The organism is Gordonia sp. NPDC003429, assembly GCF_053588575.1.
Genome location: NZ_JBSFQF010000015.1, coordinates 34,493 through 89,236, shown reverse-complemented (window position 1 = coordinate 89,236; position 54,744 = coordinate 34,493). Strand labels below are relative to the sequence as shown.

The 54,744-nt window shown below is 67.4% G+C and carries 50 protein-coding genes and 1 pseudogene; 28 read left to right on the top strand and 23 right to left on the bottom strand.

Features of this window, described 5'->3' with window-relative positions:
- Positions 1 to 160: 160 nt before the first annotated feature.
- Positions 161 to 1,798 (bottom strand): protein kinase domain-containing protein, encoded by a 1,638-nt coding sequence (locus ACWDSI_RS16730; RefSeq protein ID WP_449757221.1) that lies wholly within the window; start codon positions 1,796 to 1,798, stop codon positions 161 to 163.
- 162 nt (positions 1,799 to 1,960) lie between these two features.
- On the opposite strand from ACWDSI_RS16730, the gene ACWDSI_RS16725 reads away from it, so the two are divergent.
- The 8 genes from ACWDSI_RS16725 to tuf all read left to right on the top strand — a co-directional run bounded on the left by ACWDSI_RS16725 (position 1,961) and on the right by tuf (position 9,996).
- Positions 1,961 to 2,839, top strand: a complete 879-nt coding sequence (locus ACWDSI_RS16725; RefSeq protein ID WP_449757220.1) for an exodeoxyribonuclease III — start codon at positions 1,961 to 1,963, stop codon at positions 2,837 to 2,839.
- 98 nt (positions 2,840 to 2,937) lie between these two features.
- Positions 2,938 to 3,558 (top strand): hypothetical protein, encoded by a 621-nt coding sequence (locus ACWDSI_RS16720; RefSeq protein WP_449757219.1) that lies wholly within the window; start codon positions 2,938 to 2,940, stop codon positions 3,556 to 3,558.
- 212 nt (positions 3,559 to 3,770) lie between these two features.
- Positions 3,771 to 4,403, top strand: coding sequence for a hypothetical protein (locus ACWDSI_RS16715; RefSeq protein ID WP_449746583.1), 633 nt, complete (start codon positions 3,771 to 3,773; stop codon positions 4,401 to 4,403).
- A gap of 118 nt (positions 4,404 to 4,521) precedes the next feature.
- Positions 4,522 to 5,112 (top strand): hypothetical protein, encoded by a 591-nt coding sequence (locus ACWDSI_RS16710; protein WP_449757218.1) that lies wholly within the window; start codon positions 4,522 to 4,524, stop codon positions 5,110 to 5,112.
- Positions 5,113 to 5,585: 473 nt separating this feature from the next.
- On the top strand, positions 5,586 to 5,957 hold the full coding sequence (rpsL, locus tag ACWDSI_RS16705) for a 30S ribosomal protein S12 (protein ID WP_348805624.1): 372 nt from the start codon (positions 5,586 to 5,588) through the stop codon (positions 5,955 to 5,957).
- A 6-nt stretch (positions 5,958 to 5,963) separates the two neighbouring features.
- Entirely contained in the window at positions 5,964 to 6,434 is a 471-nt protein-coding gene (gene rpsG, locus ACWDSI_RS16700) for a 30S ribosomal protein S7 (protein WP_449746581.1), read from the top strand.
- Positions 6,435 to 6,586: 152 nt separating this feature from the next.
- Positions 6,587 to 8,692 (top strand): elongation factor G, encoded by a 2,106-nt coding sequence (gene fusA / locus ACWDSI_RS16695; RefSeq protein WP_449746580.1) that lies wholly within the window; start codon positions 6,587 to 6,589, stop codon positions 8,690 to 8,692.
- A 113-nt stretch (positions 8,693 to 8,805) separates the two neighbouring features.
- Entirely contained in the window at positions 8,806 to 9,996 is a 1,191-nt protein-coding gene (gene tuf, locus ACWDSI_RS16690; protein ID WP_449746579.1) for an elongation factor Tu, read from the top strand.
- A 160-nt stretch (positions 9,997 to 10,156) separates the two neighbouring features.
- Here tuf and ACWDSI_RS16685 read toward each other — a convergent pair whose 3' ends face one another.
- Positions 10,157 to 11,014, bottom strand: a complete 858-nt coding sequence (locus tag ACWDSI_RS16685) for a CDP-diacylglycerol diphosphatase (protein WP_449746578.1) — start codon at positions 11,012 to 11,014, stop codon at positions 10,157 to 10,159.
- Positions 11,015 to 11,337: 323 nt separating this feature from the next.
- On the opposite strand from ACWDSI_RS16685, the gene ACWDSI_RS16680 reads away from it, so the two are divergent.
- From ACWDSI_RS16680 to ACWDSI_RS16670, 3 genes are all read left to right on the top strand, one after another.
- Positions 11,338 to 12,249, top strand: a complete 912-nt coding sequence (locus tag ACWDSI_RS16680) for an alpha/beta hydrolase (protein WP_449746577.1) — start codon at positions 11,338 to 11,340, stop codon at positions 12,247 to 12,249.
- 172 nt (positions 12,250 to 12,421) lie between these two features.
- A complete protein-coding gene (locus tag ACWDSI_RS16675) occupies positions 12,422 to 13,222 on the top strand; it encodes an alpha/beta fold hydrolase (protein WP_449757217.1) in 801 nt (266 codons plus the stop codon).
- 4 nt (positions 13,223 to 13,226) lie between these two features.
- Positions 13,227 to 14,198, top strand: coding sequence for an o-succinylbenzoate synthase (locus ACWDSI_RS16670; RefSeq protein ID WP_449757216.1), 972 nt, complete (start codon positions 13,227 to 13,229; stop codon positions 14,196 to 14,198).
- Here ACWDSI_RS16670 and ACWDSI_RS16665 read toward each other — a convergent pair.
- On the bottom strand, positions 14,187 to 15,071 hold the full coding sequence (locus tag ACWDSI_RS16665; protein ID WP_449757215.1) for a universal stress protein: 885 nt from the start codon (positions 15,069 to 15,071) through the stop codon (positions 14,187 to 14,189). The two genes, ACWDSI_RS16670 and ACWDSI_RS16665, sit on opposite strands and share 12 nt — an antisense overlap.
- Positions 15,072 to 15,570: 499 nt before the next feature.
- Positions 15,571 to 17,016 (bottom strand): annotated as a pseudogene (locus tag ACWDSI_RS16660) (amino acid permease); the annotation flags it as partial.
- Positions 17,017 to 17,112: 96 nt separating this feature from the next.
- Here ACWDSI_RS16660 and ACWDSI_RS16655 point away from each other — a divergent pair.
- The 6 genes from ACWDSI_RS16655 to ACWDSI_RS16630 are packed head-to-tail and all read left to right on the top strand — an operon-like array spanning position 17,113 to position 21,462.
- Positions 17,113 to 17,709, top strand: a complete 597-nt coding sequence (locus ACWDSI_RS16655) for a hypothetical protein (protein ID WP_449757214.1) — start codon at positions 17,113 to 17,115, stop codon at positions 17,707 to 17,709.
- Positions 17,706 to 18,233, top strand: a complete 528-nt coding sequence (locus tag ACWDSI_RS16650) for a hypothetical protein (protein WP_449757213.1) — start codon at positions 17,706 to 17,708, stop codon at positions 18,231 to 18,233. The genes ACWDSI_RS16655 and ACWDSI_RS16650 overlap by 4 nt, the downstream gene beginning before the upstream one ends.
- Positions 18,230 to 18,838 (top strand): hypothetical protein, encoded by a 609-nt coding sequence (locus ACWDSI_RS16645; RefSeq protein ID WP_449757212.1) that lies wholly within the window; start codon positions 18,230 to 18,232, stop codon positions 18,836 to 18,838. The genes ACWDSI_RS16650 and ACWDSI_RS16645 overlap by 4 nt, the downstream gene beginning before the upstream one ends.
- The gene (locus ACWDSI_RS16640; protein WP_449757211.1) at positions 18,835 to 19,473 is read left to right on the top strand and encodes a hypothetical protein; all 639 of its coding nucleotides are present in this window, start codon (positions 18,835 to 18,837) and stop codon (positions 19,471 to 19,473) included. The genes ACWDSI_RS16645 and ACWDSI_RS16640 overlap by 4 nt, the downstream gene beginning before the upstream one ends.
- Before the next feature lie 28 nt (positions 19,474 to 19,501).
- Positions 19,502 to 20,731, top strand: a complete 1,230-nt coding sequence (locus ACWDSI_RS16635) for an NAD(P)/FAD-dependent oxidoreductase (RefSeq protein WP_449757210.1) — start codon at positions 19,502 to 19,504, stop codon at positions 20,729 to 20,731.
- A gap of 5 nt (positions 20,732 to 20,736) precedes the next feature.
- Positions 20,737 to 21,462 carry a DNA alkylation repair protein gene (locus ACWDSI_RS16630; protein WP_449757209.1) on the top strand — a complete coding sequence of 242 codons (726 nt, stop codon included), beginning with the start codon at positions 20,737 to 20,739 and terminating at the stop codon, positions 21,460 to 21,462.
- Between the two features lie 35 nt (positions 21,463 to 21,497).
- Here the strand turns inward: ACWDSI_RS16630 and ACWDSI_RS16625 are convergent, their stop codons facing one another.
- The 4 genes from ACWDSI_RS16625 to mftR form a co-directional block, all read right to left on the bottom strand.
- A complete protein-coding gene (locus ACWDSI_RS16625) occupies positions 21,498 to 22,577 on the bottom strand; it encodes a chloride channel protein (protein WP_449757208.1) in 1,080 nt (359 codons plus the stop codon).
- Positions 22,578 to 22,923: 346 nt separating this feature from the next.
- Positions 22,924 to 23,310, bottom strand: a complete 387-nt coding sequence (locus ACWDSI_RS16620) for a DoxX family protein (protein ID WP_449757207.1) — start codon at positions 23,308 to 23,310, stop codon at positions 22,924 to 22,926.
- A complete protein-coding gene (locus tag ACWDSI_RS16615; protein WP_449757206.1) occupies positions 23,311 to 24,366 on the bottom strand; it encodes a 2Fe-2S iron-sulfur cluster-binding protein in 1,056 nt (351 codons plus the stop codon). It abuts the gene before it with no gap.
- 120 nt (positions 24,367 to 24,486) lie between these two features.
- Entirely contained in the window at positions 24,487 to 25,116 is a 630-nt protein-coding gene (gene mftR, locus ACWDSI_RS16610; RefSeq protein WP_449757205.1) for a mycofactocin system transcriptional regulator, read from the bottom strand.
- Positions 25,117 to 25,227: 111 nt separating this feature from the next.
- On the opposite strand from mftR, the gene mftA reads away from it, so the two are divergent.
- The 4 genes from mftA (at position 25,228) to mftD (ending at position 28,289) form a co-directional block, all read left to right on the top strand.
- Positions 25,228 to 25,350 (top strand): mycofactocin precursor MftA, encoded by a 123-nt coding sequence (gene mftA, locus ACWDSI_RS16605; protein WP_449746563.1) that lies wholly within the window; start codon positions 25,228 to 25,230, stop codon positions 25,348 to 25,350.
- Complete coding sequence (mftB, locus tag ACWDSI_RS16600; RefSeq protein WP_449757204.1) at positions 25,350 to 25,703, top strand: mycofactocin biosynthesis chaperone MftB; 354 nt, start codon at positions 25,350 to 25,352, stop codon at positions 25,701 to 25,703. Before mftA ends, mftB begins: the two co-directional genes overlap by 1 nt.
- 111 nt (positions 25,704 to 25,814) lie before the next feature.
- Complete coding sequence (mftC, locus tag ACWDSI_RS16595; RefSeq protein ID WP_449757203.1) at positions 25,815 to 27,056, top strand: mycofactocin radical SAM maturase; 1,242 nt, start codon at positions 25,815 to 25,817, stop codon at positions 27,054 to 27,056.
- A 33-nt stretch (positions 27,057 to 27,089) separates the two neighbouring features.
- Positions 27,090 to 28,289, top strand: a complete 1,200-nt coding sequence (mftD, locus tag ACWDSI_RS16590; RefSeq protein WP_449757202.1) for a pre-mycofactocin synthase MftD — start codon at positions 27,090 to 27,092, stop codon at positions 28,287 to 28,289.
- A 35-nt stretch (positions 28,290 to 28,324) separates the two neighbouring features.
- Here mftD and ACWDSI_RS16585 read toward each other — a convergent pair whose 3' ends face one another.
- Positions 28,325 to 29,140 carry a mycofactocin-coupled SDR family oxidoreductase gene (locus ACWDSI_RS16585; RefSeq protein ID WP_449757201.1) on the bottom strand — a complete coding sequence of 272 codons (816 nt, stop codon included), beginning with the start codon at positions 29,138 to 29,140 and terminating at the stop codon, positions 28,325 to 28,327.
- A gap of 377 nt (positions 29,141 to 29,517) precedes the next feature.
- Positions 29,518 to 30,624 (bottom strand): CaiB/BaiF CoA transferase family protein, encoded by a 1,107-nt coding sequence (locus ACWDSI_RS16580; RefSeq protein WP_449757200.1) that lies wholly within the window; start codon positions 30,622 to 30,624, stop codon positions 29,518 to 29,520.
- A gap of 167 nt (positions 30,625 to 30,791) precedes the next feature.
- Here ACWDSI_RS16580 and mftE point away from each other — a divergent pair, with 167 nt between their 5' ends.
- The 4 genes from mftE (at position 30,792) to ACWDSI_RS16560 (ending at position 36,510) form a co-directional block, all read left to right on the top strand.
- On the top strand, positions 30,792 to 31,511 hold the full coding sequence (mftE, locus tag ACWDSI_RS16575) for a mycofactocin biosynthesis peptidyl-dipeptidase MftE (protein ID WP_449757199.1): 720 nt from the start codon (positions 30,792 to 30,794) through the stop codon (positions 31,509 to 31,511).
- A complete protein-coding gene (mftF, locus tag ACWDSI_RS16570; protein ID WP_449757198.1) occupies positions 31,508 to 32,959 on the top strand; it encodes a mycofactocin biosynthesis glycosyltransferase MftF in 1,452 nt (483 codons plus the stop codon). The genes mftE and mftF overlap by 4 nt, the downstream gene beginning before the upstream one ends.
- Before the next feature lie 15 nt (positions 32,960 to 32,974).
- Positions 32,975 to 34,336 carry a mycofactocin system GMC family oxidoreductase MftG gene (gene mftG, locus ACWDSI_RS16565; protein WP_449757197.1) on the top strand — a complete coding sequence of 454 codons (1,362 nt, stop codon included), beginning with the start codon at positions 32,975 to 32,977 and terminating at the stop codon, positions 34,334 to 34,336.
- Positions 34,337 to 34,440: 104 nt separating this feature from the next.
- Positions 34,441 to 36,510 (top strand): cytochrome c oxidase assembly protein, encoded by a 2,070-nt coding sequence (locus ACWDSI_RS16560; RefSeq protein WP_449757196.1) that lies wholly within the window; start codon positions 34,441 to 34,443, stop codon positions 36,508 to 36,510.
- Between the two features lie 156 nt (positions 36,511 to 36,666).
- Here the strand turns inward: ACWDSI_RS16560 and ACWDSI_RS16555 are convergent, their stop codons facing one another.
- Positions 36,667 to 37,407: a cation transporter gene (locus ACWDSI_RS16555; RefSeq protein WP_449757223.1), complete on the bottom strand. Its 741-nt coding sequence runs from the start codon at positions 37,405 to 37,407 to the stop codon at positions 36,667 to 36,669.
- Between ACWDSI_RS16555 and ACWDSI_RS16550 the strand changes: the two genes are divergently transcribed.
- Positions 37,360 to 37,674, top strand: coding sequence for a hypothetical protein (locus ACWDSI_RS16550; protein ID WP_449757224.1), 315 nt, complete (start codon positions 37,360 to 37,362; stop codon positions 37,672 to 37,674). The genes ACWDSI_RS16555 and ACWDSI_RS16550 overlap by 48 nt on opposite strands.
- Here ACWDSI_RS16550 and ACWDSI_RS16545 read toward each other — a convergent pair whose 3' ends face one another.
- The 12 genes from ACWDSI_RS16545 to ACWDSI_RS16490 form a co-directional block, all read right to left on the bottom strand.
- Positions 37,675 to 39,945, bottom strand: a complete 2,271-nt coding sequence (locus tag ACWDSI_RS16545; RefSeq protein ID WP_449757222.1) for a heavy metal translocating P-type ATPase — start codon at positions 39,943 to 39,945, stop codon at positions 37,675 to 37,677.
- A 128-nt stretch (positions 39,946 to 40,073) separates the two neighbouring features.
- Positions 40,074 to 40,769 carry a vitamin K epoxide reductase family protein gene (locus tag ACWDSI_RS16540; protein ID WP_449757195.1) on the bottom strand — a complete coding sequence of 232 codons (696 nt, stop codon included), beginning with the start codon at positions 40,767 to 40,769 and terminating at the stop codon, positions 40,074 to 40,076.
- A gap of 47 nt (positions 40,770 to 40,816) precedes the next feature.
- On the bottom strand, positions 40,817 to 41,551 hold the full coding sequence (locus tag ACWDSI_RS16535) for a DsbA family protein (RefSeq protein ID WP_449757194.1): 735 nt from the start codon (positions 41,549 to 41,551) through the stop codon (positions 40,817 to 40,819).
- 140 nt (positions 41,552 to 41,691) lie between these two features.
- A complete protein-coding gene (gene sigC, locus ACWDSI_RS16530) occupies positions 41,692 to 42,279 on the bottom strand; it encodes an RNA polymerase sigma factor SigC (protein ID WP_449757193.1) in 588 nt (195 codons plus the stop codon).
- Positions 42,280 to 42,327: 48 nt separating this feature from the next.
- On the bottom strand, positions 42,328 to 43,050 hold the full coding sequence (locus tag ACWDSI_RS16525) for an aspartate/glutamate racemase family protein (protein ID WP_449757192.1): 723 nt from the start codon (positions 43,048 to 43,050) through the stop codon (positions 42,328 to 42,330).
- Positions 43,051 to 43,078: 28 nt separating this feature from the next.
- Positions 43,079 to 44,707 carry an NCS1 family nucleobase:cation symporter-1 gene (locus ACWDSI_RS16520; protein WP_449757191.1) on the bottom strand — a complete coding sequence of 543 codons (1,629 nt, stop codon included), beginning with the start codon at positions 44,705 to 44,707 and terminating at the stop codon, positions 43,079 to 43,081.
- 237 nt (positions 44,708 to 44,944) lie between these two features.
- The gene (locus ACWDSI_RS16515) at positions 44,945 to 45,652 is read right to left on the bottom strand and encodes a GntR family transcriptional regulator (RefSeq protein WP_449757190.1); all 708 of its coding nucleotides are present in this window, start codon (positions 45,650 to 45,652) and stop codon (positions 44,945 to 44,947) included.
- Positions 45,649 to 47,709, bottom strand: coding sequence for an alpha/beta hydrolase family protein (locus tag ACWDSI_RS16510; protein WP_449757189.1), 2,061 nt, complete (start codon positions 47,707 to 47,709; stop codon positions 45,649 to 45,651). Before ACWDSI_RS16510 ends, ACWDSI_RS16515 begins: the two co-directional genes overlap by 4 nt.
- Complete coding sequence (locus ACWDSI_RS16505) at positions 47,706 to 49,508, bottom strand: N-acetylglutaminylglutamine amidotransferase (RefSeq protein WP_449757188.1); 1,803 nt, start codon at positions 49,506 to 49,508, stop codon at positions 47,706 to 47,708. The genes ACWDSI_RS16510 and ACWDSI_RS16505 overlap by 4 nt, the downstream gene beginning before the upstream one ends.
- A gap of 5 nt (positions 49,509 to 49,513) precedes the next feature.
- Positions 49,514 to 52,288, bottom strand: coding sequence for a YbdK family carboxylate-amine ligase (locus ACWDSI_RS16500; RefSeq protein WP_449757187.1), 2,775 nt, complete (start codon positions 52,286 to 52,288; stop codon positions 49,514 to 49,516).
- 55 nt (positions 52,289 to 52,343) lie between these two features.
- Entirely contained in the window at positions 52,344 to 52,844 is a 501-nt protein-coding gene (locus ACWDSI_RS16495; RefSeq protein ID WP_449746543.1) for a hotdog fold domain-containing protein, read from the bottom strand.
- A gap of 10 nt (positions 52,845 to 52,854) precedes the next feature.
- Positions 52,855 to 53,031, bottom strand: coding sequence for a hypothetical protein (locus tag ACWDSI_RS16490; protein WP_449757186.1), 177 nt, complete (start codon positions 53,029 to 53,031; stop codon positions 52,855 to 52,857).
- A gap of 118 nt (positions 53,032 to 53,149) precedes the next feature.
- Here ACWDSI_RS16490 and ACWDSI_RS16485 point away from each other — a divergent pair, with 118 nt between their 5' ends.
- Entirely contained in the window at positions 53,150 to 54,556 is a 1,407-nt protein-coding gene (locus ACWDSI_RS16485) for an anion permease (protein WP_449746757.1), read from the top strand.
- A partial coding sequence (locus ACWDSI_RS16480) for a hypothetical protein (RefSeq protein ID WP_449757185.1) occupies positions 54,553 to 54,744 on the top strand: 192 nt, incomplete at its 3' end. The genes ACWDSI_RS16485 and ACWDSI_RS16480, both read left to right, overlap by 4 nt.

Sequence of the window (54,744 nt, the reverse complement as noted above, 5' to 3'; positions counted from 1 at the left end):
CCCGGTCCTTGAGTTCCTCACTGTACTTGCGTGGTGCTGCCATGCTCTCCATCCTTCACAGGTTCGAGAGCCTCCGACAGACCCGGGGCGGTTCAGATCGGCCAGGCATCGACCGGTCGGGGTTGCTCAGCGGTCGGGGTTGCTCAGCGGTCGGGGTTGCTCAGTTGGGTGCCGCACGCCGCGCAGGTATCGACGCGAGAGCGGCGAGGACCGCGGCACCGGCTGCCCCGATGATGACCCACAGACCGGGGCCGACGGCGCTGGCCGGCAACCACTCCGAGAACGGCGCGAGGTCGGGGTCCGCGGCGGCAACGGCCGCCCACGGATCGTGGATCGCGCGCGCGGCGAGCACCGCCCCCACCGCGCCGCCGGCGAGGGCGATGATCGTTCCCACCACCCACACCGAGCGGATGGCCATGAGCGCCCCGGCGACGACGAGAAGTACTCCGCCGATCAGTGTGAACGCTCCCGGTGAGGAGTAATCGGCGTCGGCCAGCGTGTCACCGGGAGCGGCGCTGTCCTTCAGCGACACCGATCCCAGACCGGTCACCGAGTATGTTCGAAGCCCCACGTCGTCGGTGAAAGCCACCCGGGCCCACTCGATCGAGCTGCCCACGACCATTGCGATACCCGCGAGCGCCACGATCGCCGCACACATGAGAACCGCCGCGCCGGTGCGTGATCGTGTTCTTCGGGCAGGCTCATCGCCGGTAGGCGGCCCCGCGGCCCGAGTCGACGGGTCCGGTCCGATGTCGGCCGTCGCGGGTGTCATGTCGGCGGAACCCGGTGCCGGCGCGCTGTAGGCCTGCGGCGCCGCATGCTCGGTGACCGGAAACGAACCGGGTTGGCCGTGGGTGCCGGAGTTCTGGGGACCGGTGACCGGGTGTGTGCGCGACGGTCCCGACACATAGAGCGGCGTGGTGGCAACCGGGTGGGACACGGTGGCCGGTTCGTCTCGGCGCGGATTCACCGACTGACGGCCACGAACCGCCAACTCGTACGCGAGCGAGCGGCAATCGGGATAGCGGTGACCCGGGTCCTTGGCGAGCGCGACAGCGAAAACCGGGTCGAGCGCGGCGAGTTCGGGGCGCGACCGGCTGATCCGCGGCGCCGGCCGACGCAAATGGGCCAGCATGAGCGCCGGAATGGCGTCAGCCGTGAATGGTGGTGCGCCGGTGAGAAGTTGATATGCCGTGCAGGCCAGTGAGTACTGGTCGGATCGTGCTCCGGCCGGTGCGCCCTCGATGATCTCGGGTGCGCAGTACGACAGGGTCCCGACCAGGGCGTTGGACGCGGTCAGTGACGTGCCCGGTGCGTTGGCCAGTTTCGCGATGCCGAAGTCGAGAACCACGACGCGATCGACCGAACCGCCGTCGGCGCGGGTGACCATGATGTTGGCCGGCTTGACGTCACGATGGATGACGTCGTGGGAGTGTGCGTAGTCGAGGGCGTCGGCGACTCGTGCGACCACGTCGAACACCTCGTGCGGCGCGAGGCGAGCGGCGGTGAGATCTTCGCCGTCGATGTAGCTCATGGTGAACCACGGGGTGTCCTCGGCCATACCGAAATCGTGGATGGTGATGATCCCGGGGTGCTCGAGGGTGGCCGTCGTTCTGGCCTCGTTGGTGAACCGTCGGGCGAACTCGGCATTGCCCACGCCGGCAACCGAGATCACCTTGAGGGCCTGCCTGCGCAGGAGATGCGGGTGCTCGACGAGGTAGACCTGGCCCATTCCGCCGGCACCGAGAGTGCCGATGACGGTGTATCCGGCGAATGAGGAGCCGGGTTGCAGTGTCATGGCCACGCCCCTGTGATCGGTGATGGCGGCGTCGTGGCGCAACCATGACACACCGGCGCCGGGGGCCGCCAGGGGTCGTCATTCGAACGAACCATGTGCCGCACCGGACTGCAGGGCCGCCGGGCCCGCAGGTCCGCTCCTGCGACGACTACGGTGAAACACATGCGCGTGGCCACCTGGAATGTGAACTCGGTGAAGCAGCGGATTCCGCGTCTGCTGCCGTGGCTCGACGAGCGCGCCCCCGATGTGGTGTGCCTGCAGGAGACCAAGCTCTCCGACGACGCGTTCTACACCGTGCTCGGACCCGAATTCGCCGACCGCGGTTATGAGTTCGCGCACGTCGGCCAGGGACAGTGGAACGGGGTGGCGATCCTCTCGCGCGTGGGTCTCGCCGATGTGCGACGCGGATTCGACGACGCCCCCGGCTATCCCGATCCGGCGTCGGAACCGGAGGCGCGTGCGGTGTCGGCGGTGTGTGGCGGGGTGCGCGTCTATTCGCTGTATGTCCCCAATGGCCGCGAGCCCGACTCCGATCACTACCGCTACAAACTCGACTGGCTCGACCGGCTGCGCGACGCGGTGGCACCGGAAGCGCCGACCAGCATGCTGTGCGGCGACATCAACATCGCGCCGGCCGACGCCGACGTGTTCGATCCCGCGGCCTACATCGGTCACACCCACGTCACGGTTGCCGAACGCGGCGCACTCGAGGACATCGAGGGACTCGGCCTGCGCGACGTGGTTCGTGATCGCTGGCCGGACGAACGCGTGTTCAGCTACTGGGACTACCGTGCCGGAATGTTCCACAAGGATCTGGGAATGCGCATTGATCTGATCCTCGCCGGGGCTGATGTGGCCCCGCGTGTGCGGGCGGCATGGGTGGATCGCGCCGCGCGCAAGGGCACCAAACCCAGCGACCACGCGCCGGTCGTCGTCGACCTCGACTCCGCACCCGACGGGGACATCGGGCCGATGGTGCCGCCGCCGTCGAATCCGGCTCGCAGAGGTGGCGCAAGGGTCGTTCTACCACAGCAGAAATAGCACGGACGACTAAAATCAAAGGTGTCTCTCAGGTTGTCTGGAGACCCCCGATCACATCGTGTGACCGTCGAATCCTGTTGTCTCGAAAGGCAGGGATCATGAAGCACATGTCCCGGCTCCTGGTGCTGATCGCCGCGATCACCGTGGCCGCACTGGTCGCCGGATTCACCTATTCACCCGCGCGCGCCACTCCGGCGTACGCGACGCCCACCTACGTCGCGCAGCTCGCGCCCGGTGGGTCCGTGGTCACCGCGCACCTCACCGGAGCCAGGTTCGCTCCGACCCCGGTCGGTGGCCAGGTCGCCATCCTGGACCGCGCCGGCGGCGTACTCGAGCAGGTCGCTCTCGTGACCGAACTGAACGGGGTCGCGGTGCCGCTGCGGGTCTCGGTGGGTGCCGACCGCTCGACCGCAACCTTCACCCCATTGCTCTCCGACGCCATGCTGGCGAGCATCCGGCAGAGCGCGCACCCGGTGTCGGGGAAGAAGGACAAGGCCTACATGAACATGATGTGGCACCTCAACAACGGCTGGAACCGCGGTAACGCCGCGGTGACCACCGCCGTCGGTGCTCTCATCGGCTTCGCCGTCGGGTTCTTGCTGATCGGCGGCTGGCTCATCACCACGCCCATCGGTGCCGCGATCGGTGCCGCGGTCGGCATCAACGCCGGCGACCCGAAGGCCGGCCAGTCGGTGCTCGACTGGATCAACACCCCGTAGCGCCGAGCCGCTTCGCTGATCGGCCCCGTCGACCGCCTGATCGCGGTCGGCGGGGCCGTCGACGTTCACCTGATCGGACGAATCCGGCGCACCCGACGGGGTTTCGCGCTGCCCGCTGTCGGTCCCCGCCGCTAGCATTCAGCTGCCTCTCAGGTTCGGGCCGTCGGCTTCGATCCGAGGCGTTGTCTGTTGTCGAACAAGATCGGGGAACCATGAGAAACCTTCACCGCGTCGTATGCGCGATCGCCGCGCTCACCGCAGCGCTGCTGATCATTCCGCTCACCAACGGATCTGCCAATGCGGCACCGCCCGCGCCGTACTTGTCTGCCGCGTTCGCCCCGGGCGGCACGAGTGTGTCGGCGTCCCTTCGTGACGGTGTCTTCCGTCCGAACGCGGCGAACACCGAACTGCAGGTGGTCGACCGCGGCGGCCGGGTGCTCGACGCCCTGCCCCTGGTCGGGGAGATCAACGGTGTGCAGGTACCGGTGCGCTACACCCTCGGCGGTGGCGGGTCGAGCGTGACGATCACGCCGGAGCTGACCGAGCAGCGGCGCACCGACATCCTCGCCGTCGCCACGGACGTCGCCGAGAAGAAGCCGGCCAAGCCTGCTCCCAAGCCCAAGCGACTCACCAAGCAGCAGCGCTACGACATCATGATGAAGGAGCTGCAGAAGGGCTGGAAGGACTTCACCCCGATCTCCACCCTGATCGGTGGTCTCATCGGATTCATCGTGTTCGGCTGGATCGGAGCCGCAGTGGGTGCCGCGATCGGCGCCTACGTCGGGTACCAGACCACCAACCCGAAGGCGTGGCCCGCCGTCGTGGCGTGGTGGAACACGCCCTAGCGCACGGATATCGCCGCGCACGCATCCAATGCGGCCGTCTTCCACCTGTGGGCCGGGTCCGGTTTCGAGCAACGGACCCGGCCCACAGTTGTGTCAGCATTCGAGGGTGACAAATCGCATGCCATCCGGTCGCCGGGACACGGGCGCCATCGCCGGGTGGCGCGGCATTCTGACCGAACGTCGGGGTGGTCCGCTGCCGCCACGCCGCGCCGCATCGCGGCTCTCGGCCTACGTGTACGGCAACATCCTGGTGCTCGCGGCCGTCGTCGCCGTCTCTCCCCACGACCTCGAGAGTGGGCACGCGTTCTGGATCGTGATCGGCACCGGAGCAACGACCTACGTCGCCCACGTCTTCGCCGACCTCGTCGCACAGGGCAGCATTCCCGAGGCGCACGGCGGATCGCACGACTCCGCACCCACCAACGCCGACCGTGACCACGTTCTCGGCGAATTGCGCGACGCAGTGCCCATCGTGTCGTCCGCGACGTTGCCCGCGCTCGCACTGGCACTCGGATGGTGGGACGTGCTGCCCACCGCGTGGGCCCAAACGCTGGCCGCCGCAGTGGTCGTCGTGCGCATCGCGTCGGCGCCGATCGTGACCGAACGGGTGCGCGGCAATCCGGTGGGCCTCGGATTGATCGTCGGCGGCCTCGTCGTCGCGGTACTCGCCGCCGCCGTGGTGGCCCTGAAGGTGGTCTTCGGTCACTGACGGCCTCTGCAGCGCGCCGCACGGGTGGTGATCTGCGCCGCGGCCGGCCTGATGTCGGGAAGAAACGTGATTCGCGGGGCGTTCCACACGACGTATTGGTCACCGCGCGTTCACCGTCTCGTGGACCATCGGTGAGCAGGTGGTTCCGTTTTTTGACCTCTAGAAACCGGATCGGTAGAGTAGATCGTCGGTGCCCGGCACAGTCGGGCGGAGTCCGCATGCCCTCGACGGGTCGGAGAACACCGACTGGTCGTCCCTCAACCGGGGGAGTAGGCATACAGACTGCCACGCGAATCCGCCGTCGGAACGATGACACGCCCGACCTCGGGGTAGCAATAATTACACTGACCAGCACGTATGTGCCGGTGGGGCGAGTTGTGGAAGCAACCAGATTTCGGCGAAATCGCTGAACTGCGCGCTTGCCCGGAGCACAAACCACGACACGACGACAACAAGAGGAAAGAAACTCACCAGTGCCAACAATCAATCAGCTGGTCCGCAAGGGCCGCCACGACAAGGCCGCGAAGAAGAAGACGGCCGCCCTCAAGGGAAGCCCGCAGCGTCGCGGCGTGTGCACCCGCGTGTACACCACCACCCCGAAGAAGCCGAACTCCGCGCTCCGGAAGGTCGCCCGTGTGCGCCTGACCAGCGCCGTCGAGGTCACCGCTTACATCCCGGGTGAGGGCCACAACCTGCAGGAGCACTCGATGGTGCTCGTGCGCGGTGGTCGTGTGAAGGACCTTCCCGGCGTTCGTTACCGCATCATCCGCGGCTCGCTCGACACCCAGGGTGTCAAGGACCGCAAGCAGGCCCGCAGCCGCTACGGCGCCAAGAAGGGGAACTGATAAGTCATGCCACGTAAAGGACCCGCACCCAAGCGCCCCCTCGTCAACGATCCGGTCTACGGTTCGACCCTGGTCACCCAGCTGGTGAACAAGATCCTGCTCGACGGCAAGAAGTCGACCGCCGAGCGCATCGTCTACCAGGCCCTCGAACAGGCCCGCGAGAAGACCGGCACCGACCCGGTGATCACCCTCAAGCGTGCGCTCGACAACGTCAAGCCCACCCTCGAGGTCAAGAGCCGCCGCGTCGGCGGTGCCACCTACCAGGTGCCCGTCGAGGTCAAGCCCGGCCGTGCGAACACTCTCGCGCTGCGCTGGCTGGTGACCTTCAGCCGTCAGCGTCGTGAGAAGACCATGGTCGAGCGTCTGGCCAACGAGCTGCTCGACGCATCCAACGGTCTCGGCGCGTCGGTCAAGCGACGCGAGGACACCCACAAGATGGCCGAGGCCAACCGGGCGTTCGCGCACTACCGCTGGTGAGAACGTGCCGCGCGTGAGGCATCGTGCCTCACGCGCGGCCCCAGCGGTGTCGGCCCCGGCCGTGTTGACCACGCAGTGTTGACCCCAGCCCGTTCACCCCAAGCCCCGTTCACCCCAGCCCCGTTCAACAGCTATTCCCGAAGGGAAACCACGTGGCACAGGAAGTGCTCAGCGACCTGAACAAGGTCCGCAACATCGGCATCATGGCGCACATCGATGCCGGCAAGACCACCGCGACCGAGCGAATCCTCTACTACACCGGTGTCAACTACAAGATCGGTGAAACCCACGACGGTGCCTCGACCACCGACTGGATGGAGCAGGAGAAGGAGCGGGGTATCACCATCACCTCCGCTGCGGTGACCTGCTTCTGGAACAAGAACCAGATCAACATCATCGACACCCCCGGCCACGTCGACTTCACCGTCGAGGTGGAGCGCAGCCTGCGTGTGCTCGACGGCGCGGTCGCGGTGTTCGACGGCAAGGAAGGCGTCGAGCCGCAGTCCGAGCAGGTGTGGCGTCAGGCCGAGAAGTACGACGTGCCGCGTATCTGCTTCGTCAACAAGATGGACAAGCTCGGTGCGGACTTCTTCTTCACCGTGCGCACCATCGAGGAGCGCCTCGGGGCCAAGCCGCTGGTGCTGCAGCTGCCGATCGGCGCCGAGGACGACTTCGACGGCGTCGTCGACCTGATCGAACAGCGGGCCATCACCTGGCGGGGCACCGTCGAGATCGGTGCCGAACCGACCATCGAGGAGATTCCCGCCGACCTCGCCGACCAGGCCGCCGAGTACCGCGAAAAGCTGCTCGAGACCGTTGCCGAGAGCGACGAGGCGCTGCTGGAGAAGTACTTCGGCGGCGAGGAGCTCTCCACCGACGAGATCAAGGGCGCGATCCGCAAGCTGACGATCGCCCGCGAGTACTACCCGGTGATCTGCGGCTCGGCCTTCAAGAACAAGGGCGTGCAGCCGATGCTGGACGCGATCATCGACTACCTCCCGTCCCCGCTGGACGTGCCGAGCGTCGAGGGTCACGCGGTGGGCAACGAGGAGGAGATCCTCTCCCGCAAGCCCAGTGCCGACGAGCCGTTCTCGGCTCTCGCGTTCAAGATCGCCGCGCACCCGTTCTTCGGCAAGCTGACCTTCGTGCGTGTGTACTCCGGCCACATCACCGCCGGTACCCAGGTGCTCAACGCCACCAAGGGCAAGAAGGAGCGCATCGGCAAGCTCTTCCAGATGCACGCCAACAAGGAGAACCCGGTCGAGGATGCCCGCGCCGGCCACATCTACGCGATGATCGGCCTCAAGGACACCACCACCGGTGACACCCTGTGCGACCCGAACGCGCCGATCGTGCTCGAGTCGATGAGCTTCCCCGACCCGGTCATCAACGTCTCCATCGAGCCGAAGACCAAGTCCGACCAGGAGAAGCTCGGCACCGCGATCCAGAAGCTCGCCGAAGAGGACCCCACCTTCTCGGTGCACCTCGACGACGAGACCGGCCAGACCGTCATCGGCGGTATGGGCGAGCTGCACCTCGACATCCTCGTCGACCGTATGCGTCGCGAGTTCAAGGTCGAGGCCAACGTCGGCAAGCCGCAGGTGGCCTACCGCGAGACGATTCGTCGCACCGTCGACAAGCACGAGTACACCCACAAGAAGCAGACGGGTGGCTCGGGTCAGTTCGCGAAGGTCATCGTCAAGCTCGAGCCGCTGGTGGACGCCGAGGACGGCGCCACCTACGAATTCGAGAACGCCGTGACCGGTGGTCGCGTGCCGCGTGAGTACATCCCCTCGGTGGATGCCGGTGCGCAGGACGCGATGCAGTACGGTGTGCTCGCCGGTTACCCGCTGGTCAATCTGAAGGTCACCCTGCTCGACGGTCAGTACCACGACGTCGACTCGTCGGAAATGGCCTTCAAGATCGCTGGAGCGCAGGCCCTCAAGGAGGCTGCGAAGATGGCGAACCCGGTCATCCTGGAGCCGATCATGGCCGTCGAGGTCACGACTCCGGAGGACTACATGGGTGACGTGATCGGCGACCTGAACTCCCGCCGTGGCCAGATCCAGGCCATGGAGGAGCGCAGCGGTGCCCGTGTCGTCAAGGCGCAGGTTCCGCTGTCGGAGATGTTCGGCTACATCGGCGACCTGCGGTCGCGGACCCAGGGCCGGGCAAACTACTCCATGGTGTTCGACTCGTACGCCGAGGTTCCGGCGAACGTGTCGAAGGAAATCATCGCGAAGGCGACCGGCGAGTAATCCACTCGCACGCGAGCTTTCACGACGCGCCGCACGGCGCGGCAACAACGTAAGAAAGAAAACCCCTGCTGGGATCCGCCCAGTAGAGCAACACAGTCCAGGAGGACAAACAAGTGGCGAAGGCGAAGTTCGAGCGGACCAAGCCGCACGTGAACATCGGCACCATCGGTCACGTCGACCACGGCAAGACCACCCTGACCGCGGCGATCACCAAGGTGCTGCACGACAAGTACCCGGAGCTGAACAAGGCCTCGGCGTTCGATGAGATCGACAAGGCTCCCGAAGAGAAGGCTCGTGGTATCACGATCAACATCTCGCACGTGGAGTACGAGACCGAGAAGCGTCACTACGCACACGTCGACGCCCCCGGTCACGCCGACTACATCAAGAACATGATCACCGGTGCTGCCCAGATGGACGGCGCGATCCTCGTGGTCGCCGCCACCGACGGCCCGATGCCGCAGACCCGCGAGCACGTGCTGCTGGCCCGCCAGGTGGGCGTGCCCTACATCCTGGTCGCCCTGAACAAGGCCGACATGGTCGACGACGAAGAGATCATCGAGCTCGTCGAGATGGAGGTCCGCGAACTGCTGGCCGCCCAGGAGTTCGACGAGGAGGCCCCGGTCGTCAAGGTGTCGGCGCTCAAGGCCCTCGAGGGCGACCCCGAGTGGGTCAAGTCCGTCGAGGAGCTCATGGACGCTGTCGACGAGTCGATCCCGGACCCGGTCCGCGAGACCGACAAGCCGTTCCTGATGCCCGTCGAGGACGTCTTCACCATCACCGGCCGCGGCACCGTGGTCACCGGTCGTGTGGAGCGCGGCGAGGTCAACGTGAACGAGGAAGTCGAGATCGTCGGCATTCGCGAGAAGTCGCAGAAGACCACCGTCACCGGTATCGAGATGTTCCACAAGCTCCTCGATTCGGCTCAGGCCGGCGACAACGCCGGTCTGCTGCTCCGCGGCCTCAAGCGTGAGGACGTCGAGCGCGGCCAGGTCATCGTGAAGCCGGGCACCACGACCCCGCACACCGAGTTCGAGGGCCAGGCCTACATCCTGTCCAAGGACGAGGGCGGCCGTCACACCCCGTTCTTCAACAACTACCGTCCGCAGTTCTACTTCCGTACCACCGACGTGACCGGCGTCGTGACCCTCCCCGAGGGCACCGAAATGGTCATGCCGGGCGACAACACCGAGATGAGCGTCAAGCTGATCCAGCCGGTCGCCATGGACGAGGGCCTGCGTTTCGCCATCCGTGAGGGTGGCCGCACCGTGGGTGCGGGTCGAGTCACGAAGATCATCAAGTGACGCACTGAACGAACAGCAAAGGCGCCCGGTCACGACAGTGGCCGGGCGCCTTTGTGTTGGCGTGGCTTCCCGCGCACCCATTTCCTTGCCGCGCATGTAATCCCCGACGCGGGAAGGAAATGGATCCGCGGGAACGGCTCGGACTCGAGTCAGGCCGCGACTACTTGTACCGCCACCCGTAGATCATGTCCATCAGGCCGGTCCCGCGGCCGGGGAGATTGCGGGTGCTGTTGAGCAGATACCAGGTGTTGGGCTGACCGGCGTAGACGACACCGATCGACTGGTAGTCCATGACCTCCTTGCCGGGCAACACCTGGTCGAGTTGCGCGAACAGGTTGGGCATCGTGCCGCGGTACTTCACCACGCGGAACTGTCGGGTGCCGCCGCTGAAATGAGGGTTGATGCGCAGCTTGTAGTTCGTCGACATCCAGTTGTTGAGGTTCGTCGGCATGTTCGGGATGGCCCGCAAGTCGGCGAGGGTGTCGGGATACACCTGCGCCAGATGGATGTGCAGTTGGTCCTGACCGCGTGTGTCGGCGGAGTTCACGCCGAGCGCGAAGGGTTTGGCCGGGTTCACCGCGACGTAGTTGGGGATCTGGAACCATGCGGCGCTCCACAGGTTGAGCTGGGAGCCGTTCTCCAGATACGGGCACTCGATGCCCTTGATGCGGTTGGTGGGTAGCAGCAGGAAGTCGTCCTTGAAGCCTTTGCTGTCGCCACCCTTGCGGATCGCGTAGTACTTGGGGTCCAACGGGTTCGGCTGGTACTGCGGTCCCGGTTGCACTACCGCCAGGTTGCTGCCCGGAGCCCATGGTTTGGTGCCCTTGACCTGTCCCCACAGGTATCCGCGGCCGGTGGTCTTGTCGCTGTAGTGACCGCAGGCATCGGGCGGTGCAGCCGACGCGACGCCGGGGACGCCCCCGCCCAACAGGGTTGTGATGGCGATGCCGGCGCCGAGGACGAGTGCGGCGAACCTGCTGCGGCGGGCGTTTCGACTCTGATGACCGATGTGATTCATGCCGGGCCTTTCGCCTCGGAGCGCCGGTGACGTGCGCCTCTGATGCGAGAGTGTGCCACCGCCACACACGGCCGGGTTGGGAACGGCGACATTGTCTGTTTTCGTTCCCACGGAGTTCGCGGAGCAATGACGGCCAAGTAACTCTAATTAACAACTTTCACATCTGCCACTTTGGTAACTGACGGGTCTCAATGTCGGAGACCTGTGGTCACGAGGCCTGGATCGACGGTGTGAGCGGCCCTTAATGTTCGTCCGTGCCTTCCTGTCTCCCGGGGCCGCGGGTGTCCGCGCGTCCGATCCGCGCCCGTCGAACCGTTGTCCTCGTGGTGCTGCTGAGCACCGTCCTGGCGGCGGGCTGGATCAATGCGGGTAGCGCGCATGCCGCCTGGTTCGGCCGGTTCTACGTCGGCGGCTGCGGAATGCCCGCCACCCCCGTCGACATGTGGACCCGCGCGGACAACTACAAGACCGTGATCGCGCTCGACGGTCTGCGCGCGACGAGCGACATGAGCGGGTGGCGACACGAGACCCGCATCCAGCGCATGGCCGATTCGGGCGTCAACGTCGTCGAACCCGTGGGTGGTCTGGCCAGCTTCTACTCCGACTGGAACACCGCGAGCCCGGGCAACAAGATCACCTACCGCTACCGCTGGACGTGCCGGCTGGACCGCATCATCTCCGAACTCGATGCCCGCGGACTGGCCGTGGGCCCCCGGCACAAGTACGCGATGATGGGAATCTCCATGGGCGGCAACGCCGCCATGATCTACGGGGCCTATCACCGCAACCGCATCTCGCACGTGTTCTCCATGTCGGGGTACCTGAATCTCTCCGCCCCCACCATGCGTGAGGCGATCCGGCTCGCGCTGATCGACGCCGGCGTCGAGGCCGGGGTGGGTCCGTTCAGTGCCGACGCGATGTGGGGGCCACCGTGGAGTAAACGGTGGGAAGGCAACGACGCCCTGGTGCAGTTGCCGCGGATGCGGGGAATGAAGATCAGGGTTGGGTCCGGGTCGGCCACCTGGGGCCGCTACAACACGAATGCGGTGGACTCGGTCAAGGGCACACCCCTGGAGGTCGCGGCACTCGCGCAGACGCGATCGTTCGAGGTTGCCGCCGCCCTGCAGGGCATTCCGATCACCACCGACTTCCCGAATGTCGGCACCCACACGTGGGGGTACTGGGAAGACATGGTGTGGCGCGCGAAGAACAGCAGGTGGTTCCACGACCACTGACGCCGATGCGCGCGTTGTTGGGGATGCGACGCGCGGAATCGAGACCGGCACCAGGCCGGTCGACGCCGATGTCACGCCCGTGACCGAGGATGGGAAGCGGTTGCCTGTCGCCAGCGCGGCCGCGGGCGTGACATCGACGGTGTACGACCAGTGTTTGACTATCGTTGAGCCAATGCGCATCCTGCACCGTCCCGTCTCCGGTTCCGGCGATCTCGCCTTGGCCGTCCGGATGTCGGGGCCCACCGACGCGGGGCCCACGGGTCCCAGGCTTACCGACGCGGTGGCGTCGGATACGGGGGTGCCGGTGTTGTTGGTGCACGGCATGGCCGGTGACCACAGCACCTGGCGGCGATTCGCCCGGGCTCTGCGCAGCGCGGGGCGGTCGGTGATCTCGCTGGATCTGCGCGGCCACGGCGGCAGCGCGCACGCCGACCGTTACGACCTCGACGACTTCCGCGACGACGTGCGATTCGTGCTCGACGAGGCACGGCTCGATCACGTCGACGTGGTGGGACATTCCCTGGGCGCCCACACCGCCCTGCGGGTGGCGATGGCAGAACCCGAACGGGTGCGCAACCTCGTCCTCGAGGAGGTGCCCCCGATGCCCCGGGACCAGCAAGACCTCGACGAGGAGATCACCACCGGCGCGGGCTTCGGTGAACGACTGCGCGGTCTGCGTGCATTGGTGGCCGATCCGCGCCCGGTGTTGCGCTTCGACCGCGGTGTCGCCGATCAGGTGGGCGCACAGTTCCGGCGGGCGGAGCCGCACTGGTGGGAACAGCTCTCGGTGGTGAACGGCCGCACCCTGGTGATCTCGGGCGGACCCCGCAGCTTCCTGCCTCCGCAGCATCTGCGCCGCCTCAGTGAGTCGATCCCGCGGGCCGGTTTCGAGATCATCGACGCCGGGCATTCGGTGCACCGCGATCGTCGGCAGCAGTTCGAGTCGGTTGTCGGCGACTTCCTGGCCGGGTGAGGCGGTGACCCGCACGCCACCGCCGGTGGCCGAACTGCTCGAATCCGCCGCTGTGGTGGCACTACCGCTGCGGAACCGCTTCCGCGGCATCCTGATTCGTGAGGTGATGGTGTTTCGCGGCCCGGCCGGCTGGGGCGAATTCGCGCCGTTCACCGAGTACGACGACGCCGAGTCGGTGGCATGGCTGGCCGCCGGTATCGAAGCCGCCTACCTCGGGCCACCCGCGGCGGTGCGTGACCGGGTTCCGGTGAATGCCACCGTCCCGGCCGTCCCCGCCGGTGAGGTGGCCGCGATCCTGGCGCGATACCCGGGCGCGAGTACCGCGAAGGTCAAGGTCGCCGAACCCGGGCAGGATCTCGACGACGACGTCGCACGGGTTGCCGCCGCGCGCGCGGTGGTCGACCGGGTGCGCGTCGACGCCAACGGGCACTGGTCGGTGCCCGAGGCCATCGCCGCGATCCGCGCGATCGGCGACGTGGAGTACGTCGAACAGCCCTGTGCCACAGTCGAAGAGCTCGCCGCAGTGCGTCGCGCGGTGGACGTGCCGATTGCTGCGGACGAGTCGATCCGCAAGGCCGCCGACCCGATGCGGGTGGTGGCCGCCGACGCCGCCGACGTCGCCGTGCTCAAGGTGGCGCCCCTCGGTGGCATGCGGTCGGTGGCGCGGCTGGCCGAACAGATCGGGCTTCCGGTGGTGATCTCCAGTGCGCTCGACAGTGCGGTCGGCATGGCTGCCGGAGTCGCCGCCGCCGCGGCGCTACCGACTCTCGACCACGCCTGCGGGCTGGGCACGGGAACGCTGTTCACCGTCGATGTGGGCGCGGGGTTCGTTCCCGAATCCGGAGACGTGGTCCCGCGATGGTTCGGCTCCGACGACCAGGTCGCATCATCGACGCCGCGGGTGAATCCCGATCGGGAACTCTGGTGGCGCGAGCGACTGATTCGCTGCCACCGGCTGTTGGCGTCAGCGGGGTAGGACCACCACCGGTACGGGCGAATGCCGGACGATCTTGCTGGCGCGCGACCCGATGAACACCTGCGCGATCAGGCCTTCGCGCGTACTTCCGAGGAACAGCACCTCGCCCTCGATCCACTCGGCCGAATCGAACGCCTCACGCCATCCGCGCCCCGAGGCCACCAGGCATGGTGTGTCGGGGTCGATCACTCCCTCGTCCCGTAGCCGCTGCTGTGCCTGTCCGGACTGGTCCTGCCATTGCGCCAGCACGACGTCCTCGCTCGACAGCCCCACGAGCGGCGGATACATCGCGCCGCCGCGCACCGCAAAGGTGATCACCCGCAGCGGCACACTCATCCGGTCGGCCAGTTCGCGGGCGCGGGCCACCACGGCGATGGCGTCGGGTCCGCCGTCGGCCAGGGCGACGGTGACCCGTTTGAGCTGACCGTCCTTGGGGGAGCGGTAGCCGCGGGGGCTGATGCCGACGGGGACCTTCGATCGATGCAGCAGTGAGTCGGCCGTCGCGCCCGGCTGGATCTGCCCCAACTGGCTGTCACCGGTCGAACTGATCACCAGCGCAGCGGCGTTCACCTCGTCGGCGAAGGCCATCAACGCCGACGACGCGGTGCGGTGATCGAGTCGCTGAAACCTCCACTGGAGGTCCGGCGGATAGATCTCCATGTACTCGGTGACCTCGGTGCGGGCGCGCTCCACCACCTGATCGGTCCATTGGACGAACTCGGCGTCGACCTTCGCCGGCGACGGCGTGACCCACGGCTTGGGCACCACGGTCGCGACGATGAGTTCGGTCTTCATGGCCTCGGCGAGCATCGCGCCGAGTTGCACACCGCCGAGGCCCCCCTCGCCCTGCACGTACCCGACGACGATACTCACCGGATCACCCCTACTTCTTCGCGATGGAGATGACGCACTGCTCGTCCCCGAGGTGAATCTCGGCGGTCATCGGCGTTTGCGTCGGCGATGTCTTCGAGTCACCGAGGTCCTCCTGGAGGCTGAACCTCGCCGAGTAGTTGTCGCCACCGGTCGCCTTCGGCAGATCCTCGAGGCCGACGCTCTCCGGGTCGTAGGTGACCCCATCGAGGAAGGTGCCGCTGCCGGCCTTGAGCGCGTCGACGTTCTGCCGCGCCGGGCTGCCCGCGCACGACAGATCTTCGGCAGTGCCCCAATCCTTGTCGTTGACCGACTTGATGTAGTCGGTGAGCAGCGCACTGCCGTCCTTGAGGGGTGCGCTGGCGGCGGTGTGATCCTGATGGTTGTAGATTGCCGCGAACACGAACCCGACCACGCCGATCACCACGACGATGCCGGTCCATGTCTTGAACCGCTGGCTGAGTGGTTGGCCCCCGCCGGCGACGAGTTCCTCGGCACTCAGCTCGTTGAGGCGACTGTGTTTGCGCCCCCAGAGGAGATAGAACGCAACGAATACCAGGACCCACAGTGCGAAGGCCAGATACGTCACCAGATGAAGACCGGACAGGATCCACAGGCAGGCCGCGATCGAGAGCAGCGGAGTGATCGGATAACCGGGCACCTTGAAGCTGCGGGGCAGATCGGGCAGCTTGTTGCGCAGGATGAGCACACCGGCCGACACCACACTGAATGCCACGAGGGTGCCGATCGACACCATGTCGATGAGCTTGCCGATGGGGAGCAACCCCGCCAGGACTCCGACGACCACGGACACGACCACGGTGTTCCACACCGGAGTCATCGTCTTGGGATTGACGTGTGAGAACTGCTTGGGCAGCAATCCATCCCGACCCATGGCGAACAGGATGCGGGTTTGGCCGTAGATCACCACCAGGGTCACCGAGAAGATCGAGATCACCGCGCCCGCCGCGAGCACGGTGCCCGGCCAGGTGGATCCGGTCACGTTCTCCACGATCACCGCCAGTCCGGCGTCGGCCTGTTCGGGACTGGCGAACTTCGGCCAGGCCTGCGCGCCGATACCCGAGACCGCCACCAGCAGGTACACGGTGATCACCACGATCAGTGCGCCGATGATGGCTCGCGGCATCGCCTTCTGTGGATTGCGCACCTCGTCGCCCGCAGTGGACACCGCGTCGAGGCCGATGAAGGAGAAGAAGATCGCACCGGCTGCGGCGGTGATGCCGGCGGCACCGAAGGGGGCGAAGTTGGCGAAATGGTCGGCCTGGAAGGCGGTGAAGCCGATCGCGGAGAAAAGGACCAGCACGAACAGCTTGATGCACACCATGATCGTGTTGGTGCGCGCCGACTCGCTGGCCCCACGCACCAGCAGCAGGCAGCAGAGGGTCACCAGGATGGCGGCGGGAAGGTTGAACACGCCCGCGGGCACGTCGCCGTCGGGCCACGGTGACTGGGAGAGCGCGGTGGGGAACTGGAAGCCGAAGAGATTGTCGAGCAGTTTGTTCAGATAGCCACTCCACCCGACGGCGGTGGCCGCCGCCGACACACCGTATTCGAGGAGCAGACAGGCGCCGACCGCCACCGCGATGATCTCACCCAGCGTCGCATAGGAATACGAGTAGCTCGACCCCGACACGGGGACCGACGACGCCATCTCGGCGTAGCAGATCGCGGCCAGGCCGGCCGCGAAGCCCGCGAGGAGAAAGGAGATGATGACGGCCGGTCCGGCGTCGGGGACGGCTTCGGGGAGAACGAAGAAGATACCGGTGCCCACCGTGGCGCCGACGCCGAACAGGGTGAGCTGGAAGGTGCCGATACTCCGTTTGAGGTGCTCCTCGCCCTCGCCGGTTCCCGGAGCGCCCTCACCCTCGACGGGTTTGCGCCGGAAGAAGGTCGTGCTCAGCGACTGGGCTTGCCGACTCTCTGTCATCGAGGGCCTCCTTAGAGAACGATGAGTAAATTGTGCACACACCACCCACCGCGCGCACCACGAAACGCAAATTGCACATCCTCACCAAGGAGGGCGATGCCGACGACGACGTCGCGAGAGTCTGACCCGATCGTGCGCGACCGTGACGCGCGCCGAGCGTTGCGGCGGGCCGTGGACGATCTGACCGACGCGCGGGGCCGCGCCGGACTCGGCCGGCGAGTGCCCGCCGCCTGGTGGGCGGTGCTGGTGCTCGGTGCACTCGCGGCGCTCGTGGTGGCCGTCGCGGGGATCGTGTCGTGGGTGTCGGTGACCGGGGCCCATTCCGACGCCGACTACAAGCGCGCGGTCGCGACGGAGATGTCGCTGCTGTTGGGGCCCGACAGCACCGATCCCGGCCAGGTGCAGCGCATTCTCGACGGTGCCACCGGCACCTTTCACGACGAGTTCGCCCAATCCGCGCAGTCCTACACCGAATTCGTCGAGCGCACCGGCACCGTCGCACATGCCACGGTCACCGGGACCGGCGTGGCGGCCCGATCGGGCGACGCGGCGACCGTGCTCGTCGCGGCCACGGTCATCTATCGCCCATCATCGGCGGGTCAGGTGTCGCCGTCACGGGATTTCCGATTGCGGGTACTGGTCACGCCGGAGGACGGCCGGCTCAAGGTGGCGGCGGTGCAATACCTGCCATGACGACATCGAGCGAGGGGGGAGGTGTCCACACCGGCGGTGGCGCGATCATCGAACCGCGCCGGGGCGTCGTGCTCGGTGCGGTGTCCGTCCTTGTCGTCGTACTGCTGTTGACGGGTGTGGGGGTGCTCGGGCGCACGGTCGCCGGGAACAGTGCAATCGAGGGCAACCGCGCCGAACTGCGCGCACAGGCCGGTGTGATCGTGCAGGCGGTGTTCAGCGTCGACGGCTCCCGCTGGCAAGCCGACCGCCGGCACGCGCGGCAACTGGTCACCGGTGATTTCGCCGACGTGCACGCCGCGCAGCTACAACAGCCACCGTCCGACGGAATCGCTTCGGTCACTTGGCATGTCGAGGAGGTGGCGCTGATCGGTGTGGGCGTCAGCGATGCCACCGCGCTGGTCCGCGCCCGGATCGCCACCACGCCGAAGGCGGGCTCGGCCACCGAGGAGGACCGGACGTTGCGCACCGCGTACGTCGAGAGTGGCGGCCGGTGGCGTCTGGCCGCGGCCGAGGTGCTCGAGTGACCGACACCGATGTGCGGCAGACACAGGCGCGGGTGGACGAGGCCACTCGTCACGCCAGGCTCGCCCGGATCGAGGCGGCCGCCGACCTGCGCGCCCGCGGTCGACGTCGGTCGCGGATCTTCCGCTGGATGCTCGGGTGCCTTGCACTGATCGCAGCTTTCGCCGTCATCACGCTTGTGGTCCTCGCGGTGGTCGATGCCCGGCAGGATCGCCGGGCGCGCACCGACGACGACGTCCTCACCTCGGCACGGGCCGCGGTGACCACGATGCTCACCTCGTCGCCCGCCGACGCGCAGCGCTACCCCGACCGGGTGCTCGCGGTGACCACCGGTGACCAGCACCGCAAGCTCGAACGGTCACGCGACGCGCTGATTGCCGCAGTCGCCGCCGAACCGGCTGCCACTACCGGACAAGTGATGTCGGCGGGACTGATCGCCGACCCCACCGGTGACGGCGAGGGGGCACACGCCCGGGTGCTGCTCGTGGCGCAGGCTTCTGACCCGCAACTCGTCGGGGGCGACCCGGCAGCCAACCGCATCACGCTGTCACTGGAGATGACCCGTACCGGCGGCGCCTGGAAGATCGCCGAGGTCAACGGGCTATGAGTCGATGGTCGACGGTGTGCGCCCGGGTGCGTGCGGTGTGGTGCCCCACCCCGCCGGCGCGGCCGCTGGTGACCCATCACCGGTTCACCCGCGCCGACCGGCGCAGGATCGCCGCCCTGCTCACCGTGATCGGCGTTGCGGCGCTGGTGGCGGTCGGCGCATGGGCGGGCGCGCGTGCCGCACGGCCCGCTCCCGACGACGCCACCCGGGCGGCGGTGCTGCGCGCCGCCGACGCCGGGATCGCGGCGCTGATGACCTTCGGTCCGGCCGACACCGCCGCGCACCGGGAGCGGGTGAGCGCGCATCTCACCGACCCGCTGAGTGTTCGCTACGCCGCGGAGGGCAACGACGCCGTGCTCCCCGGGTCCGTCGGATCGCAGGTGTCGATGTCGGTGCGGGTGCTCGCGTCCGGGGTGGAGCGGTATTCGCCGGACACCGCGCGCGTGCTCATGTTCATCGACCAGCGGGTCAGCGCGCCGAACGGTACGTCCGCACCGGAATCGGCGACGCGCGCCGATGAGCCGGGGGCAAGCGATGTCGTTGATCGGGCCCCTGTCGCGCGCCGGGTTTCGATGCGTAATGTCGACGGAACATGGTTGGTGGCCGACGTCACACCGGTTGCCCCGGGTCGCTGAGCGACCCGTCGACGCATGAGGGGGACAGATGACCGAATCATCGGCAGGCGTGGTGGTGGTGGGCGCCGGACTGGGCGCCGCCCGGCTCGCCGAGACGCTACGCACGCGTGGATACGCCGGGCCGATCACCGTGATCGGTGCCGAAGCGCATCCTCCGTATGACCGTCCGCCGCTGTCGAAGTCGGTGTTGCTCGGCAAGGACGAACGCGTCGACCTCAAGCCCGACGACTTCTATACCTCCGCGACGATCACCCTGCGCCTCGGGCAGCGCGTGGTCGCGGTGTCGCCCGGACACAAGACCGTCACCGTCGAACACACCGACGACCCGTCGCGGGTCGAGACCGTCGCGTACGACCATCTCGTGCTCGCCACCGGACTGCGACCGCGGCAGCTGCCGAATCTGCCGGCCGGCACCACCGGGGTGCACGTCCTGCGTACCTACGACGATGCTGTTGCCGTGCGCGCAGAGATCGACGCGGCGCGGACCGCGGTGGTCATCGGCGCGGGATTCATCGGGTGTGAGGTGGCGGCGAGCCTGCGCTCCCGTGGACTCGACGTCACCCTGGTCGAACCCGCACCCACCCCGCTGGCCGCCGCGTTGGGCACCGGGATCGGGGCACTGGTCAGGCGCATGCATGAAGCGCATGGCGTGCACGTGCGTACCGGAGTCGGTGTCAGCGACATCCGTGTCGGCGACGACGGCGCGGTGTCCGGCGTGCGGCTCGACGACGGCACCGATCTGCCCGCCGACCTCGTCGTCGTGGGGATCGGCTCGGCGCCTGTGGTGGACTACCTCGACGGCTCGGGTGTCGAGCTCGCCGCGCGCGAGGTGGGCGGCGGCATCGCCTGCGACCCAACCGGACACACCAGCGCCGACGACGTGTACGCGCTCGGTGACGTCGCGAACTGGAGGGGTGCGGAAGAGGCGGGCGCAGAGGGGACGCCGCGTCGCGTCGAACACTGGAACCACACCGTCGAGCAGGCCGCGATCGTGGCCGGCCAGATCACCGGCGCCGACGCGGTCACCGCGGCGGTGCCCTACTTCTGGAGCGACCAGTTCGATCTGAAGATCCAGCTGATCGGCGATCCGCGTCCCGACGACGACGTGCACATCGTGGACGACGACGGCACCAAATTCCTCGCCTACTACAGCCGCGACGGTGTGCTCACCGCGGTGATCGGTGCGGGCAAGGCCGGCGCGGTGATGAAGTCGCGCGCCAAAGTGCAGGCACGGACCCCGATCTCCGACCTGGTGTAGCGGCAGTGGCCCGGCGTCCGTCGGCGCACGACGTGAGCGCTGCCATCGAACTGCTCGCCGATCCCGATCGTGCCGCCGGCTCGGCACGCTTCTTCCAGGCCTTCCCCGGCGGTTATGGCGAGGGTGACGAGTTCCTGGGCGTCACGGTGCCCCGGTTGCGGGCCGCGGCCAAGGGTTTCCGCGGTATCGGCCGGGATGCCGTGACCGAGCTGCTGGGTTCGCGTTTCCACGAGATCCGGCTGACGGCACTGTTTCTCATGCGCGCCGAGTTCGACCGCGCCGATGAAGCCGCTGCGCAGGCCTGGGTCGGTGACTATGTGGCCGCCGTCCACGCCGGGCAGGTGAACAACTGGGACCTCGTCGACTCGTCGGCCGATCCGATCCTCGGTGAGTGGCAGTACCGTCGCGCCGATGTGGGGCCGCTGCGGGAGTTCGCGAAGACGCCCGCGCTGTGGCATCGCCGGGTTGGGGTGATCGGCACGTTCGCGTTCATCAAACACGGTGATGCCGACGCGCTGCTGTCGGTGGCGCCGCTGGTGATCGCCGACCACCGGCCACTGATCCAGAAGGCGTTCGGCTGGATGTTGCGGGAGATGGGCAAACGCGTCGACGGCGCACTGCTCACCGGCTACCTCGACGACCACGCAGCGCAGATGGGCCGTACCGCACTGGGGTACGCCGTCGAGCGATTGGACCCGGAGCAGCGCAAGCATTTTCGGTCCCTACGCTGATCCGTCCGGGAGGGGCGCGGGTGGGGCAGGGGCGGTCAGGCGAGTTGATCCGACCGCAGCATGCGTTCGCGCAGGCTGTCGTAGATCGGCGCCGAACGCATCAGGGTGGCCACGATCACCGCCGCCGCGCCGGCAACCAGCATCGGAATGGTGACCTCGGTGACCGTCGTCATCTCGATCACCAGCACCACACCGGTGAAGGGTGCCCGGACCGCGGCCGCAAAGAGGCTGGACATGCCGACCAGAACGAGCGGGATCATGAGCTCGCGGCCGAAACTCGGCGACGCGAATTCCATGATGCGGCCGGCAAGCAGGCCGGTGAGCGCGCCGAGTGCCAGCAGCGGCGCGAACAGGCCGCCCGGTGTGCCTGCCGAATAGGACAGTGGACCGGCGATGAAGCGCACCGCCAACAGCACCACGATGGCGAAGAACGCGTAGTGGTATCCGTCGAGCGCGCGCTGCGACACCGAGTCGCCGCCGCCGGTCATCTCGGGAGCGAATAGCAGCACCGCGCCGATCAGCGCGCCGATGCCGGCCGACTTGACCGGCGCCGAGACTCGGGTGATCGCGTCGAACCACGCCAAACACCTCATGACGAGCCAGTTGTACGCGACACCCATCAGCCCCAGGATCGCACCGAAGACCACGAACAGTGGCACCAACCAGAGCGAGGGGGTGGCCACCGATTGCACACCGAAATCGGGATGATCGCCCAGGATCAGCCTGCTGCAGCCCACCCCGATGGCCACCGCGGCCAGCGTCCACACGATGGTGCGGACACGAACCTCCTTGGCGATCTCCTCGAACACGAAGAACGCGGCACCGATGGGTGCGTTGAAGGCGACCCCGAGACCCGTGCCCGCCAGGACTGTCTGCAGGTGACGTACTTCGGTGTTTCCGGCGCGTGCGAGGCGTCCAGCGGCCGTGCCGATCGCGGCCGCCATGTGGACGGTGGGTCCCTCCCGGCCGAGTACCAGGCCGGCGACGCCGACCGACAGCAGGCCGCCGACGAAGCGCGCGGGTATCACCCACAGGTCGGGCGGCTCGGCCTCACCTCGCTCCACCGCCTCGACGTGCTGGATGCCGCTGCCCCCGGCGCGGGGTACCCACACCACGATTTGTGTCGCGGCCGCTGCCGCGGCCGCCGAGATGAGAACCGGAACCGCCAACCCCCAGGGCTGATGATGCACCGACCAGTCCACGATGTCGCCGCGCCACTCGTCGGCACGCATCAGCATCCAGCGAAACGCGCCGCCGACGAAGCCCGCGACGGCACCGGCCGCCGCAGCGATCAGGGTCAGCCAGATCAGCGAGCGCGCGTCGAGGCTCTCCGAGTCGGGGCGATGCAGACTCCGGTGCCTCGTGAGGTCGGTCTCCTGCGTCCCCTCGGAATCCGGTGATGTCCCCTCGGAATCCGGTGATGTCACAGCGTGGATCCGGAAAGGCACCCACGATCGGCCATCAGCCGCGCCATATCCGGATGGCCGCGGCGATCATCGGGATCTGGAGTGGCAGACGACCGATGGCGATCGCACGATAGGGCGCGGGCTTGCGCTGCCACATCCGCGCCATGTTGACGTTCGCGGGAAACACCGCGACGAACAGTGCGGCCGCCGCGGCACCGGAGAGGCGGCGAGTGCGCGAGCCGAGTAATCCGGCACCGATGGCGACCTCGGCCGCACCCGAGGCATAGGTGAGGCTGCGTGCGGACGTGCCGGTGGCATCGGTGATCTCGCGCGGGACGATCGAGTCGAACGGTGTGGGCGTCACGAAGTGCAGGGTTCCGGTGGTCAGCAGAAACGCCGACATCACCTGTGCGAGGCGCTGCGGGGAAACGTTGGAAAGCATTCAGAACTCCACGTGAAGTCGTTCGGAGGTGGGATGTGCCTGACAGCCGAGGATGTAACCGTCCTCGATGTCTTCGGGGTCGAGCGCACCGGGATTGTCCATCTCGACGCTGCCCTCGGTCAATGTGCATGCGCACGAACCACATTCGCCCTCCTGGCAGGAGTACGGGGCGTCGAGTCCCGCGGCGAGCATGATGTCGATGAGCGATCTGCTGCGCGGCCAGCGCAGCTCGTGGGACGCGCCGTCGAGCTCGACGACCACTGTGGCGGCCTGCGCCTGCTCGGTCTCGGACACCTCGCCGAGGTCCACGTCGGCGAACGGGTCGCCCGAAAGCGAGTTGTACACCTCGGAGTGCACGTCGTGGTGGGCGAAGCCCGCGGCATCGAGCGCCGCGTGGACGGCATGCATGAATGGGCCGGGCCCGCACATGTAGGCCGCGTAAGCGGTGAATGGTCGGAACACCGTCGTCAGGAGTCGCTCGGTGGGTAGACCCTGCAGCGTCTCCAGCCAATGGACGACGGTCAGGCGGTCGGCGTGGGTCTGCTGGAGTCCACGCAGTTCCTCGGCGAAGATCACATCGTCGGGCCCACGATTGGCGTAGAAGAACACGACCGGCGCATCGCCGGAGGCGAGTGCGGATTTCAGGATCGACATCACCGGGGTGACGCCGCTGCCCGCGGCGATGAGCAGCAGGGGTTCGTTGAGCCTGCGTGGGGTGAACACCCCCGACGGGGGGAGGACCTCGACGGTGTCCCCGGCAGCGAGGTTGTCACACACCCAATTCGAGCCGTAGCCGTCGACGGTGCGCTTGACGGTGACCTTGGGGAGGTCGTCGACCGACGGGGCCGACGCCAACGAGTAGCAGCGCGCCACCGAGCCGGTCTTGTCGCTCGGAATGCGCAGCGTGAGGAACTGGCCCGGTTTGTACTCGGTGAACGCGTCTTTCGCGGTGTCGGGGATCTCGAACACGATCGAACGCGCGTCGGCGGTCTCGTCGATCACGCGCGCCACCGTCAGGATCACGCTCCGCGAGCCGTGAGGGGTCAGTTCGGCCATGTCACAAACACTCCACACCTCAAAACTAGAACACGTTCTACTTGTAATGCCAATTCCTCCCGAGTCCTGCGTGCGGGAGATCGGGCCGTCACCGGATCAGGGTAGTCGGTCACGGTTGGCTCAGTGCAGCGCCCGCAGGCCGTCGGACAGCGTGGTGCAGCCGTCGACGATCAACGCGGTCAGGTCGGCGTCGGCGTCGGCGAGCCATTGTTCGTAGGCCGCAAGTGCGGTGCCGAGGCAGAGCCAGCCGATCGTCTGCGGGATGTGGTGACTTTCTGCCAGGCCGAGTCGCGCGGCGCAGAACTCTGCCACCACTTGACGCCACTCCGCGTACATCAGCATCGAATGTGCCTGCAGTGCCGGAACTCCCAGCAGCAACGACATCCGGCGGCGATGACTTCCCGCCTGTTCGGCCGGAACCCGATTGAAGCTCACCAACGCCTCGGTGAGGGCGTCGGCTATCGGAAGGTCGGCCGGGATGGCGGTCAGCAGCGCGCGCATGTCGTCGAGGTGGGCATCGAAATCGCCCCAGGGAATGGCGTTCTTCGACGGGTGGTACCGGAACAGCGTGCGGCGCGCGATGCCCACCGCGTCGGCGATGTCGTCGACACTGGTCTCGTCGAATCCGCGCTGCGTGAACAGGTCGATTGCGACGGCGCTGATCTGGGCCCGCGTCGTGATCGGCCGTCGCCCGGGCGCCGCCCGTGCGTACGTGGCAGGGGCGGTCGTGGCGGACTCCGGCGGGCTCATGGGTTACCTGTCCACCCGGATAGTTCTCGACTGGGGACTGTTTTATGCACCGGGTGCCATTATAGTGTGCAGTGATCCACTTCACTTGATGATCAACAGGAGGTCCAGATCATGGCAGATCACACAACCACGCCGGCGCAGGACGCGACGGTCCCAGCCGACGTCGACGCGGAACTCGTCACCGAGTCGCTGGTCGAAGAGGTCTCGATCGACGGGATGTGCGGGGTCTACTGATGTCCGCACCGACATCGAACCCGACGGCCGGTGGCAGCACTGTCGCCGGCCGCCGGCCCGTCGATTCGCCTGATGTCGCAGGGTTCGACGTCACCGCCGCGTGGCGGCTCAATCCGAAGGTGGCGCTGCGGCCCGAACCCTTCGGTGCGCTGCTCTACCATTTCGGCACCCGCAAGCTCTCGTTCCTGAAGAACCTGACGGTGGTCGGCATCGTGGCGTCCCTCGCCGATCACGACAGCGCGCAGGATGCGCTCGTTGCTGCCGGCGTGAGTGCGCCCCCCGAACGTGCGCTCTACCTCCAGGCGCTCAGCGCGCTTGCCGCTTCCGGCATGATCACGCCCCGCACCGCCTGACCGTCTGGCGCCCGACTGTCGATTCGTCTGGCCCCCGTCCATTTCCGACGCCGCGTGTTCGTGCGTGTCCGTCGGTCGAACGCACTCCCCGAGTCCAAGGAGTCACAGCCCATGACCACACTTGAGTTACCGTCCAGCGCAACCGGACTCGCCGCCGCAGTGCCGGCCGCGCCACCGGCGGTGGGTCGGCTCGTCGACCAGTTCGAGCGCGGTCTCGACGCCCCGATCTGCCTCACCTGGGAACTCACCTACGCGTGCAATCTGGCATGTGTGCACTGCCTGTCGTCGTCGGGAAAGCGTGATCCGCGCGAACTGTCCACCGACCAGTGCAAGGCGATCATCGACGAGTTGCAGCGCATGCAGGTGTTCTACGTGAACATCGGCGGGGGCGAGCCCACCGTGCGTCCCGATTTCTGGGAACTGGTGGACTACGCGACGGACCATCAGGTAGGAGTCAAGTTCTCCACCAACGGTTTGCGGATCGACAAGAAGGTTGCGGCGAGGCTGGCCGCCTCCGACTATGTCGACGTCCAGATCTCGCTGGACGGCGCCACCGCGGAGGTCAACGACGCGGTGCGCGGTCCCGGTTCGTTCGACATGGCGGTCCGGGCGCTCGAGAACCTGGCCGAGGCCGGTTTCGCCGACGCGAAGATCAGCGTGGTGATGACCCGGCAGAACGTGGCCCAGCTCGACGAGTTCAAGGCCCTCGCCGATCGTTACGGTGCAACCCTGCGCATCACCCGTCTGCGCCCCTCGGGTCGCGGCGCCGATGTGTGGGATGACTTGCATCCGTTGCCCGAACAGCAACGCGACCTGTACGAGTGGCTGGTGGCCAACGGTGAGAACGTGCTCACCGGGGATTCGTTCTTCCATCTCTCGGCCTTCGGCGGTGCCGGCGGCGGGCTTCCCGGCCTGAACCTCTGCGGCGCCGGTCGGGTGGTCTGTCTCATCGACCCGGTCGGCGACGTCTACGCGTGTCCGTTCGCGATCCACGAGAACTTCCTTGCCGGAAACATCCTGTCGGACGGCGGATTTCGGGGAGTGTGGCAGAACTCCGAGTTGTTCGCCGAACTACGCGAGCCCCAGAACGCCGGCGCCTGCACCAAGTGCGCGCATTTCGATGCCTGTCGCGGCGGGTGTATGGCGGCGAAGTTCTTCACCGGGCTGCCGCTGGCCGGCCCGGACCCGGAATGCGTGCAGGGGTACGGCGAAGCGCTACTCGCCGGTGAACGCACGAAACCCACTGCGAACAAGGATCATTCGCGAGGCGTGCCGCTGACGCTGATGACCCGTCCGCCGTCGAAGAGCTGCGACGAGAATCCCTTGGCGGGCTTCGCGCCCCAGGGCATCTAGAAGGCTTGGAGCATCGAGAAAGTAGGAAGAGTAATGGTCACCAATCCCTGGGCGCGCAATCCCTGGTTCGAAAGCGTCACCGAGGCGCAGCGTCGGGCGCGTAAGCGGCTGCCGAAGTCCGTCTACTCGTCGCTGATCGCCGGCACCCAGGCAGGCGTCACGGTGAACGACAACGTCGATGCCTTCGCCGAACTCGGCTTCGCGCCCCACGTGGTGGGTGTGCAGCCCGACCGCGAGATGACCACCACCGTGATGGGACAAGAACTCTCGTTCCCGGTGATGATCTCGCCGACCGGCGTGCAGGCCGTGGATCCGGATGGCGAGGTGGCGGTGGCGCGCGCCGCGGCGGCCCGCGGAACGGCGATGGGGTTGTCGAGCTTCGCCTCGCACCCGATCGAGGAGGTGACCGCGGTCAACGACAAGATCTTCTTCCAGATCTATTGGCTCGGTTCCCGCGACGACATCCTGGCCCGGGTGGAACGCGCGAAGGCGGCGGGGGCCAAGGGGCTGATCGTCACCACCGACTGGGTGTTCAACACCGGTCGCGACTGGGGGAGCCCGGAGATCCCGGAGAAGGTCGACTTCGCGGCGCTGCTGAAGCTGGCGCCGGAGATCGCGGTCAAGCCGCGCTACGCTCTCGACTGGATTCGCGGTGGCAAGGTGATCATCCCGGATCTCACCGCACCCAACCTGCCCGCCGAGGCCGGCACCCCCGGACCCACGTTCTTCGGCGCCTACTACGAGTGGATGAACACTCCGCCGCCCACGTGGGAGGATCTGGCCTGGCTGCGCGAGCAGTGGGGTGGTCCGTTCATGGTGAAGGGCATCACTCGTCTCGACGACGCCCGGCGGGCGGTCGACATCGGCGCATCGGCCATCTCGGTGTCCAATCACGGGGGTAACAACCTCGACGGCACCCCGGCCACGATCCGCGTGCTCGGACCCATCGCCGACGCCGTCGGCACCGAGGTCGACGTGTTGCTGGACGGCGGTATTCGCCGCGGCAGCGACGTCGCCAAGGCATTGGCGCTCGGTGCCCGCGCAGTGATGATCGGCCGGGCCTATCTGTGGGGTCTGGCCGCCAACGGGCAGGCCGGCGTGGAGAACGTCCTCGACCTCATGCGCATGGGCCTGGACGGAGTGCTGATGGGGCTGGGCCGCAAGAGCATTCACGAACTCTCCCGCGACGATCTGATCATTCCCGAGGGATTCGAGCGGTCGTACGGGGACTGAGACGGGCGGGGTCGGCGGGCAGCTCTGAGGCGGGGTCAGACCTTCGAGTTGCCCATGTCGATCTCGAACTGGGTGCCGGTGATCGCGCGGGCGTGCGGCGAGGTCAGGAACAGGACCGCGTCGGAGATGTCGTCGAGCGAGGCCACCGGGAAGTGGTCCATCATCGAGATGAAATACCTTGTGTATTCACTCATCTCGAAGATCTTGAGGGCCGACGAGTCGGCCACACCCATGGGTGTGTCGACGGCGTAGGGGTGGATCGAGTTGACCCGGATTCGTCTCGGGGCGAGCTCCTTGGCCACGGTCTGGGCCAGGCCGGTCAGCGCGAACTTCGACGCGGAGTACGACGCCTGCACCGGCATGGCCTTGAGGCCGGCCACCGAGCTGACCACCACGATCGACCGTCCCGTGGTGTCGCCGTCGAGGAGGGCGGGGATGGTGGCCCGCAACGTCTTCCAGGTGCCGTTGACGTTGACGTCGATGACATCGGTGAACTGGTTCTCCGACAGTTCCCAGCTGAGTCCCCACGTCAGGATGCCCGCGTTGGCCACCACGTGGTCGAGGCGGCCGAACTGGGCAACACCGTCGGCGACGAGTTGTTCCTGGACGGCGAGGTCGCGGATATCGCCTTGGCGGGCAAGAATTTTGCCGCCGGACTCTTCCACCAGGCGTACCGTCTCGGCCAGATCGGCCGCTGTGGTGGGCGGGTAGGTGGCGTGGTCGGTGACCGGGGCGGCGATGTCGAGACCGATGACCGCCGCGCCTTCGCGTGCATATCGGATGGCGTGATTGCGGCCCTGTCCGCGGGCGATCCCGGTGATGTAAACCACCTGGCCGTCGTACTGTCCCATGCGCAGAACTGTAACACGTTCTAGTTGAGCGACACGGCGGGTCGAGCGTGCCCACATCCGCGTCGAGCGTGCCCACATCCGCGTCGAGCGTGCCCGGTGGGGTGGTTTCGACAAGCTCAACCAGCGGGGGAAGTGCTCAACCAGCGGGGGCGGCGGGTCGAGCGTGCCCGGATCTGCGTCGAGCGTGCCCGGATCTGCGTTGAGCGTGCCCGGTGGGTGGTTTCGACAAGCTCAACCAGCGGGGGCGGCGGGTCGAGCGTGTCCGGTGGGGTGGTTTCGACAAGCTCAACCAGCGGGGGAAGTGCTCAACCAGCGGGTGTTTCGCTGGTTGAGCCTGTCGAAACCACCCGAGCGGGGAAGTGCTCAACCGTTCGACGTCAGTCGGTCCAGATGGTCGACGGATCGGTGGCTTCGCGGACCGGTCCGTGCGGGGTGGACGGCGACGTGCGCGAGAACCTCGGCGCCACCTGCGCCTGCATCACGCCGTCGATCTCGACGAGGTTGGCCCGCGCCGACATGTGCGGGTCGTCGGGCGCCTCGTTGAAGGCCAGGACGGGGGAGACGCAGGCGTCGGTACCGTCGAAGACCTTGGTCCATTCGTCACGGGTGCGGGACGCGAACGCCTCGGTGAACGCCTCCCGCAGCCGTGGCCACCCCGCCACGTCGTCCTGCGCCGGCAGGTCGGCGTCGGCGAGTCCCAACCCTTCGAGCATTTGGGCGTAGAACTGCGGTTCGAGGGCGCCGACGGCCATGTAACCGCCGTCGGAGGTTTCGTAGACCTCGTAGTACGGCGCACCGGTGTCGAGCATGTTGGAACCGCGCTGATCGCTCCACAACCCGGTGCCGCGGAATGCCCAGATCATCTGTCCCAGTACCGAAGCGCCGTCGACCATGGCGGCGTCGATCACCTGGCCGCGCCCCGACGATCCGCGCTCGACGAGCGCCGCGAGCACACCCATCACGAGGAACATCGACCCGCCACCGAAGTCACCGACGAGATTCAGCGGAGGAACCGGTCGGTCGTCGCGTCTGCCGATGGCATGCAACATTCCGGTGAGCGAGATGTAGTTGATGTCGTGACCCGCGACGTGCGCGCGGGGGCCGTCCTGACCCCACCCCGTCATGCGACCGTAGACGAGTCGTGGGTTGACGGACTCGACGTCGTCGGGACCGAAACCGAGGCGTTCCATCACGCCGGGCCGGAACCCCTCGATGAGCACGTCGGCCCGGCCGAGCAGTCCCAGAATGGTCTCGCGGTCGGCGGGGTCCTTGAGATTCGCCTCCACCACCCGGCGTCCGCGCAGCAGCGCGTCGGCGTCGCGTCCGGGCTTCGGCAGCGAACCCGGGCGCTGGACCCGGATGACGTCGGCGCCGAGGTCGGCGAGCATCATCGCGGCGTGGGGTCCGGGACCGATCCCGGCGAACTCGACAATCCGTATGCCGTGCAGCGGTCCGCCCGTGCCTGCCTGTTCCGGTGCGGTCATGTGAGAGTGCTCCATCCGTGGCCCGAGGTGTGTCGCCTGTCACGTCGACCGCACCAGCATGACACAGGCCGATCGTTCGCTCGGTGGGAAGGTCGGGTCGTGTGGTCGTGCGAGAAAACGGTCCAGTGCGGTTACTTCCGGCCGTCTGCCTCGCTACAGTTGGACGGATGACGGGTCCGGTATTGGGTCGGCACACGTGGCCGGAAATAGCGGACTCCCCGGTCACCCTGCTCGTCGCTCTCGGCTCCCTCGAACAGCACGGACCTCACCTGCCACTCGACACCGACACCCGTATCGCCACGGCGGTCGCGGCCGGTGCGTGTGCACGGATGGCCGATCCGTCGGTGCTGCTGGCACCCGAACTCAACTACGGCGCCAGCGGCGAGCATGAGGGATTCCCCGGGACCATCTCGATCGGGCACGAGGCATTGCGCAGCGTGCTCGTCGAGTTCGGGCGCAGCGCGTGCCGGTGGGCCGATCGCATCGTCTTCGTCAACGGTCACGGCGGCAATGCCGCCACGGCTGCTGCTGCCGTGTCGCTGTTGCGCTACGAGGGCCGCGACGTGGCGTGGTTCCCGTGTGCCTTCGCTTCCTCCGACGTCGCCGCCGACGCGCACGCCGGCCACACCGAAACGTCAGTGCTGCTTCACCTTTCGCCGGAATTGGTGAATCTGGAGCGGGCCGCGGCGGGCAATGTGGCGCCGATTGCCACGCTACTGCCGACGATGCGTGCCGGCGGTGTGGCGGCGGTGAGCGAGTCCGGCGTGCTCGGTGACCCGCGAGGTGCCTCAGCCGCCGACGGCGACGCACTTGTCGAGGGCCTGACCGCAGGACTGGCCGACGCCGTGACCCGGTGGGCCGTCTCCGACGACGGACGTCTCTCGTGATCTCCGCGTCGAAGGTGCGCGATGTCACCGCCGCAGAAGGCGGCCTGCCCGACGGATTCCAGGTGCAGATCGATCTGCGCTGTGCCCGAAACGGCGACCTGCGCTACCTGGTGGGCGGATCTCCGGCGCGGATGCTGCGGATGTCGGACGCGGCACTGGGCATGACATCGGCCGACGGGCGCATCCAGGTCTGCAACGAGCCCACGCGGGTTCTCGCCCGCACCCTGCTGGAAGCGGGCATCGCGAATCCCCGTCCGATGTCGGGGCCGTCCACGAACGATGTGACCGTGGTTGTTCCGGTGCGCGACAACCAATCCGGAGTCGATCGGCTCCTGCGTGCGGTGGCCGGACTGCGCGTGATCGTGGTGGACGACGGCTCTGCGGTGCCCATCGTCGTCAGCGGTGAGAAGGTGACCGTGATCCGCCTCGAGGAGAATCGGGGGCCTGCCGTGGCGCGCAACGTCGGGGCGACGGCCGCGACCACCCAATTCGTCGCCTTCCTCGATTCCGATGTGGTGCCGGATCCGGATTGGCTGGTGATGTTGCTGCCGCACTTCTCCGACCCGATGGTGGGCCTCGTCGCGCCGCGGATCACGGGTCTGAGCGGCCGACGAACCGGCGACGGCCGGCACCGCCGGCTGTCGCTGGCCGAGCGGTACGAGAACGGCTACTCGTCCCTCGACATGGGGCCGGCAGAGGCGGCAGTGGTGCCCTCGACTCCCGTGTCATACGTACCCAGTGCCGCAATGGTGTTGCGGTGCAGCGCATTCGATGGTTTCGACGAGTCGCTGCGGGTGGCTGAGGACGTCGATCTGTGCTGGCGGATGCACGCGGCGGGGTGGCGTGTCCGTTACGACCCGGTGGCCACGGTGGCCCACGATCACCGCACCGGGATGCGGACAGTCCTCGACCGACGGCGCTTTTACGGAACGGGCGCGTCGTTTCTGGCGGACCGGCACGGGACGCAGGCGGCACCGATGGTGATGTCGATCTCGATGGCGGCCGCAGTCGCCGCACTGCTCACCCGCACCCGTATCGGGCTGGCGATCGCGGTGATCGTGCTCGGGCGGGTCATGCTCAAATTGCGTGGCCGCCTCGGGGAACTTCCCCACGCACCGCTCGTGTCGGCGCAGATGACCGCCCGGGCAACGTTCTTCGGGCTGCTGCAGGCGGCCGGAGCGATCTGTCGCCACTACTGGCCGGTGGCCGTGCTGGTCGCACTGGTGTCCGCGAGGTTTCGGCGGTTGTTGATCGAACTGGCCGTCACGGAGGGTCTGGTGCAATGGGTGCGGACGGTGGCCGCCAATCCCGGTGTCGCGCCGGAACTGGGGCCGCTCACCTATCTGTGGGTGCGTCGCCTCGACGATCTGGCCTACGGCGCCGGACTCTGGCAGGGCGTCATCACCCACCGTGATCTGACCGCGTTGCGTCCGGTCATCACACCCTGACGCCGGGCGACGGCGATGAGCGATTTCGTCCGGTCCGGTGACGCGATTCCGGCCACCGCCGACGTGGTGATCGTCGGGGCCGGCAGCGCCGGATGTGTGTTGGCCGACAAGCTGTCCCGCGACGCGGCACGCTCGGTGCTGCTGCTCGAGCAGGGCCCGGTGACCTGGCCCGGCGACGACGTGCTCGATCTCCGTCGGCTGCCGATCGGGGAGGGCGAACCCTACGTCACCCACCACCTCGCCGACCCGTCGGTGACGGTGGTCCGCGGGCGCGGACTCGGCGGATCGTCGGTGGTGAACGGCGGGTACTTCCTGCGCTGGCACGCCGACGATTTCGCCGGCTGGCTCACCGGTTGGGACCTCACGGATGTGGACGCGGCCTATCGGGAGCTCGACGACCCCGACGGCACCATGAGGGTGCGGCCGTTCGCCGACTCCGAGCTCGCCGACACGGCGATCGCTTTCGAGAGGTACTGGGCCGAGCGCCTTCCGGTTCGGCCGCCGGCTGACCGATGGCCGATCGTCGGGGTCAACCGGGTGCTCTCCAACAGCACCGGAGGTCGGTCCAACGGTACGGGGAGTCGACGCCGAACGGCCGCCGAGGCCTACCTGCGCCCCGCGGTGCGCCGGTCCTCCCTCACCGTGTGCGCGCAGGCCCCGGTAGAGCAGATCATCACCAGCGGGCGCGACATCGTGGGTGTGGCGGTGGCCGGAACCACCGTGCGCTGCGACGAGGTGATCCTGTGCGCCGGCACGCTCGGCACCGCCGGACTGCTGCTGCGATCGGGTCTCGAGGCGATGGCCGCCGACCCGCGGATACGGGTGTACGAACACCGGGAACTCCTCGTCGGCTATCGCCGGCGCGATCGAACACCGGCCGGGCCCCTGCTGCCGTCGGTGGTGCACACCTCCGATGATCTGGAAATCCGTTGCTATAACGACGATTTCGCGAGCTATGTGACCGGTTTGCCGCCGCAGGGGCAGGCGATCGGGATCTGCGCCATGCGCCCCGGGGGTACGGGCGAGGTGCGCCTGGCCGACGGGCGTATACGACTCGACCTCGACCCGGTGGACACCGACACACAGCGGCGGATGGCGGCCGCGGCGGCCGACGTGGAGTCGATGCTGGGTTCGCCCGAGTTCGCGGATCTGGTTGTCGAGGGTTCGGTTCACGTCGATCCGGTGATCCGCACGTCACAACATGCGTGGGGGTCGGCGGCAATGGGCCGGCGCACCGACTGGCTCGGCGGTGTGTACGGGATGCGCGGACTGCGGATCGTGGACGGGTCGATCCTGCCGACCGCGGGCCGCAGTGGTCCCCACGCCACCATGATGATGCTCGCCTGCCGCATCGGGGATGTGCTGGCCGCTGCCTGATCACCGGCGGGCGTGAAGTGGTGCAGGTCGGCCGCCGAAGCCTCTCCGACATCGGGTCGTAGACTGGCTGGGACGTCGTGCAACCGGCGGGCGAGGAGGATGTGATGACCGCCGCTGACAGTACCGGCACCCATGGTGGCGGCGCCAAGGCGCAGACGGCCGAGGGCCCGGACACCGCAGCCCCCGCACCGGCCACCGGCGGCAGCCGATTTCCGGCGACACGACTGCTGGTCGCGTCGTTCGCCGTGTCGCTCGTCGCGGTGCTGATCTACGCCCTGGCCGCGGGCACGTCCCGGCACGTGGAGAGCGGAGACCCGTTCCCCGGCACCGTCACCGCCACCGCAGACGTGGTGGGCTACTTCCTCGGCCTGGTCGGGGCCGCGCTGGTCATCGGCGGTCTGGTGTTCATCCTCACCAACGCCCGGCCCGACGGCCACGGCATCATCGACGTCTCCGTCTACCGTGCGCATCTCGGACTTCGTCGGCTCGCCCTGGGCTGGGCCGTTCTGGCGTGGCTGATGGTTCCGGTGACCGCCGCCGACGCGTCGGGAACGACGCCGTGGCGCCTTCTGCGTGAGGGCTATCTGGGCGACGCGCTCGGGGTCAGTGAGCTGGCCGTGGCCTGGATCGTGGTGGCGGTGTGCGCCACCCTGATCGCTCTGCTGACCCGCATCTGGCTGAGCTGGACCGTGCATGTGATCGCGATGGTGCCGGCGGGGATCGCCATGTGTGCGTTGCTGATGGCGGGTAACGCCGGTCAGGGCCCCAACCACGACTACACCACCGGTTTCGGCGTCCTCTTCGCGCTCGCGCTCGGGATCTCCCTCGGGTTCCGCTGCTCCTGGATGTTCGCGCCCGCGACCCCGGATGCCGGCGAGCGTGCCGTCATCGCACACCGCAATGCGATCCTGCTGGTGATCAGCGACGCGGTCACCCTCATCACCGCCGTGGCGCTGGTCGCGTTTCTGCTGCCCGCTCGCTACGTGTTCTCCACCGCGTTCGGTATCGCGTCGCTGCACCTGCTCGGGCTGTTGATCGCCGTGCTCGGCCTGAGCATCGCGTCCGTCCGGCAGACCGCGGCGGTACGCCGGGGCGAGCGGGACCAGGCCAATCCTCTGCTCGTGCCGCTGGGTGCCGTCGCGCTGATGGTGGTCGCCGCGTGCTGGACGATCATGGACACGCGCGTTGCGCCCGGTCTGCTGGCCCACAAGTTCACCGGGTGGGACGTGTTCCTCGGGTACGAGTTGCCCGGTCCGCCGACGGTCTGGAACCTGGCCACCTTCTGGCGGTTCGACGTCGTCTTCGGTGTCGCCGGCGTGCTGGCCGCGATTCTCTATGGTGTCGGCGTATACCGGCTGCGACGACGCGGCGACACCTGGCCGGTGGGGCGAACGGTGTCGTGGATACTGGGATGCCTGACGCTGGTGGTGGTCACCGGGTCGGGTATCCGGGCCTACGGGTCGGCGCAGTTCAGCATCCACATGGCCGAACACATGGCGCTCAACATGTTTGCGCCGGTATTGCTGGTGCTGGGGGCGCCGGTGACGCTGGCGCTGCGGGTGCTGCCCGCGTCACATGCCGACGCGCCGCCCGGTCCGCGGGAATGGTTGCTGCGCTTCGTGCACACCAAGGTGACGGCGTTGTTCGCCAATCCGGTGTTCGCGCTGATGTTCTTCGTGATCTCGCTCTACGCGGTGTACTTCACGCCGATTTTCGGCACGTTCACCCGATATCACTGGGGTCACATACTGCTCACGCTGCACTTCCTGATCACGGGATACCTCTTCTACTGGGTGATCATCGGACTCGATCCCGGGCCGCGTCGTATCCCGTTTCTGGCGCGAATCGGGTTGCTGTTCGCGGTGATGCCGTTCCATGCGTTCTTCGGCATCGCGCTGATGACCATGTCGACCGTGATCGGCGACAGTTTCTACAGCCAGCTGACGCTGCCGTGGGTGACCGACCGGCTGCACGATCAATGGCTCGGCGGCGCGATCGCGTGGGGTGCCAGCGAGATCCCGGTGGTGCTGGTGGTGATCGCCATCGTGGCTCAGTGGGCCAAGTCCGATCGGCGCGAGGCCAAACGCGGCGACCGGCACGCAGACACCTACGAGGACACCGAACTCGACGCCTACAACGCGATGCTGGAGGAACTGGCCAAGTCGCGGCGATGAGGCGCCGCAGCGCCGCCCGTCGAGCGTGCCCGGATCACCGTTGAGCGTGCCCAGTTCGACGTCGAGCGTGCCCAGTTCGAGGTCGAGCGTGCCCAGATCGCCGTCGAGCGTGCCCGGATCACCGTCGAGCGTGCCCGGAATCGGCTCGGGTCGAGATCACACCTCGTCGGCAACCACGAAGTTCCCACTCGCGGTGATGGCTGCGGCGACGGTGTCGCGGCCCAGCGAGACATCGGACTCCACTGTCACCCTCGACACCCCGTGAGTGTCGAGATCCACCCGAACACTGTCCACACCGTCGAGCCCGGACACTGCGGTCGTGATTGTCTGCACACAGCCGCCACAATGCAGTCCCGTCACACCGAGAATCATCTGCGACAACTCTGCCTCCTCTGCGCCGGACGGCGCGATCAGATATGTGACGGGAACGGGTTCGGCGTCGTCGGCGCGTGCGACACCCTGGGCCGAATCGGCCACGGCGACACCAACATCGGCACCGTCGTCGGCCACTGCGTTGTGACGTGAACGCCGGCCGCCGACAAGTGCGATCACGAGCAGCACGATCGCTCCGAGGCCCACCACACCGTGTGCCACCGGATACCAGGCGGGTGGCGACCCGGTGAAATACCCCGCACACATCACCACTGCGGCGACGCCGAACGCCACCGCGGCAGCTGCCATCGCCGTGGAGGCTCCGGATGCTTTCGTGTCCGCCTCGCTCCGCGGTGCGGGTGAGGTTCTGGATGCCTCGATGATCGCGGTGCTCAGATCCGGTGCGAGGTCGGCGGCGCCGAAGCTGAGTCCCTGCACCGAGCGGTACCAACCCGCACACCCGGGACACTGTCGTAGATGTTCGTCGACGCGGGCAGTGGGCACGGATTCGCGTTCACCGTCCATCCGCGCCGACAGCGATTCGCGCGCGACCTCACACCGCATGAATCCATTCTCCCCAGCCGGTCAAGTCTTCGCCTCGGTGGTGCTTGTTCGACGCCGATCTGGGCACGCTCGGCGCTGATCTGGGCACGTTCGACGCTGATCTGGGCACGTTCGACGCTGATCTGGGCACGCTCGGCGCTGATCTGGGCACGCTCGGCGCTGATCTGGGCACGCTCGACGCTGATCTGGGCACGCTCGACGCCGATCTGGGCACGCTCGACGGGGTGATCAGGAGCGACGGTCGCCGAAGTGTTGCAGCCGCAGACTGTTGGACACCACGAACAGCGACGACAACGCCATGGCCGCGCCCGCGATCAGCGGGTTGAGCACTCCGAGCGCGGCGATCGGGATCGCCGCGACGTTGTAACCGAACGCCCAGATCAGGTTGGTGCGGATGGTGCGTTGCGTGGCGCGGGCCAGGCTCAGCGCGGCCGGGACCGCCCGCAGGTCATCGCGCACCAGGATCACGTCGGCGGCACCGATGGCGACGTCGGTGCCTGCGCCGATGGCCAGGCCGAGGTCGGCGGTGGCCAGCGCGGGACCGTCGTTGATCCCGTCGCCGACCATGGCCACCGATCGACCCGCGTCCTGCAGCGAGCGGATGGCGTCGACCTTCGCCTCGGGTAGCACCTCGGCGATGACGTCGGTGATACCCACCTCGCGGGCCACCGCGCGGGCGGCCCCCGCGTTGTCGCCGGTGAGCAGCACGGTCCGCATACCGGCCGCCTGAAGTCCCGCAACAGCTTGCGCAGCACTGGGTTTCACGGTGTCTGCCACGGCAATCACGCCGCATGGCCGACCGTCGACCGCCACGTAGACCGCGGTCTGTCCCGCGTCCTCGGCGTCACGGCGGCATCGCGCCGCATCGGCGGGAACCACCACCGACTGTGCCACCCAGCGCGGCGAACCGACCCGCACCTCGTGGCCGTCGACGATCCCGGACACGCCGCGTCCCACCTCGGCGCGAAATTCGGTGACCTCCCGCAGATCCGCCGCGGCCACCGCCGCGACGATGGCGGTACCCACGGCGTGTTCGGAGGCGTTCTCCACGGCTGCGGCCAAGGCCAGGATCTCGGCGTCGGTGTGGTGCTCGTCGCTCCAGACCCGTGTCACCGACAATGCGCCCTCGGTGACGGTTCCGGTCTTGTCGAACACCACGGTGTCGATGTAGCGGGACGTGTCGAGCGCCTGATACCCCTTGAGGAAAATCCCGAGTTGCGCACCGCGGCCGGTGGCCACCATCACCGCGATCGGTGTGGCCAAACCGAGTGCGCACGGGCACGCGATCACCAGCACCGCCAATCCGGCGGCCACCGCACGATCGACTGAACCGTCGATGAGCAGCCAGGCCACGACGGTGAGCACGGCAAGTGCGATGACCACCGGCACGAACACACCCGCCACGCGATCGGCGAGGCGTTGTGCCTGGGCCTTTCCGGTCTGCGCTTCCTCGACGAGGCGCATCATTCCTGCGAAGCGGGTGTCGGGACCCACCGCGGCGGCCTCGACCACGAGTCGACCACCGAGCACCGTGGTGCCGCCGATCACCGCCTCGCCCGGTTCGGTGGACACCGGTCGGGATTCGCCGGTCATCGCGCTCATGTCGACGTCGGCGTTGCCCTCGACCACCAGACCGTCGGTGCCGATGATCTCGCCGGGACGTACGACGAAACGTTGTTGTTCCTTCAGTTCGGCGGTGGGAATCCGCATCTCGCTGCCGTCGGGCAGCAACACGCACACGTCCTTGGCGCCGAGCGCCGCCAGCGCCCGCAGCGCGCCACCCGCGCGGGACCGTGCCCGTGCCTCGAAGTAGCGTCCGGCCAGCACCAGCACGGTGACGCCGGTGGCCACCTCCAGATAGATCGAATCGGCACCCCAGATGGCCGACCACACACCCGTCCCGGCTTCGCCTGCGGAATCGGATGCGAAGAACATCGAATACAGCGACCATCCGGTGGCCGAGAGCACCCCGAGGGTCACCAGCGTCTCCATGCTGGCGTTGCCGGCGCGCAGATTCTTGGCGGCGACGCGGTAGAACGGCCATGCGCACCACGTGAGGATCGGTGTGGCCAGCGCCAGCAGCAGCCACTGCCAGCCGACGAATCGGGTGCTGGGCACCACGGCGAATACGATCGAGAGGTCGGCGAGCGGGATGAAGAGGATCAACGCGACCGCCAGTCGGCGGAACAGTCGCTTGGCCTCGTCCCCGTCGGTGTCGGGGATCGGTTGCGGCGTGTCGGCGCGTACGTGGGCGCCGTAACCGGTCTGATCGACCACCTCGCACAGCGCGTCGGCGCTCACGTCCGCGCGGGCGTCGATCGTGGCGATGCGGGTCGCGTAGTTGACCGATGCCTTGACGCCGTCGACCTTGTTGAGCTTGCGTTCCACCCGGGCGGCGCAGGCGCCGCACGTCATGCCCGACACGTCGAGCTGGATGCGCGTGTCGGTGGCCTCTGACCGTCCGGGTCCGGCGTCGACGGATGTCTCCAGGGTGGTCACATGGTCCTCGATCTCTTCGTCGGGCCCCGACCGGGACCCGGACGACACTTGCGCACGGTTCTCTACCAGTATGTCGCCGGAACGTCCCGGAAAGTTCCCGGCCATGCGGTTGCGATGGCGATCGGTTGTCAGATCAGGGTGGACCAGTAATCCCAGAACTGGACACCGATCGCGACGATGACGATCGCGTACCAGACCGGCAGCAACACCCAGAGCCAGCCGCGGATCTCACGCGAGCGATCACCGCTCGGCAGCACCCGATTGACGCTCAGGATGAGGATGATCGGCACCACCGTCCACACCACCATGCAGTAGAGGCACAGGGCGTTGATGCGGTACAGCGCCGAGTAGGCGAGGAAGTTGACGAACACGAAGCCGGCGAGCGTGCCGATCGCCTGGCCCAGCCAGTACCAGCGGGGCAGCGAGATGCCCGCGGTGGCCAGCACGCCGGTGACGATGATCACCGAGAACGCGGCGATCCCGATCAGCGGATTGGGAAATCCGAACAGTCCGGCCTGCCAGCTCTTCATCACCGAACCGCACGAGATCACCGGATTCAGCGAGCAACTCGGTGTGTACGACGGGTCGGTGAGCAGATGGTACTTGTCGATCGCCAGCGTGGACGAGGCGACGAAGCCGATCGCACCGAGGATCAACACCACCAGCCCGGTACCCCGGCCGACCGGCACCAACGCGGCCAGACCGCTCCCCGTCGACCGCACCGAATCGTTGCGTGACGGCTCTGGTGCCGGGTTGCTCGGCGTGTCGGACCTGTCGGCACCGGTTTCGGCGTCGGGGACCTCGTCGGTGGGTGTGGTGCTCATGATGTGCCTCGTACTCGGTTCTGGTGCCGGGATTCTCGCCGGTGTGCTTACTTGTTCGCCGCTGCGTCGACGGCCGCGAGCAGCGCCTCAGGCGACGAGAGCTGGACCTGCTGACCGTTGATCTGGATCGTCGGAGTGGCGTTGACCCCGGAATCGAGGACCTTCTGGGTGTTGTTCTTCACCCATCCGCCGAACTGGTTGTCGTCGATGCACTGCTTGACGTTCGTGGCGCCCGACTGCTTCGCGATGGAGTTGAGTTCATCGTTGGTGAGGCCCGAACCGCCCTCTTCGGGCTGCTGGGCGTAGAGCGCGTTGTGGAACTTCAGCCAGGTGCTGAAGTTGTCGTCACCGCCGGTCGACTCGGCCACACACGCCGATGCGTTGGCGGCGCGGGAGGAGTAGTTGGTGGTGGACATGCGGTCGAGGATCGCGATCGGCTTGTAATCCACCGCGACCTTCGGGTTCGCGCGGATCTGCTCCATCGCCGCACCGAACTGGGTCTCGAACTGCCGGCACACCGGGCACTGGAAGTCCTCGATCACCGTGACCACCACCGGAGGCGTGGTGCCCTTGGGCGCGGTGGTGACGCGGAACGCGCCGTCGGTGGCCACGCTGACGGTGTCCGACGATCCGGTGGACGACTCGTGTGAGACGACGATCCAGACACCGATGCCGACCGCGAGGGCGACGAGGACGACCGCGGCGCCGATCTTCATCAGAAGCGAGCGACGCTTCTCCGCCGCTCGCGGGTCAACGATCGGCTTGCGGCGTTTGTCGGCCACGGGTCCCTCACACTTCCTTCACGTCGGATGTCACGGCGAGGTGTCCCGGGTCGGGTGCCGTCTGAGCGGCCGATCCGACAAGGACGTGCCCGTCGCCGCCATTCAGGGTACTGAACGTGGGGCGCCGACCGTCATGAGCCTTAGGTCCTGCCGCTGGACCCGTTGCGTCGCATCGGAGTCGCCGAAGCTGCGTCGACCAGCGATTCGCGTGCGCGAGCAACCCGCGAACGGACCGTGCCGATCGGGCATCCGGTGACCTGCGCCGCCTCCGCGTAGGACAGTCCCAGTACCTGGGTCAGCACGAGTGCTTCGCGGCGTTCGGCGGGCAGCGCCTCCAGTAGCAGATTCAGTTCGACGACGTCCTCCCAGCGGCCCGGTCGCTGGGCCGACGTCGCGGCGTCGGCCGCATCCACCCAGTTCACGCTGCCGGCGATGCGGGGGCGGCTCATCGCGCGGCGGACCTCGTCGGCACAGACCCGCCGCGCGATGGACAGCAGCCAGGTGCGGGCGGTGGAACCGGCACGGAAACGGGGAAGGGATTTGATCGCCCGCAGAAAAGTCTCCTGCGTGAGGTCGTCGGCCGAACCCGGGTGCCCCAGGTGAGCGACGAATCGCCAGACGTCGCGCTGGGTGGCACGGATGAAGGCCTCGAGTGCGCTGCCATCCCCGCGCGCGGCCGCCAGCGCGAGCGCGGTGACCTGGGCGTCGTCGTTGCCGGGGGCGGTCATGGCGATGAGCCTATCGCGTCGGCCCGGAGGTGTCGGCGGGCGGCGTGTTCACCGATCGAGCCCGGACATACCGCGGTACTGCTTCGCCGGTGGTGGCGCGAACTCGCCCGACGCGGTGCCGGTGTGCAGACGCATCGCGGCCATCGCCGAGAGCATTCCCACTCCGGCGGCCACCCCGTCGATGACCGGGGCACCGATCTCCTCGCTCATTTCTACGGCGAGGTCGGCCATGCCCGCGCAGCCGAGCAGGATTGCGTCCGACGAGTCGGCGAGCAGTGCCTCCCGGCAGGATTTCGCCAGAATCGCGGCGGTCTGCGGATTGGTCTCGAGTTCGAGCACCGGTATCTCGCACGCGTGCACCCCCAGGCACTGGCGGCCGAATCCGTAGTGGCTCACCAGATCACGCGCACGACCGACGGTCCGGCCCAGGGTGGTGACGACGGAGAACCCGCGGCCCAGCGGTGCGGCCAGGTGCATGCCCGCTTCGGCGATCCCCAGCACGGGAGCATCGGCCACCTCGCGGGCGGCGTCGAGTCCCGGATCGCCGAAGCAGGCGATCAGGTAGCCGTCGGCGCCGGGGTGTTCGTCGATCGCGCGGAGCAATCCGGGCACCGACATCGCCTCGTCGTAATGGCTCTCGATCGAGGCGGGCCCCATCGCGGAGGTGACCGCGATAATCTCGGCGTCGGGCCGCGCGACGCTGCGTGCGGCCGCCTCGATCACCGCGGTCATCTCCGCCGTGGTGTTGGGGTTGATGACGCAGATCCTCATGACCGGCAGGATCTCACGGATCGTGCTGTCACTCCGACGTCGCGGACTTCTCGGTCGCGGTCGCCGCCGTCGGCGATCCCGGCAGCGGGGTGCCGTCGGCCGCCACCTCCATGTCGGCGGTGATCGTGGACACTTCGGGAACGTTGGTGCCGTGCAGGAATGAGTCCGGCGCGTACCGCATGCCCAGGTAGTAGAAGACGAATCCGGCGCCGGCGCCCATGAACCAGGTGAAACTGGCCTCGTACGGCGTGCCGAACAGGACGAAGCCGATCGGGATGATGGAGGCCAGGATCACCGAGATGACCGCCACCGGATTCCAGCCGTTGCGGAACCAATAGGAGCCCTCCGGCTTCATCGTGAACAGGTCGTCGACCACGATCTTCTGCTTCTTGATCAGGTAGAAGTCGGCGATCAGAATGCCGAACAGCGGGCCGATGACCGCACCCAACGTGTCCATCGTGTAGTGGATCGCGCTCGCGTTGTTGAACAGATTCCACGGCGTGATCAGCACCGATCCCACCGCGGCGATCATGCCGCCGGTGCGCCAGGAGATCTTGGTGGGGGCAACGTTGGAGAAGTCGAATGCGGGTGAGACGAAGTTCGCGACGATGTTGATGCCGATGGTGGCGATCGCAAACGTCAGCACGCCGAGGACGGCGGCGGTGGTGTTGTCGATCTTGTCGACGATGACGACGGGGTCGGTGATGATCTTCCCGGTCTTGGGGTCGCGTCCGATGACGGTGGCGCCGGCGGACACGGTGCACACCACCAGGATCGAGAAGAACAGGAAGTTGACCGGCAGACCCCAGAAGTTGCCCTTCTTCACCTCGCCGAACGTCTTGCCGTAGCGCGAGAAGTCGCCGAAGTTGAGCATCGGACCCGAGAAGTACGACACGACCAGGGCGAAGGCGCTGATCATGGCGGTAATCGACGCCCAGCCGTGCATGCCCGAGCCCTCTGCGAGGTTGAAGCTGACGTTGCTCCAGCCAGCCTTCGCGATGAGATAGGCGGCCAGCGCGATCATCACCACGTAGACGGCCGGACCGCAGAAATCGATGAACTTGCGGATGGTGTCCATGCCGTTCCAGAACACCAGTGCCTGCAGCACCCACATCAGGGCGAAGCCGACCCATCCCAGCAGGGACAGTCCGAGAATGAAGTGGGATCCGTCGTCGCCGTAATCCTTCAGCGACGGAAAGAACTTCAGCGCCAGCAGCACGAAGGCCGACGACGCCAGATAGGTCTGGATGCCGTACCAGACCACCGCGATGCAGCCGCGGATGATGGCCGGAATGTTGGCGCCCTTGACGCCGAAGGCGATTCGGGTGGTCACCGGGTAGGGCACACCCGCCTGCTGGGAGGGCTTGGCCACCAGGTTGCACAGGAGGTTCACCGCGATGATCCCCACCACCAAAGCGACAAGCACCTGCCACGACGAGATACCCAGTGCGAAAAGGCTTCCCGCGAAGACATAGCCGCCGACGCTGTGCACGTCGGACATCCAGAACGCGAAGATGTTGTACCAGGTCCAGGTCTGCTCCTTGAGGGGAGCGAGGTCTTCATTGGTCAGGCGCTGGTCGTAGCCGACCTTGATGACGCTTTCGCCTGCGGCGCTGTGATGATGCGACTCGGTCGCAGTGTCGGTGGAAGGGGACATTCGGGACTCCTCGGGAGACAAGGGTAGGCGCTCGGTGCGAGCGGTCCTGGGGAAAAGGTAAGAACCCTTTGTTACCCGGGAATTAACCGGCAGATATATTCGACGTCTTTCCGCCCCCGGGACCCGAGCACCGTGGGGCGAATTCGGCCCGATTTGTCGGCTTCGGAAAGCGCGCGGGCCCCGGTCGTCACGCCGAGGCCGGACTCGTACCGGTGGGGCGGCGCACGCTATTGTGCGCTACACGTCCGATTTCACACCCAACGATGCGGCCGTTTCGATGATCGCGGCCTCCAGGCGGTCGTGATGGGTACGGGCCACCTCGAGCACCGCGGTGGTGTCGCGGTCGGCGAACGCGGCGAGCAGGTTGGCATGGTCGATGTTGAGCTTGTCCTGGGTCTCGGCATTCACCACGCGCATCACCTGGAACGGTTCGGTGAGATTCCAGGTGGCATCGAACATGTTGAGCAGTCGGGGCATTGCGCACGGAGTGGTCAGCGCTGCATGGAACTGTCGCGACACCGTGTGAAACGCCTTGCCGTCCTGGTACTTGGTGGCGGTGACCAGTTCCTGGTGAAATTCTGCGGCCCCGGCCAGGTCCGTGTCGGTGATGTTGTCCACGGCGCGGCCCAGCGCAGCCTGCTCGAGCACGCCCCGGACGAAGTAGATCTCCTTGAGTTCGGCCAGCGAAAGCTGGCTGACGTGGTAGCCGGAGTTGCGCTGATGGACCACCAATCCTTCGCCGACAAGGGTTTTGAGAGCCTCACGCACCGGTATCGGACTCAGTGCGAAGACGTCGGCTACCTCGCCGGGCATGATCTGCGCTCCCGGTGGTGCCCCACCGGAGAGGATCAGTCTGCGCAGTTCTTCCACCACGTTCGCACGGTCGTTTCCCGAGCGGGTCTCGGCCAGTTGGGCGACAAGTCGACCGGTCACGCGCCTGGTCATGCCTGCGCTCCCTCTCGGTGCGAGTGCGACACCTCGCGGTGTGCGCCGCGCGCCGACGGGTGTCGGCCGATCCAGCCGGCGACGGCCTCGGTGAGGCGTTGCTGGTTGTGCCGTTTGACGATCTCGTGTCCTTCGTCGGGAAACATCAGGAGTTCGGCGACGCTGCCGCGTGCCCGCAACTCGTCGACGATCTGCTGCGATTCGCTCACCGGGACATTGGTGTCGTGCGCGCCATGCACCACGAGCAACGGCGCGCGGATCTCGTCAATCCGGCGGATCGGCGAGAGATCTTGCAGCAGTTCACGATCCGACTCCGGGTGGCCGTACTTGGTGTATGCGGCAACGGCGATCCACGGCTCGGTGTTACGGAAGAAGGATTCGAGGTCGCTCATCCCGCAGATCGCGATGCCGGCAGCGAACACCTCGGGATGAAACGTCAGTGCGGCGAACGTGAGGTAGCCGCCGTAGGAACGCCCCGACACGTAGAGGCGGTCTGGGTCGGCGAAACCCTTGTCGCACAGATGGGTTGCGCAATCAGCGACGTCTTGGATGCCCGCGTAGCGGCCGTAGCGGTCGTCGGCGTGGGAGAACAGTCGTCCGTAGCCCGACGATCCGCGCACATTCGGCGCGAACACGGTGATGCCCGCGTCGACGAGCGGACCGAAGAGGAACTGGTAGTCGGGCCTGCTCTGCGCCTCCGGCCCGCCGTGGAAGTACAGCAGACACGGTGGGGGACCGGCCTCGGCATCGGACGTGTGGGCCCGATAGAGCCAGCCCGACAACGGCATTCCGTCGCGGGCGGAGAACTCTACGTATTCCGGGCGCAGCGCACTCGACGGCCCGCTGCCGACCACCATGTCGTCGCGGATCGCGGTGACCGTCTCCGTCGGTGTGTGCACCAGATGCACGATCGGTGAGTGTTGCGGACTCGACACCGTCAGCGCCACCAGGGTGCCCGCCGCGCTGATCGACAGATCCGAGGCGACCTCTCCGGGCAGCGGGACCGGGGCGTGCAGCGTCTGATCGGGCAGTGTCATGATCTGTAGTTCGCTGCGGCCGGACACATTCCAGAGCATGGCGATGGTCGACTGATCGTTGCTGACCGCGAACTCGTCGATGCCCGCTCCGGCCCGTTCGGCCAGGACCCGGAACCGCGTGCCCGCACGCCCGACCTCCACGCCGAGCAGGCGCGGGAATTTGGCGTCGAAATCGCTGACCACCACGGCCTGCACGCTGTCGAGGTCGCGCTCGGCATCCTGGGGTGGGCCCACGAAGATCGCCGACGCGTGGTCGAAACCCTGGTCGAGGATGTAGCCGTGGTCGGTCACCGCGCCGGGGTCGTTGGGCAGCAGCGTCGACATGGTGACGTCGTCCCCGGCGTCGCCCGCCGGACTCGGGGGTCGGTTGCCGCGATCGAATTGTCGTCGCAGCAAGAGCATGTCGCGGTAGCCGCGGGGTCCTGCGCGCAGCAGGGTGGCGCCCTTCCAGGAGTCGATGAGTGCCCCGCCGACGCGCACGTCGAGGGTTTGGGTGAAACCGGTGGCCGGATGTACCCGCAGTGAATGCGCGGTGCCGTCGGGGGTGGTCGCGGTGATCAGCACCCAGTCGGTGTCCCAACCCACCAGCGACACCGTGCCGAAGGAGCCGGCGCCGGTGGTGGGGTAGCGGGCGCCGTAGTCGGTGTCGGGCAGTGACGCGGCAATCCGGTGGGCCGTGTCATCAGCGGGATCGGTGGTGACCACCCACACCTGGTGGTGCTCACCGCCGCTGGGCGCCAGTTCCACCGCCAGCCAATTGCTGTCGGTGGAGTGGACGAGCTTTCGGACGGGCCCGGTGGCCGGCACCCGCACCCAGCGCAGTTCGCCGACGCCGTCCTCGGACAGAACACGTTGGGCCGCACGCGGATACCCTGTCCCGTCGTCGACGATGTAGGCGAAGGCGGAGCCGTCGGGAGACACCGAGGGACCGTAGGTGTGCCATCCCCGCTCATCGAACCGCAGCGGCGACGACGAGTCCGGCTCGGTGTCGGCGGGGTCGGTGGGTCTGGGGGTGCTCACTGCGCGGCGACGGCTTCCATTGTCTGCAACCACATTTCGAGCAACGCGACCTGCCACAGCTCGTTGGAGTCGAGAGTGGTGCGGATGCCGTTGGGATCGGCGAAGAGCCGATCGAGTGCCTCCGGCCGATACAGCGCACGATCCTTCGCCGACTGTGCTCCCAGCGTGTCGGTGACGAGGTCGAGCACCCCGCCCTCGAGGTGACGGATTCCCGGTACCGGGAAGTAGCCCTTGGTGCGATCGATCACCGCGGCGGGCAGCAGCGACCGCGAGGCCTCCTTGAGCACGCCCTTGCCGCCGTGTGCGAGCTTCAGGTCGGGCGGGCAGGTGGCGGCGAGTTCGACGAACTCGTGGTCGAGGAACGGCACGCGCGCCTCCAGTCCCCACGCCATAGTCATGGTGTCCACACGCTTCACCGGGTCGTCGACCAGCATGATGGTGGTGTCCAGGCGCAGGGCAGCGTCGACGGCGGTCTGCGCGCCCGGGGCCGACTGATGGGCCAGGGCGAACTCCCAGCTGGGGTCGTAATCGCTGTCGCCCAGGTGATACGGATCGTTGAGCAGGGCCCCGATCGCGGCGTGCGAGCGGTCGAAGAAGACGCTCTGGTACGCCTTGGTGGTGTCGCCGCGGGGTGTGTGCAACAGCGGTGGATACCAGGAGTAGCCGCCGAGGATCTCGTCGGCGCCCTGCCCGGACTGGACCACCTTGATCGACTTGCTCACCTCTTCGGACAGCAGGTAGAAGGCGACGCAGTCGTGGCTGACCATCGGTTCGCTCATCGCCGCGATGGTGTCCGGAACCGCGGGTAGCAACCGGTCGGTGCCGATGTGGATCTTGTGGTGATCGGTGGCAAAGGTGTCGGCGATCAGATCGGAGTAGGCGTACTCGTCGCCGGATTCGCCGCCGGCGGAATCGAATCCGATGCTGAAGGTGGCCAGATCGGTCTGCCCCTGCTCGGCCAGCAACGCCACCACCAATGAGGAGTCGATGCCGCCGGAGAGCAGGACGCCGACGGGCACGTCGGCCACCATGCGGCGGCGCACCGAGGTGCGCAGCGAATCCATCAGCTCGTGTTGCCAGCGCGCCTCGTCCCAGTCTGCGCGGTCCGGGTCGGGGGCGAATGTCGGTGTCCAGTAACGACGTTCGCTGCCGCGGCCGTCGGGGGTGATGATTCGGACGGTGGCCGGCGGCAGTTTGCGGATGCCGTTGTAGATGGTGTGCGGGGCGGGCACCACCGCGTGGAAACTGAAGTAGTGGTGCAGTGCCACCCGGTCGAGTGAGGTGTCGACGTCGCCGGCCCGCAGCAACGCCTGCAGCGACGACGCAAAGCGCAGCCGCCCTGGCGTTTCGGCGAGGTAGAGCGGTTTGATGCCGAGCCGGTCACGGGCGAGTGTCACCACGCCGGTGTCGGTGTCGGTCACCGCGAACGCGAACATCCCGATGAGGTGGTCGACGCATTCGCTGCCCCAGGCGTGGAAGGCCTTGAGGATCACCTCGCTGTCGGCGTGGGAGAAGAAGCGATATCCCATGTCCTCGAGTTCGGCGCGTAACTCCTGATAGTTGTAGATGCAGCCGTTGAAGACCATTGCCAGGCCGAGTTCGGAGTCGACCATCGGCTGACCGCCCCGCTCGGACAGGTCGATGATCTTGAGCCTGCGGTGGCCGAGCGCCACCGAACCCTTGACGTAGAGCCCCGATCCGTCGGGGCCGCGACGGGCCATGGCGCAGGTCATCTTGTCCACCGCGACCGCGTCGGGAGATGTCCCGTCGAACCGGATCTCGCCACAGATGCCACACATGCTGGTCAGTCCTCTCCCTGGTTTGTCTCTACCCCGGCGCCCTGTACCCCGCCGACCTGCGGAGCAGGGTCGGCGCCCTGAACCCCGCCGACCTGCGGAGCAGGGTCGGCGCCCTGTACCCACGTGTCCTTGCCGCCGCCGCCGCGCGACGAGTTCACGATCAGCGATCCGGCGGGTGCCACCCTGGTGAGGGCCGCCGGCGCCACATGGGCGCTGATGGTGTCGGACCCGTGCGCGCGCAGATGGACGAATACCCGCAGATCGACGTGGTGGGCGTAGAAGCCGTTTCCGTCGAACGTGGGGTGCGTCGACAGGGGCACCACCTCCTGCGCGATGAAACGTTCGGGCTGCGTGAGCAATTCGACGCGCCGATCCGCCAATTGTTTCTCCGTGCACTCGGGCCCGATGGTGATCCCGGAGCCGCCGAGCCCGTCGATGGGTTTGACGACGAGCTGGTCGAGATTCTCCAGCACGTGGTCGCGTTGATGACGTTCGGCACACAGCCAGGTGGGGACCTGCGGGATCAGGGGTTCCTCGCCGAGGAAGTAGCGGATCATTTCCGGGACGTAGGCGTAGATGGCCTTGTCGTCGCCGATGCCGTTGCCCAGCGCGTTGGCGATGGCGAAACGACCGAGCTGGAGCCCGGCCAGGATGCCGTGCCGGAGGGCCTGATCATCGACTCCGTGCGAGGACAGCAGCATGTCCTCGTCCATCCGCACGTAGGCGGTGTTCACCGGCACCTTGGACTTTCCGTGGTGGAAGTAGACGCGCCCGGCCTCGGGACCGTCGGCGCCGGCCACCGAGAGCATCTCCGGGGTGGCCAGGCCCAGGCCGGCGCCCTCGGCGATCAGGGTGTGCTCGAACCAGGCCGAATCCTTCCAGCCGGAGCTGAGCATGATGTCGATGCCGTCGGGATGCGCGTCGGGCGGGCGGGCCGCGGCGATGGTGTCGCCGATCATCGCGGGCACCCCGTTGACCGGGAGGGTGGCCGGTGGCATCGGGATCTCCGGCAGGAACTGCGTCATGAGTCGACGGTTGCTCATCGCGTACGCCACGCCCGAAGGCACCCGCAGATTGTCCTCGAGGACCACGAATTCACCGGGTCGCGGGGACACCAGGTCGGTACCGCAGATGTGCGTACGCACCCGTTGCCAGGCGGGCACGGTGCCGGTCTGGCGGTAGCCGGGGGCCCGGTCGAGCGCCTCGAGCGGGATCACACCGTCGCGTACCGCGTTCTGCTCGCCGTAGACGTCGAGCAGAAAAGCGTTGAGCGCCAACGCACGTTGCTTGAGGCCGGCACCCACCCGCGTCCAGTCGTCGGCACCGATGTAGCGCGGCACCACGTCGAGGGGGAACAGTTGGGCGCGCGACTGCCCGGTCACCCGGAACGTCACGCCGTCGATGCTCTGTTCGCGTTCGATCTGGTACTGCCGCTTGCGGAGTTCCATCGCACCGAGATCGGCCTCGGCGGCCAGGATGTCGGCGTAGCCGGGCCGGGGCTGCTGCGCGTCGACGGCCTCGTCGTAGGCCTCGGCGATGTCGTCGTCCCCGTGCGCGGCCGTGTGATCGCGGGCCGGGTGATCGCTGTAGCCGAGCAGCAGCGTGCCTTCGGGATCGGCGGGGATCACCACCGTCTCGAGGGTTCCGGCGGTCTCCGCGGCAAGACGTTCCACCACCGCGGTCAGCCGACCCCGGCGCCGCAACACCCGACGCTGCCGCGACGACGAACTGCCCGCGATCAGTGCGCGTTCGGTCAGTTCGGTCACCGTGTCCCAATCGCCGGTCTGCTCGAGTTCGCCACGCAGCGAGGCGGTCAGATCGCGCACCACGTCGACCGCCGGGCGCGGTGTGGCGCGCGCGATGTCGATGAGGTCGCCCTCCAGTCCCGACCGGGCGGCCTGCCAGATCGCGGCCCGATACAGGGTGGCGAAGGGGAGATCGGATGTGGGTGGCTTGTCGAGGCGGGCGGCCTCCCGGATCACCAGGGCGCGAAACAGTCCCGCGATCAATGCGATGGTGTCCACCGAGGGGCAGGAATCGCAGACACGCAGTTCCAGGGTGCTGACCCGCGCGGACGGCCGGACGTCGAAGTACACCATGCCCGGATCGGTGATCACCCCGCTGGAGATGAGGCGGTTGATCTCGTCGTCGTACTCGGCGGCGTTGCGGACGTCGGGGAATGGTCCGGTGGTGGGCCAGCGCTGCCAGACCAGGGTGCGGGCACTGGCATAGCCGGTGTCGGTGCCGTCGGCCCAGAACGGCGAGCTCGCCGACAACGCGAGCAGGGTGGGGATGTAGGGGGTCAGGCGCACCGCGATGGCCACCGCCTCGTCGCGGTTGGCCACGTCGACGTGGACCTGGGTGCCGCAGATCAGCTGTTCGCGGGCCAGCAGCTGGTAGTCGGCGAGCATCCGCCGGTACCGGGGGGTCTCGGTGACACGCATCTCGGTGGGCACCGAGAGGGGTACCGATCCGGCGGCGACCACACCCATGCCGAGGGTGGCGGCGGTTTCGACCAGGGTGCGCCGATTGGCGCTCAGATCGTCGCGCAACTCGCTCAAGCGCTCGTGCACCCCGCTGTTCGACTCGATCACGCAGCGTTGCAGCTCTTCGACGTAGGGGCTGTCGTCGGGCAGGATGTCGAGCAGTTCCGGTGCCCGCGCCGTCAGTCGCCACGTGCGCAGATCCACCAGGTGGAACTCTTCCTCGACCCCCACGCGGCGAGTGGTCCCGGGGCACTCGGTCGCGCGCTGTCGGGGATGGTCGGGAAGCGACGTCATCAACTAAGACTAGGAGCTTCGTCCCGGTGTGGCAGGGCGAGTCGGCCGGTCTGTCTCACCGCGGCGTGACCCATGTCGTGATCTCGCAGTGCACCACCTCGGTACCCGCCTTGTCGGTGATGCGGATGGAGACCACCACGTCCCGACCCTCGGTAGTGGCGCCGAAGTCGATCGGTTCGGCGAGAGCGGCCTCGGCGGTGAGGCTCGTGGTGGCCTTGGCGAGGTACTCGGCGGTCATGCCCTTCGGAATCCAGCGGTGGGTTGCGGGGGTGGTGGCCTCCATCAGCATGCCCATCGCCACCTCGGCGAGATTGCACGCGGCGATTGCGTGGAAGGTGCCGAGGTGGTTGTAGACGCCGAACCATTTGGGTGCGGTGACGCGGCAATACCCGGGCCGCATCTCGCGGACCATCGGCACGACCGTGCCGAAGTAGGGGACGCGGGCGACCATCCCGATGGAGAACACGAGCGCTCCGAGCCGGTTGTCGGGGAGTCGGCGCCGAAGCGCGTAGGTCGGGCTGACGGTCGTGCTGACGGGGGCCGGGCTCGAGTCCATGGCGGCGATGCTACGCAGCGCCCGGGCGGGGGTGAGGTCCGTCCCCGTTGAGCGTGCCCGGATCGGCGTTGAGCGTGCCCGGATCGGCGTTGAGCGTGCCCGGATCGGCGTTGAGCGTGCCCGGATCGGCGTCGAGCGTGCCCGGATCCGCGTCGAGCGTGCCCGGTTTCGGGAACCGACAGGTCACGGATGGGTGAATTGATCTTGGTAGCCGGTCGGGGACGCGTGGTTGGGGTGACGATCAAGATATGACGCACGCTCCCGAGCACGATGCGGCGACAGGTGGCGATACGCACGGCCCGCGGATGAACCCGCTGTGGTGGCGGGCGGGCATCCCGCTGATCGTCGGACTGATAATCTTCTTCATCCCGGCCCCCGACGGGGTCGACGCCAACGGCATGCGCATGCTCGGCATCTTCGTCGCCACCATCCTGGGGTTGATCCTGCAGCCGCTGCCCACCGGGTCGGTAGCCCTGGTCGGGCTGGCGCTCGCCATGATCACCAAGACGATGACGCCGAGTGAGGCGCTGGCGGGGTTTTCGAACACCACGATCTGGCTGATCGTGGCGTCGTTCTTCATCGCCGAGGGTTTCATCGTGACCGGACTCGGCAAACGGGTGGCCCTGATCCTGGTGCGGTCCATCGGGAAGTCGAGTCTTGGGCTGGCCTACGGCATGGCGATCACCGATCTGGTCCTCGCGCCCGCCACGCCGTCGAACACCGCCCGGGCCGGCGGAGTGGTGTACCCGATCATCAGATCGCTGGCGGTGCTCGAGGATTCGACGCCCGATTCCGATGCGTCGCGTCGTCGGCTGGGTTCGTATCTGCTGCTGACCGCGTTGCAGGTGAATGTCGTGACGTCGGCGATGTTCATCACCGCGATGGCGGGTAACCCGATCGCGGTGGACGCCGCCGCCGAGAAGGGAATCGACATCACGTGGGGCAAGTGGGCGCTGGCGGCGCTCGTGCCGGGTCTGGTGAGTCTGGTGGTGGTGCCCTGGGTGATGCAGAAGCTGTATCCGCCGACGCTGAAGAAAACCCCGGAGGCGCCGGACATGGCCAGGCAACAGTTGCGCGAGGCGGGCACGATGTCGGTGCACGAGTGGATCATGGCTGCCACCTTCGTGTTGCTGCTGGTGCTGTGGTGCCTGGGCAAGCAGATCAATGTCGACGCCACCACCACCGCGTTCGTCGGCATCGCGATCCTGCTGGTCACCGGCGTGCTCACCTGGAAGAACCTCGTCACCGACACCGGCGCATGGCAGACCCTGATCTTCTTCGGCGTGCTCGTGGCGATGGCCGACGAGTTGCGCAAACTGAAGGTGATCGACTGGGTGGGCGACCGGGTTGCCTCCGGGGTGAGCGGCCTACCCTGGCTGGCGGCGTTCGCGGTGCTCACGCTGGTGTACTTCTACGTGCACTACCTGTTCGCCTCGAACACCGCACAGATCGTCGCAATGTACGCGGTGTTCCTCGGCGCGGCCGTCAGCGCGGGCGCGCCTGCCCTGTTCTCCGCGCTGGTGTTCGGCTTCATCGGCAGCCTGTTCGGCGGGCTAGCACACTATTCGTCGGGTCCGGCGGGCGTCATGTACGGGTCCGGCTACATCAAGACCAGCGAATGGTTCCGGGTGGGTTTCCTGATGTCGGTGGTGATCATCCTGATCTGGACGGTGGTCGGCGGCGCGTGGATGAAGCTCATCGGCATTTGGTGACCCTCGACCCGGGTCTCCCGCTGGTTGAGCTTGTCTTTCGCTGGTTGAGCTTGTCGAAACCACCACCCGCGGGCACGCTCGACCGGGTCCTTCCGCTGGTTGAGCTTGTCTTTCGCTGGTTGAGCTTGTCGAAACCACCACCCGCGGGCACGCTCGACCGGGTCCTTCCGCTGGTTGAGCTTGTCTTT

What these genes read in the sequence shown, in the direction of transcription:
- ACWDSI_RS16730 (WP_449757221.1), bottom strand. Translation starts at nt 1,798, where the DNA reads ATGACACTGCAACCCGGCTCCTCATTCGCCGGATACACCGTCATCGGC.
- ACWDSI_RS16725 (WP_449757220.1), top strand. Translation starts at nt 1,961, where the DNA reads ATGCGCGTGGCCACCTGGAATGTGAACTCGGTGAAGCAGCGGATTCCG.
- ACWDSI_RS16720 (WP_449757219.1), top strand. Translation starts at nt 2,938, where the DNA reads ATGAAGCACATGTCCCGGCTCCTGGTGCTGATCGCCGCGATCACCGTG.
- ACWDSI_RS16715 (WP_449746583.1), top strand. Translation starts at nt 3,771, where the DNA reads ATGAGAAACCTTCACCGCGTCGTATGCGCGATCGCCGCGCTCACCGCA.
- ACWDSI_RS16710 (WP_449757218.1), top strand. Translation starts at nt 4,522, where the DNA reads ATGCCATCCGGTCGCCGGGACACGGGCGCCATCGCCGGGTGGCGCGGC.
- rpsG (WP_449746581.1), top strand. Translation starts at nt 5,964, where the DNA reads ATGCCACGTAAAGGACCCGCACCCAAGCGCCCCCTCGTCAACGATCCG.
- ACWDSI_RS16685 (WP_449746578.1), bottom strand. Translation starts at nt 11,014, where the DNA reads ATGAATCACATCGGTCATCAGAGTCGAAACGCCCGCCGCAGCAGGTTC.
- ACWDSI_RS16675 (WP_449757217.1), top strand. Translation starts at nt 12,422, where the DNA reads ATGCGCATCCTGCACCGTCCCGTCTCCGGTTCCGGCGATCTCGCCTTG.
- ACWDSI_RS16655 (WP_449757214.1), top strand. Translation starts at nt 17,113, where the DNA reads ATGCCGACGACGACGTCGCGAGAGTCTGACCCGATCGTGCGCGACCGT.
- ACWDSI_RS16650 (WP_449757213.1), top strand. Translation starts at nt 17,706, where the DNA reads ATGACGACATCGAGCGAGGGGGGAGGTGTCCACACCGGCGGTGGCGCG.
- ACWDSI_RS16640 (WP_449757211.1), top strand. Translation starts at nt 18,835, where the DNA reads ATGAGTCGATGGTCGACGGTGTGCGCCCGGGTGCGTGCGGTGTGGTGC.
- ACWDSI_RS16635 (WP_449757210.1), top strand. Translation starts at nt 19,502, where the DNA reads ATGACCGAATCATCGGCAGGCGTGGTGGTGGTGGGCGCCGGACTGGGC.
- ACWDSI_RS16620 (WP_449757207.1), bottom strand. Translation starts at nt 23,310, where the DNA reads ATGCTTTCCAACGTTTCCCCGCAGCGCCTCGCACAGGTGATGTCGGCG.
- ACWDSI_RS16615 (WP_449757206.1), bottom strand. Translation starts at nt 24,366, where the DNA reads ATGGCCGAACTGACCCCTCACGGCTCGCGGAGCGTGATCCTGACGGTG.
- mftR (WP_449757205.1), bottom strand. Translation starts at nt 25,116, where the DNA reads ATGAGCCCGCCGGAGTCCGCCACGACCGCCCCTGCCACGTACGCACGG.
- mftA (WP_449746563.1), top strand. Translation starts at nt 25,228, where the DNA reads ATGGCAGATCACACAACCACGCCGGCGCAGGACGCGACGGTCCCAGCC.
- mftB (WP_449757204.1), top strand. Translation starts at nt 25,350, where the DNA reads ATGTCCGCACCGACATCGAACCCGACGGCCGGTGGCAGCACTGTCGCC.
- mftC (WP_449757203.1), top strand. Translation starts at nt 25,815, where the DNA reads ATGACCACACTTGAGTTACCGTCCAGCGCAACCGGACTCGCCGCCGCA.
- mftD (WP_449757202.1), top strand. Translation starts at nt 27,090, where the DNA reads ATGGTCACCAATCCCTGGGCGCGCAATCCCTGGTTCGAAAGCGTCACC.
- ACWDSI_RS16585 (WP_449757201.1), bottom strand. Translation starts at nt 29,140, where the DNA reads ATGGGACAGTACGACGGCCAGGTGGTTTACATCACCGGGATCGCCCGC.
- ACWDSI_RS16580 (WP_449757200.1), bottom strand. Translation starts at nt 30,624, where the DNA reads ATGACCGCACCGGAACAGGCAGGCACGGGCGGACCGCTGCACGGCATA.
- mftE (WP_449757199.1), top strand. Translation starts at nt 30,792, where the DNA reads ATGACGGGTCCGGTATTGGGTCGGCACACGTGGCCGGAAATAGCGGAC.
- mftG (WP_449757197.1), top strand. Translation starts at nt 32,975, where the DNA reads ATGAGCGATTTCGTCCGGTCCGGTGACGCGATTCCGGCCACCGCCGAC.
- ACWDSI_RS16560 (WP_449757196.1), top strand. Translation starts at nt 34,441, where the DNA reads ATGACCGCCGCTGACAGTACCGGCACCCATGGTGGCGGCGCCAAGGCG.
- ACWDSI_RS16550 (WP_449757224.1), top strand. Translation starts at nt 37,360, where the DNA reads ATGTTCGTCGACGCGGGCAGTGGGCACGGATTCGCGTTCACCGTCCAT.
- ACWDSI_RS16555 (WP_449757223.1), bottom strand. Translation starts at nt 37,407, where the DNA reads ATGGACGGTGAACGCGAATCCGTGCCCACTGCCCGCGTCGACGAACAT.
- ACWDSI_RS16540 (WP_449757195.1), bottom strand. Translation starts at nt 40,769, where the DNA reads ATGAGCACCACACCCACCGACGAGGTCCCCGACGCCGAAACCGGTGCC.
- sigC (WP_449757193.1), bottom strand. Translation starts at nt 42,279, where the DNA reads ATGACCGCCCCCGGCAACGACGACGCCCAGGTCACCGCGCTCGCGCTG.
- ACWDSI_RS16525 (WP_449757192.1), bottom strand. Translation starts at nt 43,050, where the DNA reads ATGAGGATCTGCGTCATCAACCCCAACACCACGGCGGAGATGACCGCG.
- ACWDSI_RS16520 (WP_449757191.1), bottom strand. Translation starts at nt 44,707, where the DNA reads ATGTCCCCTTCCACCGACACTGCGACCGAGTCGCATCATCACAGCGCC.
- ACWDSI_RS16515 (WP_449757190.1), bottom strand. Translation starts at nt 45,652, where the DNA reads ATGACCAGGCGCGTGACCGGTCGACTTGTCGCCCAACTGGCCGAGACC.
- ACWDSI_RS16505 (WP_449757188.1), bottom strand. Translation starts at nt 49,508, where the DNA reads ATGTGTGGCATCTGTGGCGAGATCCGGTTCGACGGGACATCTCCCGAC.
- ACWDSI_RS16500 (WP_449757187.1), bottom strand. Translation starts at nt 52,288, where the DNA reads ATGACGTCGCTTCCCGACCATCCCCGACAGCGCGCGACCGAGTGCCCC.
- ACWDSI_RS16495 (WP_449746543.1), bottom strand. Translation starts at nt 52,844, where the DNA reads ATGGACTCGAGCCCGGCCCCCGTCAGCACGACCGTCAGCCCGACCTAC.
- ACWDSI_RS16485 (WP_449746757.1), top strand. Translation starts at nt 53,150, where the DNA reads ATGAACCCGCTGTGGTGGCGGGCGGGCATCCCGCTGATCGTCGGACTG.